Annotated in this window: 33 protein-coding genes, 3 tRNA genes and 7 rRNA genes (2 of these 43 only partly in view); 29 read left to right on the top strand and 14 right to left on the bottom strand. The window is 47.8% G+C overall.

The genetic code is table 11. The annotated features are described in order from the left end of the window. From murC to lpxC, 5 genes are all read left to right on the top strand, one after another. Positions 1-80, top strand: the end of a protein-coding gene (gene murC, locus AC5YBX_RS15715; RefSeq protein ID WP_494524009.1) for a UDP-N-acetylmuramate--L-alanine ligase. The gene continues 1,375 nt to the left of window position 1, outside the view; the window shows 80 of its 1,455 coding nt (coding positions 1,376-1,455); its start codon lies beyond the left edge, outside the window; it ends in the stop codon at positions 78-80. A 146-nt stretch (positions 81-226) separates the two neighbouring features. After that, on the top strand, positions 227-991 hold the full coding sequence (locus tag AC5YBX_RS15710) for a cell division protein FtsQ/DivIB (RefSeq protein ID WP_494524008.1): 765 nt from the start codon (positions 227-229) through the stop codon (positions 989-991). Between the two features lie 3 nt (positions 992-994). Beyond that, positions 995-2,230, top strand: a complete 1,236-nt coding sequence (gene ftsA / locus AC5YBX_RS15705; RefSeq protein WP_110457551.1) for a cell division protein FtsA — start codon at positions 995-997, stop codon at positions 2,228-2,230. 32 nt (positions 2,231-2,262) lie between these two features. Next, on the top strand, positions 2,263-3,435 hold the full coding sequence (gene ftsZ / locus AC5YBX_RS15700) for a cell division protein FtsZ (RefSeq protein ID WP_494520746.1): 1,173 nt from the start codon (positions 2,263-2,265) through the stop codon (positions 3,433-3,435). 179 nt (positions 3,436-3,614) lie between these two features. Then, complete coding sequence (gene lpxC / locus AC5YBX_RS15695; RefSeq protein WP_494520747.1) at positions 3,615-4,535, top strand: UDP-3-O-acyl-N-acetylglucosamine deacetylase; 921 nt, start codon at positions 3,615-3,617, stop codon at positions 4,533-4,535. 7 nt (positions 4,536-4,542) lie between these two features. Here the strand turns inward: lpxC and AC5YBX_RS15690 are convergent, their stop codons facing one another. Further along, the gene (locus AC5YBX_RS15690) at positions 4,543-4,995 is read right to left on the bottom strand and encodes a DUF721 domain-containing protein (protein WP_494520748.1); all 453 of its coding nucleotides are present in this window, start codon (positions 4,993-4,995) and stop codon (positions 4,543-4,545) included. Between the two features lie 32 nt (positions 4,996-5,027). Here AC5YBX_RS15690 and AC5YBX_RS15685 point away from each other — a divergent pair, with 32 nt between their 5' ends. From AC5YBX_RS15685 to rrf (AC5YBX_RS15630), 12 genes are all read left to right on the top strand, one after another. Further along, positions 5,028-5,927, top strand: a complete 900-nt coding sequence (locus AC5YBX_RS15685) for a peptidoglycan DD-metalloendopeptidase family protein (protein ID WP_494520749.1) — start codon at positions 5,028-5,030, stop codon at positions 5,925-5,927. Between the two features lie 59 nt (positions 5,928-5,986). Next, positions 5,987-8,710: a preprotein translocase subunit SecA gene (secA, locus tag AC5YBX_RS15680; protein ID WP_494520750.1), complete on the top strand. Its 2,724-nt coding sequence runs from the start codon at positions 5,987-5,989 to the stop codon at positions 8,708-8,710. Positions 8,711-9,612: 902 nt separating this feature from the next. Continuing rightward, positions 9,613-11,159: ribosomal RNA gene (locus AC5YBX_RS15675) — 16S ribosomal RNA — on the top strand. 205 nt (positions 11,160-11,364) lie between these two features. Next, positions 11,365-11,441: transfer RNA gene (locus AC5YBX_RS15670), tRNA-Ile, on the top strand. Between the two features lie 133 nt (positions 11,442-11,574). Then, positions 11,575-11,650: transfer RNA gene (locus AC5YBX_RS15665), tRNA-Ala, on the top strand. Positions 11,651-11,967: 317 nt separating this feature from the next. Then, positions 11,968-14,861, top strand: a 23S ribosomal RNA gene (locus AC5YBX_RS15660). A gap of 135 nt (positions 14,862-14,996) precedes the next feature. Next, positions 14,997-15,112 (top strand): 5S ribosomal RNA (gene rrf / locus AC5YBX_RS15655). Between the two features lie 86 nt (positions 15,113-15,198). After that, positions 15,199-15,274: transfer RNA gene (locus AC5YBX_RS15650), tRNA-Thr, on the top strand. A 44-nt stretch (positions 15,275-15,318) separates the two neighbouring features. Beyond that, positions 15,319-15,434 (top strand): 5S ribosomal RNA (rrf, locus tag AC5YBX_RS15645). Positions 15,435-17,232: 1,798 nt separating this feature from the next. Continuing rightward, positions 17,233-18,779, top strand: a 16S ribosomal RNA gene (locus tag AC5YBX_RS15640). A 339-nt stretch (positions 18,780-19,118) separates the two neighbouring features. Continuing rightward, a 23S ribosomal RNA gene (locus AC5YBX_RS15635) occupies positions 19,119-22,012 on the top strand. Positions 22,013-22,147: 135 nt separating this feature from the next. After that, positions 22,148-22,263 (top strand): 5S ribosomal RNA (gene rrf / locus AC5YBX_RS15630). The 16S, 23S and 5S rRNA genes sit together here with 3 tRNA genes alongside, the layout of an rRNA operon. A 431-nt stretch (positions 22,264-22,694) precedes the next feature. Here the strand turns inward: rrf (AC5YBX_RS15630) and mutT are convergent. From mutT to nadC, 9 genes are all read right to left on the bottom strand, one after another. Continuing rightward, entirely contained in the window at positions 22,695-23,084 is a 390-nt protein-coding gene (mutT, locus tag AC5YBX_RS15625; RefSeq protein ID WP_494524007.1) for an 8-oxo-dGTP diphosphatase MutT, read from the bottom strand. A gap of 3 nt (positions 23,085-23,087) precedes the next feature. Continuing rightward, a complete protein-coding gene (gene yacG, locus AC5YBX_RS15620; protein ID WP_494520752.1) occupies positions 23,088-23,300 on the bottom strand; it encodes a DNA gyrase inhibitor YacG in 213 nt (70 codons plus the stop codon). Between the two features lie 78 nt (positions 23,301-23,378). After that, positions 23,379-24,113: a cell division protein ZapD gene (gene zapD / locus AC5YBX_RS15615; protein ID WP_494524006.1), complete on the bottom strand. Its 735-nt coding sequence runs from the start codon at positions 24,111-24,113 to the stop codon at positions 23,379-23,381. A gap of 7 nt (positions 24,114-24,120) precedes the next feature. Continuing rightward, entirely contained in the window at positions 24,121-24,726 is a 606-nt protein-coding gene (gene coaE / locus AC5YBX_RS15610) for a dephospho-CoA kinase (RefSeq protein WP_494520754.1), read from the bottom strand. Between the two features lie 43 nt (positions 24,727-24,769). Continuing rightward, positions 24,770-25,681 (bottom strand): prepilin peptidase, encoded by a 912-nt coding sequence (locus AC5YBX_RS15605; protein WP_494524005.1) that lies wholly within the window; start codon positions 25,679-25,681, stop codon positions 24,770-24,772. Between the two features lie 100 nt (positions 25,682-25,781). After that, positions 25,782-27,059, bottom strand: coding sequence for a type II secretion system F family protein (locus AC5YBX_RS15600; protein ID WP_494524004.1), 1,278 nt, complete (start codon positions 27,057-27,059; stop codon positions 25,782-25,784). A gap of 46 nt (positions 27,060-27,105) precedes the next feature. Next, positions 27,106-28,815, bottom strand: coding sequence for a type IV-A pilus assembly ATPase PilB (gene pilB / locus AC5YBX_RS15595; RefSeq protein WP_494524003.1), 1,710 nt, complete (start codon positions 28,813-28,815; stop codon positions 27,106-27,108). A 71-nt stretch (positions 28,816-28,886) separates the two neighbouring features. Continuing rightward, positions 28,887-29,336: a type IV pilin protein gene (locus tag AC5YBX_RS15590; protein ID WP_494524002.1), complete on the bottom strand. Its 450-nt coding sequence runs from the start codon at positions 29,334-29,336 to the stop codon at positions 28,887-28,889. Positions 29,337-30,037: 701 nt separating this feature from the next. Further along, positions 30,038-30,919: a carboxylating nicotinate-nucleotide diphosphorylase gene (gene nadC / locus AC5YBX_RS15585; RefSeq protein WP_494524001.1), complete on the bottom strand. Its 882-nt coding sequence runs from the start codon at positions 30,917-30,919 to the stop codon at positions 30,038-30,040. A gap of 638 nt (positions 30,920-31,557) precedes the next feature. Between nadC and ampD the strand changes: the two genes are divergently transcribed. The 8 genes from ampD (at position 31,558) to AC5YBX_RS15545 (ending at position 47,203) form a co-directional block, all read left to right on the top strand. Further along, positions 31,558-32,112, top strand: coding sequence for a 1,6-anhydro-N-acetylmuramyl-L-alanine amidase AmpD (gene ampD, locus AC5YBX_RS15580; RefSeq protein ID WP_494524000.1), 555 nt, complete (start codon positions 31,558-31,560; stop codon positions 32,110-32,112). A gap of 48 nt (positions 32,113-32,160) precedes the next feature. Next, positions 32,161-33,012: a beta-lactamase regulator AmpE gene (gene ampE, locus AC5YBX_RS15575; RefSeq protein ID WP_494523999.1), complete on the top strand. Its 852-nt coding sequence runs from the start codon at positions 32,161-32,163 to the stop codon at positions 33,010-33,012. Positions 33,013-33,214: 202 nt separating this feature from the next. Continuing rightward, positions 33,215-33,967 (top strand): pyruvate dehydrogenase complex transcriptional repressor PdhR, encoded by a 753-nt coding sequence (gene pdhR, locus AC5YBX_RS15570; protein WP_494520761.1) that lies wholly within the window; start codon positions 33,215-33,217, stop codon positions 33,965-33,967. A gap of 70 nt (positions 33,968-34,037) precedes the next feature. Then, positions 34,038-36,704, top strand: coding sequence for a pyruvate dehydrogenase (acetyl-transferring), homodimeric type (aceE, locus tag AC5YBX_RS15565; protein WP_494523998.1), 2,667 nt, complete (start codon positions 34,038-34,040; stop codon positions 36,702-36,704). An 11-nt stretch (positions 36,705-36,715) separates the two neighbouring features. Then, positions 36,716-38,680, top strand: a complete 1,965-nt coding sequence (aceF, locus tag AC5YBX_RS15560; RefSeq protein WP_494523997.1) for a pyruvate dehydrogenase complex dihydrolipoyllysine-residue acetyltransferase — start codon at positions 36,716-36,718, stop codon at positions 38,678-38,680. 152 nt (positions 38,681-38,832) lie between these two features. Continuing rightward, entirely contained in the window at positions 38,833-40,260 is a 1,428-nt protein-coding gene (lpdA, locus tag AC5YBX_RS15555; protein ID WP_494520764.1) for a dihydrolipoyl dehydrogenase, read from the top strand. A 151-nt stretch (positions 40,261-40,411) separates the two neighbouring features. Then, positions 40,412-44,899 (top strand): EAL domain-containing protein, encoded by a 4,488-nt coding sequence (locus AC5YBX_RS15550; protein WP_494523996.1) that lies wholly within the window; start codon positions 40,412-40,414, stop codon positions 44,897-44,899. 90 nt (positions 44,900-44,989) lie between these two features. Further along, positions 44,990-47,203 carry a patatin-like phospholipase family protein gene (locus AC5YBX_RS15545; RefSeq protein ID WP_494523995.1) on the top strand — a complete coding sequence of 738 codons (2,214 nt, stop codon included), beginning with the start codon at positions 44,990-44,992 and terminating at the stop codon, positions 47,201-47,203. A 157-nt stretch (positions 47,204-47,360) separates the two neighbouring features. On the opposite strand, the gene hxpB is transcribed toward AC5YBX_RS15545, so the two are convergent. Next, positions 47,361-48,035, bottom strand: coding sequence for a hexitol phosphatase HxpB (hxpB, locus tag AC5YBX_RS15540; protein WP_475515023.1), 675 nt, complete (start codon positions 48,033-48,035; stop codon positions 47,361-47,363). A gap of 428 nt (positions 48,036-48,463) precedes the next feature. Between hxpB and acnB the strand changes: the two genes are divergently transcribed. Further along, positions 48,464-51,061: a bifunctional aconitate hydratase 2/2-methylisocitrate dehydratase gene (acnB, locus tag AC5YBX_RS15535; RefSeq protein WP_475515022.1), complete on the top strand. Its 2,598-nt coding sequence runs from the start codon at positions 48,464-48,466 to the stop codon at positions 51,059-51,061. Positions 51,062-51,167: 106 nt separating this feature from the next. Here acnB and rsd read toward each other — a convergent pair whose 3' ends face one another. Further along, positions 51,168-51,635, bottom strand: a complete 468-nt coding sequence (gene rsd / locus AC5YBX_RS15530; protein WP_494520767.1) for a sigma D regulator — start codon at positions 51,633-51,635, stop codon at positions 51,168-51,170. Positions 51,636-52,108: 473 nt separating this feature from the next. Between rsd and hemE the strand changes: the two genes are divergently transcribed. From hemE to AC5YBX_RS15515, 3 genes are all read left to right on the top strand, one after another. Beyond that, the gene (gene hemE / locus AC5YBX_RS15525) at positions 52,109-53,173 is read left to right on the top strand and encodes a uroporphyrinogen decarboxylase (protein WP_494520768.1); all 1,065 of its coding nucleotides are present in this window, start codon (positions 52,109-52,111) and stop codon (positions 53,171-53,173) included. A gap of 324 nt (positions 53,174-53,497) precedes the next feature. Beyond that, a complete protein-coding gene (locus AC5YBX_RS15520) occupies positions 53,498-56,095 on the top strand; it encodes a putative bifunctional diguanylate cyclase/phosphodiesterase (protein WP_494523994.1) in 2,598 nt (865 codons plus the stop codon). A gap of 82 nt (positions 56,096-56,177) precedes the next feature. Then, entirely contained in the window at positions 56,178-56,984 is an 807-nt protein-coding gene (locus AC5YBX_RS15515; protein WP_494523993.1) for an SDR family oxidoreductase, read from the top strand. Between the two features lie 29 nt (positions 56,985-57,013). Here the strand turns inward: AC5YBX_RS15515 and AC5YBX_RS15510 are convergent, their stop codons facing one another. Together AC5YBX_RS15510 and purD are read right to left on the bottom strand one after the other, a co-directional pair. Beyond that, positions 57,014-57,241 (bottom strand): hypothetical protein, encoded by a 228-nt coding sequence (locus AC5YBX_RS15510; RefSeq protein ID WP_475517053.1) that lies wholly within the window; start codon positions 57,239-57,241, stop codon positions 57,014-57,016. A gap of 159 nt (positions 57,242-57,400) precedes the next feature. Next, on the bottom strand, positions 57,401-57,671 hold the final stretch of the coding sequence (gene purD, locus AC5YBX_RS15505) for a phosphoribosylamine--glycine ligase (RefSeq protein ID WP_494520770.1). 1,022 nt of this gene lie beyond the right edge of the window; only the last 271 of its 1,293 coding nucleotides appear in the window; its start codon lies beyond the right edge, outside the window; the stop codon is at positions 57,401-57,403.

The following is a 57,671-nucleotide window of genomic DNA, read 5'->3' as shown; positions in this document are numbered from 1 at the left end:
CTCAAGGTGCTGGCAACATTGGGGCAATTAGCCGCCAATTGGCCGATGCCAATTTGTTATTTGAACCTGTGGAAGTGTGACGGTCTTACCAAGGTTAAGGTAGGCCGAGGATGAAGCTTTTGACGCTATGGTTGAGGTCGTTATAATGCCAGGTTATTTAATAAGTTACACGTGTAGTTGTGTGGTTGTTTTTCATCCTAAATCAAGTGCGTTAGGGCGGTAATTCGTGTCCTGGAACGAACGGTTTAAACGTGGGCGAGAGCGACTATTACAGGTCGATTGGTATCTGTGCCTTGGATTGATCTTTCTGTTTCTGGTATTCAGTGCGCTGCTTATGGGAGCGTGGAAGTTAAACCTAGTGCTCAACGATGCCGATGCCTTGCCTATTGAGGCGGTGGCGGTAAAGGGCGATAGACAATTTACCAGTGACGCAGAGATCCAAGCGGCACTGAAAGATTTGATGCAGCGTAGTTTTTTTTCGGCTGACGTGAATCAGGTACAAGAGGCACTAGAAAGTTTGCCTTGGGTGTATCAAGCGTCGGTGCGACGTGAGTGGCCGGCAAAGCTTAAGGTCTATCTGGTAGAGCAAAAAGCTGTTGCCCATTGGAATGAAGTCGATTGGGTTAATGAGCAAGGGCAAGTATTTGAGGCACCAATGAAACCTGGAATAGATGAATTACCGAGTTTAGTTGGCCCAAACGATCAGGCGATGTCGGTGTTAACCCACTATCGCCAGATCGGTGAGTTACTCACCATAAATGGATTTAAATTAACCCATTTAGAGTTGAGTCCTCGACATGCATGGCTGGGTGTTTTAGACAGCGGCATAGAGTTAAATTTAGGACGAGAAGATAAAATGGCACGGGTTCAACGGTTTATCGATGTGTACCCCACATTGGTTGCGCAAGGCAAACCTGTCGCCAGAGTGGATTTGCGCTACGATACCGGGTTGGCCGTAGGTTGGGATAATGCACAAGATGAGAGCCATTAAGTAATGACCAAGAATCAAGATAGAAATCTGATCGTTGGATTGGACATAGGGACATCGAAGGTCGCAGTGATCATTGGCGAGGTGTTACCTGATGGAGAGATCAGTGTCGTTGGCTTAGGCAGTCATCCTTCTCGCGGCATGGATAAAGGCGGTGTTAACGATCTCGACTCTGTGGTGCGCAGTGTTCAACGTGCATTGGATCAGGCCGAGTTGATGGCCGACTGCCAAGTGGCCTCGGTCTATTTAGGCATTTCGGGTAAGCATATCCAATGCCAAAACGAAAATGGCATGGTCTCGATTAACGACGAAGAAGTCACTCAAGAAGATGTCGATAACGTTATCCACACTGCTCGTTCGGTTAAGATCCCAACTGAGCGCCGTATTTTGCATGTGTTGCCGCAAGAATATGCGATTGATGTGCAAGATGGTATTAAGAGCCCTATCGGTATGTCGGGCATGCGTATGGAAGCCAAGGTGCATATCGTTACTTGTGCTAACGACATGGCTAAAAATATCACTAAGAGTGTCGAGCGTTGCGGGTTAAAGGTTGATGATCTGGTGTTTTCTGCCATTGCTTCGGCGGATTCGGTATTAACTGACGACGAGAAAGATTTAGGTGTATGTCTGGTCGATATGGGCGGCGGTACAACCGATATCACTATCTATACCAATGGCGCGCTACGTCATTGTGCCGTAGTACCAGTGGCAGGTAATCAAGTGACTAATGATATTGCCAAAATATTCCGTACGCCTTTGTCTCATGCTGAGCAGATAAAGGTGCAGTATGCCAGTGCGCGTAGTTCCATGGTCAGCCGTGAAGACAGTATCGAAGTGCCATCGGTCGGTGGGCGTCCGTCGCGTACTATGTCGCGCCACACCTTGGCTGAAGTGGTCGAGCCTAGATACCAAGAGCTGTTTGAATTAGTCCGTAAAGAATTACGAGACTGCGGCATGGAAGATCAAGTCGCCGCGGGCATTGTATTGACAGGCGGCACGGCATCGATTGAAGGTGCGGTAGATGTGGCAGAAGCCACCTTTGGTATGCCAGTGCGTGTAGCTGAGCCATTAGCGGTAAAAGGCTTATTTGAATATGTAAACCAACCCATCTACTCCACGGGAGTTGGGTTGTTGCATTACGGCGCAAGAAGGGTGATCGAACGTCAGTTTGAGCGCCCAGAGCGTCAAGGGGTCACCAGTCTTTGGAATCGAGTCCAGAGCTGGTTTAAGGGCGAGTTTTAATTTAATAACGCAGACTAAACGGAGATAATACCATGTTTGAGATCATGGATAGTCATTCAGACGAGGCGGTGATTAAAGTTATCGGCGTCGGTGGAGGTGGCGGCAACGCTGTCGAACATATGGTCAAGCACAACATCGAAGGTGTTGAGTTTGTTGCCACAAATACAGATGCTCAGGCGTTACGTAAGTCTGCGGCTGGCACAACGATCCAACTGGGTCGTGATGTCACTAAAGGGCTCGGCGCCGGGGCAAACCCTGAAATCGGTCGTTTAGCGGCAGAAGAAGATAGAGAAAATATCCGCAATGCAATTAAAGGCTCAGATATGATCTTTATTGCAGCAGGTATGGGCGGTGGTACAGGTACTGGCGCTGCGCCAGTGGTTGCCGAGATCGCCCGTGAAGAGGGCATTCTCACCGTTGCAGTGGTGACTAAGCCGTTTCCTTTCGAAGGTAAAAAGCGCATGGCTTATGCGGACCAAGGTATCGAACTGCTCGCGAAGCATGTTGACTCTTTGATCACGATTCCCAACGAGAAGCTGCTTAAAGTATTAGGCCGTGGCACCTCTTTACTCGACGCATTCGCCGCCGCAAACAACGTATTGCTTGGTGCGGTGCAAGGTATTGCCGAGCTTATCACTCGCCCAGGTCTTATCAACGTGGATTTCGCGGATGTGAAAACCGTCATGTCAGAGATGGGTAATGCCATGATGGGGACTGGCGTGGCCAGTGGCGAAGACCGTGCAGAAGAAGCGGCCGAAGCTGCTGTAGCCAGTCCGCTGCTAGAAGATATCGATCTTGCTGGTGCGCGTGGTGTATTGGTTAACATCACCGCCGGTATGGACATGAGCATCGAAGAGTTCGAAACCGTGGGTAACCATGTTAAGGCTTATGCATCTGACAACGCGACTGTGGTAGTGGGCGCGGTTATCGACCCAGAAATGAGCGATGAGCTACGTGTAACGGTTGTTGCAACAGGTATTGGCGCCGAGAAAAAGCCTGACATTCAGTTGGTGTCTAAGCCTGCTCCACGTCAAGAGCAAGTGGCTGCCACCGAGGTTAAGGTTGAGTTACCTGTTGAAGAGGCGATGCAACCTATGGTCGGTGGTAATGTCATGCCGGTGCACAAAGTTGAGCCGACAATTCAGCCTAAAAACGATCTTGATTACTTAGATATTCCGGCGTTTTTGCGCAAGCAAGCTGATTAATCGGCTGTGTATAGCAGGGTGGATTGCGGTTATTATCAAGATAACTGGTGAGTTGATTTAACCAGTATATTTTGGTGAAATGGCAAACATATGCTAGCATGTCCGACCTGCTGCGCTTATGCGCGCTGTTTTGTTGTGCAAAAACACATTGCTTTGGTTGAGATATAACGGGTAACTACATGATTTTTCAAAGAACTGTTAAAGAGATGGTTAAAACCACCGGTGTCGGATTGCATTCCGGTAATAAGGTGACTTTGACGATCAAGCCCGCACCAGTCAATACCGGAATCGTCTTGGTACGTACCGACTTAACCCCGAACGTTGCGATAGCAGCCAAGGCGGATCAAGTGCGTGAAACGACCATGTGTACTGCGCTGGTCAATGATGATGGTGTTCGTATTTCAACGATAGAGCATCTGTTTGCCGCATTAGCGGGACTTGGGATCGACAACGCTATCATTGAAGTCGATGCGCCCGAGATTCCGATCATGGATGGCAGTGCCAGTCCATGGGTTTTCCTGCTGCAATCAGTAGGAATACAAGAACAGACAGCAGCAAAGAAATATTTAAGGATCAAGCGTCCCATACGTGTTGAAGATGGTGATAAGTGGGCCGAGTTACGTCCATATAAAGGTTTTAGAGTCGATTTTGCTATCGATTTTGATCACCCTGAAATCGCCAGAAGTCAGCAACATATGGTGATGGATTTTTCTTCATCAGCTTTCGTTCGTGATATTAGTCGTGCAAGAACCTTTGGGTTTATGCGTGATATTGAATATCTGCGGGCGAACAACCTAGCATTAGGTGGCAGTATGGAGAACGCCGTTGTGCTTGATGAATATCGCGTCCTCAACCCCGATGGTCTGCGTTATGAGGATGAGTTTGTTAAGCACAAGATACTCGATGCGTTTGGCGATCTCTATGTAGCCGGTCATGCGATTGTGGGTGAGTTTTGCGCCTACAAGACAGGCCATGCACTTAACAATCAATTAGTGCGTGCGCTGCTGGCTGAACAAGATGCTTGGGAGCTTGTGAGTTTCGAGAAAGAAGAAGAGGCTCCTGTGAGCTTTGCGGTGCCAAGCGGCGCCACCTTCGCCTAACTCGATATTAAGATTGCCTTGAACGGCTGGCTAAAGCAGCCAGCCGTTTTAGTTTTACGCCTAGTGAACCTTCGGTATGATCAGCTAGGGCCTGTATATGGGCCGCTGCAGTTTCGCTAATCTGGTTGTGAGCTGGCTTTGATTTTGTTTCATACAAGTTCAAGCCTGGGTTGACTTTAACCTCGATAGCGGACAGCATGGGGAGCGTTTCGGCTTGTAACTGCTGTAACATTTTGGGTTTTTGAAAGTTAATTCTAGCGGCCCATGCAGCAGTTGTGGTTTCGATAACAAGAACACCTTGACGGAAATTGGCAACTTTAAGTTGCTCCGTGACAGGACCTGTCATCACCTGTTTCACATAGTGATCCAAGTGAAGTAACAGTTCTGCTTTTTCAGCAAGTGAAGGTAACTGACCTTGTTGATGTAGTAACTGGCTTAGATCCTGCGGGGGCTTTTTCATTTCATCACATAATAAAATGGCTTAATGAGGCTATGAGTGTAACAGTTTTTATTCAAGGTCGAAATGGTGCCACGCGCTGGCAACCAGGCAAACGTTGGCTATTACTCCCTATTTTGCTCATTGCAGCAGGTACCGGGCTATACCAGCATCACGCTAAACAAATTGTGCAGCAACAAAACAACGTTGATAACGAACGTGTTGCTCGAGAAGAACAGCTGCATCAACTCATCGAGTTAAAAGGTGCCACAGAATCGCAGTTGGCGATGCTGGTAACTCATGTCGCCCGCATGCAGGCCAAAGTGACTCGTTTAGAGGCGCTGGGGCAACAAGTTGCCAAAGATTACAAACTCGAAGATCAATTCGATTTCTCTTCAGAAGTCGGTGTCGGCGGCCTGAGTGAACTAGGCAGCAACATCGAACTCGATCAGCTTATCCAAGATATGGATAGGCTAGTCTCTCGCATAGATAACAATAATGTTCAATTAGCACTACTTGAAACAGTGACATCTAATCTCCATATAGATGATGAGCGTTATATCTCGGGACGTCCGATCCAAAAAGGTTGGTTATCATCCCACTACGGTTTACGTAATGACCCTTTTAATGGCAGAAGAACGATGCATAAAGGTATCGACTTTGCTGGTAAAGAGGGGGCCGATGTTGTGGCAACCGCTGGCGGTGTCGTAACCTGGTCAGGCAGTATGTTTGGTTATGGTGAGTTAGTCGAAATTGACCATGGTAATGGTCTGCGTACTCGCTATGGACATAATAAGTCTTTGTCAGTAGCTGTAGGTGATGTGGTCGCCAAAGGCGACAGTATTGCCCAAATGGGCAGTACGGGTCGTTCGACGGGTCCCCATGTGCATTATGAAGTGTTGCGAAATGGGCAGCAGATAGATCCTAAAAAATATGTCTACCGCAAGGCAGGTTAAATTAAAAATAGGCTTTCAGTTTCCATAGAGACTAAGCCAATAACATAAAAGTGGTTCAGATGTTTGGTAAATTACTGACAAAAATATTTGGTAGTCGTAACGATCGCACCCTTAAAGCCCTTAGTAAGGTTGTCATTAAAATTAATGCGCTTGAGGCTGATTTCGAGAAGCTCTCGGATGAAGAATTAAAGGCAAAAACCGCTGAATTTAAGGCGCGCTTAGCTGCAGGAGAGACACTCGATGATGTGTTGCCTGAAGCGTTCGCCGTCGTGCGAGAAGCCTCGAAACGTGTTTTCGATATGCGTCATTTCGATGTGCAATTGCTCGGTGGTATGGTGCTTGACAGTAACCGTATTGCAGAGATGCGCACTGGTGAAGGTAAAACCTTAACAGCCACCCTGCCAGCTTATCTGAACGCACTTACGGGCAAAGGGGTTCACGTGATCACAGTAAACGATTACTTGGCCCGCCGCGATGCCGAAAATAACCGCCCTCTTTTTGAATTCCTTGGCATGACTGTTGGCATTAACGTTGCCGGCTTAGGTCAAGTTGAGAAGAAGATGGCTTACGATGCTGATATTACCTACGGTACCAACAACGAGTTTGGCTTCGATTACTTGCGCGATAATATGGCGTTTTCACCAGCCGAGCGTGTACAGCGTCCGCTGCATTATGCATTGATCGATGAAGTTGACTCGATCCTTATCGACGAAGCGCGTACGCCATTGATCATCTCTGGCGCTGCTGAAGACAGCTCTGAACTGTATAAAAAGATTAACACCCTAATTCCTCATCTTATTCGTCAAGAGAAAGAAGATACCGAAGAGGAAGTGGGCGAGGGCGATTACTCTGTCGATGAAAAAGCCAAGCAGGTTCATTTGACCGAGCGTGGCCAAGAGAAAGTGGAAGTACTGCTTACCGAGCGCGGTATGCTTGCCGAAGGTGATTCACTCTACTCTGCTGCTAATATTTCTTTATTGCACCATGTGAATGCCGCATTGCGTGCACACACATTATTTGAAAAAGATGTCGACTATATCGTGCAAGACAATGAAGTGATCATTGTCGATGAGCATACGGGTCGTACTATGCCGGGGCGTCGTTGGTCTGAAGGTCTGCATCAGGCTGTCGAAGCTAAAGAAGGCGTGCATATTCAAAATGAAAACCAAACGCTGGCATCGATCACCTTCCAGAACTTCTTCCGTCAGTATGAAAAACTGGCTGGTATGACGGGTACTGCCGATACCGAGGCGTTTGAGTTTCAGCATATTTATGGTCTCGATACCGTAGTGATCCCAACCAACCGCCCTATGGTGCGTAAAGATCATCCCGATTTAGTTTACTTAACAGCGGCCGAAAAATATGAAGCGATCATCAAAGACATCATAGATTGCCGTGAGCGCGGTCAGCCTGTATTAGTTGGTACCGTTTCGATTGAGCAATCTGAGCTGCTGCATAGCTTGTTAAAGAAAGCCAAAATCCCACACGAAGTACTTAACGCTAAGTTCCATGAACGTGAAGCTGATATTGTGGCGCAGGCTGGCCGTAAAGGTGCCGTCACGATTGCCACTAACATGGCAGGTCGTGGTACCGATATCGTGTTAGGTGGCAACTGGAATATGGAGATCGAAGCACTCGATAATCCAACACCAGAGCAAAAAGCCAAAATTAAAGCCGATTGGCAAATTAGACACGATGAAGTAGTTGCCGCTGGCGGTTTACATATTCTGGGTACCGAACGCCATGAATCGCGTCGTATCGATAATCAGTTGCGTGGTCGTTCTGGTCGTCAGGGCGACGCCGGTTCTTCACGTTTCTACTTGTCGATGGAAGATAGCTTAATGCGTATCTTCGCTTCAGAGCGTGTTTCTTCAATGATGAAGAAATTGGGTATGGAGAAAGGCGAAGCGATTGAGCATCCATGGGTGTCTCGTGCGATTGAAAATGCGCAGCGTAAAGTAGAAGCGCGTAACTTCGATATCCGTAAACAACTACTCGAGTTCGATGATGTGGCCAACGATCAACGCCAGGTGGTTTACGCACAGCGTAATGAATTGATGGATGCCGACAGTATTCAAGATACTATCGTCAACATCCAAGGCGATGTGGTTAATGCACTTATCGATCAATACATTCCACCTCAGTCGGTAGAAGAGTTATGGGATGTTCCAGGTCTTGAAACCCGTCTTGAGCAAGAGTATGGCTTAAAGATGCCTGTGCAAGAGTGGTTAGATAAAGAAGATGATCTACACGAAGAAACGTTACGCGAGCGTATCGTCGATACGTGGGTAAAAGCTTATCAAGCTAAAGAAGAGATGGTCGGTGCTCAGGTGCTACGTCAATTCGAGAAAGCGGTCATGTTGCAGACACTCGATGGCCTGTGGAAGGAACACCTAGCGGCAATGGATCATCTACGTCAAGGTATCCACTTACGTGGTTATGCGCAGAAGAATCCAAAGCAAGAGTACAAGCGTGAATCGTTTGAGCTGTTCCAGCAGATGCTAGATACCTTAAAGCATGATGTGATCAGTGTGTTGTCAAAGGTACAAGTGCAAGCGCAGTCCGATGTCGAAGAGATGGAAGAGCGTCGTCGTCAAGAAGAAGCTAAGATCCGTCGCGATTATCAACATGCAGAAGCTGAGGCATTAGTTGGTGCCGAAGAGGCCCAAGCACTTGCAGCGACTCAGCCTGTTGTGCGCGAAGGTGAAAAGGTGGGGCGTAACGATCCCTGTCCATGTGGATCAGGTCGTAAATATAAACAGTGCCATGGCAAATTAAGCTAATTTTGCCAGTCTAATTAAAAAGCCATCCCTGAGGATGGCTTTTTTGATCTTACTCCACTTGCGCCGTGGGAATAATGGTATTTTACGTTGATTATGATGCTTTACATTAAGTGGGGCCCAATAGCGCATCACTTAGCATGCATTAATCAATAGTGTGCATTAGCCAAACTCTATAAACGTATAAAACGTCTAAATCGATATTGCTTCCCTATGTAGTCCTATCAATATAAAGAATCGGCAATTAATCACTTTATAAACCTAGTAAGCACAATGAGCCACTAATAAGTTAGTTCTATTAAGTGGCCGAGCCAGCAATAGCTAATCAGTAATAGCTAAAAGAAGTGCAATGTATCGTGTGTTTTTTACTCGCTCAACTTCACTCTGTGGATAAGGTTGGGGGTAAGTGGTGTGTATTGTGTGGCTATCTAAAAAGATCGCAAAAAGTGCCATTTTTCTTCAAAAACAACTTGCACCCCCCAGATATCCCCCTATAATGCGCAACCACTGACACGGCGAAGCTCGCAGAGATAAGTCGTAAAGCACTAAGTAACTTGGTTAAACACCTAGCTTACAGCGTGGTCAGGCACTGAAAAGTGCCGCATCAAAAAGTTTTCAAAAACTGCTTGACGCGAACCACGGATTGCGTAGAATACGCAGCCCTAGCCACTTGGAACTACCGAGATGTGCTAACGCTCTTTAACAATTTATCAAGTAATCTGTGTGGACACTCACAGGTGTTGAGTTAATCGAAATTGCCTAACCTTCGGGTTGGCAATCAAAGAATTAAATCAATGTAACGATGAGTGTTCATAGCAATATGTACAAACGTTTTTAAGATTCTTCCGAGTCTTTTAAACGGAATCAGAATTCATTGAGCCGAATCGCAAGATTCAACAAAACTTTAATTGAAGAGTTTGATCATGGCTCAGATTGAACGCTGGCGGCAGGCCTAACACATGCAAGTCGAGCGGTAACAGGAAGAAAGCTTGCTTTCTTTGCTGACGAGCGGCGGACGGGTGAGTAATGCCTAGGGAACTGCCCAGTCGAGGGGGATAACAGTTGGAAACGACTGCTAATACCGCATACGCCCTACGGGGGAAAAGAGGGGACCTTCGGGCCTTCTGCGATTGGATGTACCTAGGTGGGATTAGCTAGTTGGTGAGGTAATGGCTCACCAAGGCGACGATCCCTAGCTGTTCTGAGAGGATGATCAGCCACACTGGGACTGAGACACGGCCCAGACTCCTACGGGAGGCAGCAGTGGGGAATATTGCACAATGGGCGCAAGCCTGATGCAGCCATGCCGCGTGTGTGAAGAAGGCCTTCGGGTTGTAAAGCACTTTCAGCGAGGAGGAAAGCTTAAACGTTAATAGCGTTTAGGTGTGACGTTACTCGCAGAAGAAGGACCGGCTAACTTCGTGCCAGCAGCCGCGGTAATACGAGGGGTCCAAGCGTTAATCGGAATTACTGGGCGTAAAGCGTACGCAGGCGGTTTGTTAAGCGAGATGTGAAAGCCCCGGGCTCAACCTGGGAATTGCATTTCGAACTGGCAGACTAGAGTCTTGTAGAGGGGGGTAGAATTTCAGGTGTAGCGGTGAAATGCGTAGAGATCTGAAGGAATACCGGTGGCGAAGGCGGCCCCCTGGACAAAGACTGACGCTCAGGTACGAAAGCGTGGGGAGCAAACAGGATTAGATACCCTGGTAGTCCACGCCGTAAACGATGTCTACTCGGAATTTGGTGTCTTGAACACTGGGTTCCCAAGCTAACGCATTAAGTAGACCGCCTGGGGAGTACGGCCGCAAGGTTAAAACTCAAATGAATTGACGGGGGCCCGCACAAGCGGTGGAGCATGTGGTTTAATTCGATGCAACGCGAAGAACCTTACCTACTCTTGACATCCAGAGAATTCGCTAGAGATAGCTTAGTGCCTTCGGGAACTCTGAGACAGGTGCTGCATGGCTGTCGTCAGCTCGTGTTGTGAAATGTTGGGTTAAGTCCCGCAACGAGCGCAACCCTTATCCTTATTTGCCAGCACGTAATGGTGGGAACTTTAGGGAGACTGCCGGTGATAAACCGGAGGAAGGTGGGGACGACGTCAAGTCATCATGGCCCTTACGAGTAGGGCTACACACGTGCTACAATGGCAAGTACAGAGGGTTGCAAAGCCGCGAGGTGGAGCTAATCTCACAAAGCTTGTCGTAGTCCGGATTGGAGTCTGCAACTCGACTCCATGAAGTCGGAATCGCTAGTAATCGTGGATCAGAATGCCACGGTGAATACGTTCCCGGGCCTTGTACACACCGCCCGTCACACCATGGGAGTGGGCTGCACCAGAAGTAGATAGCTTAACCTTTCGGGGAGGGCGTTTACCACGGTGTGGTTCATGACTGGGGTGAAGTCGTAACAAGGTAGCCCTAGGGGAACCTGGGGCTGGATCACCTCCTTACCTATACGACTAACTTAATGTTTGTTGAGTGTTCACACAGATTACTTGATAGAAAGAAAGAGCAAAAATATACGTGTCTATTTAGACGACGTTAATTTGTTTCAAGTCAAGGCGCTTGAGGAGAGAAAGAGGGAGTGTAGTTCGCTACATGACTGATTGAACGACGAAAGCAACGCTGAATTGAAGCAAAGAAACAAGTATAAATGGGTCTGTAGCTCAGCTGGTTAGAGCGCACCCCTGATAAGGGTGAGGTCGGTGGTTCAAGTCCACTCTGACCCACCAAAATCTTCGTGTTACTGCGTTATGTAGTTCGTCGTTTAGCAGGCTAAACGTCCTCTCTACATGCCTTGTATCACTCGATTTGGTAATGACTTAGCAATAAGTAACGTATGTTTTTGTTTGACTGCATGTAAATGGGGCTATAGCTCAGCTGGGAGAGCGCCTGCCTTGCACGCAGGAGGTCTGCGGTTCGATCCCGCATAGCTCCACCATTTACTTGCACATGGATAGAGATGCCAAAGATAAATGCAAAATTTATCTTTGGCTTTTTTAAGCCCGCTCTTTAAAAATTTGGAAAGCTGATAGTGTTAATGTGAAAGGGATAGTGACGTACTTGTACGTGATTATTTGTAGCATTGACGCGAAAATTAAAATTGAGTTCTCAAACACTTAAATCAAGTGCCGAGTCATTGTAATGATGATTCATGAGTATTCTTTTGGCGAAAGTAAACACCATTAGTTGCGATACAACATCAAGCTTACCCGCTTGATAAAGTTTGTTTCCTTGTGAAACTCATTTGGGTTGTATGGTTAAGTGACTAAGCGTATACGGTGGATGCCTTGGCAGTCAGAGGCGATGAAGGACGTAGTAACTTGCGAAAAGCGTTGGCGAGCTAGTAACAAGCATTTGAGCTAACGATGTCCGAATGGGGAAACCCACATGCATAAGCATGTATCACAACATGAATACATAGTGTTGTGAGGCGAACCCGGGGAACTGAAACATCTAAGTACCCGGAGGAAAAGAAATCAACCGAGATTCCCCTAGTAGCGGCGAGCGAACGGGGATTAGCCCTTAAGCGTAGAGGGTGTTAGTGGAATGTGTTGGAAAGCACAGCGGCACAGGGTGATAGCCCCGTACATGAAAACTAACTTTACGTGAAAACGAGTAGGACGGGACACGTGACATCTTGTCTGAACATGGGGGGACCATCCTCCAAGGCTAAATACTCCTGACTGACCGATAGTGAACCAGTACCGTGAGGGAAAGGCGAAAAGAACCCCTGTGAGGGGAGTGAAATAGAACCTGAAACCGTATACGTACAAGCAGTGGGAGCGGTTCTTGAGACCGTGACTGCGTACCTTTTGTATAATGGGTCAGCGACTTACATTTTGTAGCGAGGTTAAGCGAATAGCGGAGCCGTAGGGAAACCGAGTGTTAACTGCGCGTTTAGTTGCAAGGTGTAGACCCGAAACCCGGTGATCTAGCCATGGGCAGGTTGAAGGTTGAGTAACATCAACTGGAGGACCGAACACACGTATGTTGAAAAATGCGGTGATGACTTGTGGCTGGGGGTGAAAGGCCAATCAAACCGGGAGATATCTGGTTCTCCTCGAAAGCTATTTAGGTAGCGCCTCGAGCGAATACCATTGGGGGTAGAGCACTGTTAAGGCTAGGGGGTCATCCCGACTTACCAACCCTTTGCAAACTCCGAATACCAATGAGTACTACTCGGGAGACACACGGCGGGTGCTAACGTCCGTCGTGAAAAGGGAAACAACCCAGACCATCAGCTAAGGTCCCAAAGTTATTGCTAAGTGGGAAACGATGTGGGAAGGCTTAGACAGCTAGGATGTTGGCTTAGAAGCAGCCATCATTTAAAGAAAGCGTAATAGCTCACTAGTCGAGTCGGCCTGCGCGGAAGATTTAACGGGGCTAAGCAATACACCGAAGCTATGGGTACTAGCGCTTGCGCTAGTGCGGTAGAGGAGCGTTCTGTAAGCCGTTGAAGGTGAAGGGGTAACCCACGCTGGAGGTATCAGAAGTGCGAATGCTGACATGAGTAACGATAAAGGGGGTGAAAAACCCCCTCGCCGAAAGACCAAGGGTTCCTGTCCAATGTTAATCAGGGCAGGGTGAGTCGACCCCTAAGGCGAGGCCGAAAGGCGTAGTCGATGGGAAACAGGTTAATATTCCTGTACTTCTGCTAACTGCGATGGAGAGACGGAGAAGGCTAGGCTAGCGCGGCGTTGGTTGTCCGCGTTTAAGGCTGTAGGTGGTGCACTTAGGCAAATCCGGGTGCACATACACTGAGAGTTGACGACGAGGTTCTACGGAACTGAAGTAGTTGATGCCATGCTTCCAGGAAAATCTTCTAAGCTTCAGGTTAGCAGGAATCGTACCCCAAACCGACACAGGTGGTTGGGTAGAGAATACCAAGGCGCTTGAGAGAACTCGGCTGAAGGAACTAGGCAAAATGGTACCGTAACTTCGGGAGAAGGTACGCTCCTGTTGGTGATGAGACTTGCTCTCTAAGCTGACGGGAGTCGCAGATACCAGGTGGCTGCAACTGTTTATCAAAAACACAGCACTGTGCAAACTCGCAAGAGGAAGTATACGGTGTGACGCCTGCCCGGTGCCGGAAGGTTAATTGATTGGGTTATCTTCGGAGAAGCTCATGATCGAAGCCCCGGTAAACGGCGGCCGTAACTATAACGGTCCTAAGGTAGCGAAATTCCTTGTCGGGTAAGTTCCGACCTGCACGAATGGCGTAATGATGGCCACGCTGTCTCCAGCCGAGACTCAGTGAAGTTGAAATTGCGGTGAAGATGCCGTATACCCGCGGCTAGACGGAAAGACCCCGTGAACCTTTACTATAGCTTGGCACTGAACATTGACCCTACATGTGTAGGATAGGTGGGAGACTTTGAAGCAGGAACGCCAGTTCTTGTGGAGTCAACCTTGAAATACCACCCTTGTAGTGTTGATGTTCTAACTCTGGCCCCTGAATCGGGGTTGAGGACAGTGCCTGGTGGGTAGTTTGACTGGGGCGGTCTCCTCCCAAAGAGTAACGGAGGAGCACGAAGGTTGGCTAAGTACGGTCGGACATCGTACGGTTAGTGCAATGGCATAAGCCAGCTTAACTGCGAGACATACACGTCGAGCAGGTGCGAAAGCAGGTCATAGTGATCCGGTGGTTCTGAATGGAAGGGCCATCGCTCAACGGATAAAAGGTACTCCGGGGATAACAGGCTGATACCGCCCAAGAGTTCATATCGACGGCGGTGTTTGGCACCTCGATGTCGGCTCATCACATCCTGGGGCTGAAGTCGGTCCCAAGGGTATGGCTGTTCGCCATTTAAAGTGGTACGCGAGCTGGGTTCAGAACGTCGTGAGACAGTTCGGTCCCTATCTGCCGTGGGCGTTGGATGATTGAAGGGAGCTGCTCCTAGTACGAGAGGACCGGAGTGGACGAACCGCTGGTGTTCGGGTTGTCATGCCAATGGCATTGCCCGGTAGCTACGTTCGGAATCGATAACCGCTGAAAGCATCTAAGCGGGAAGCGAGCCCTAAGATGAGTCATCCCTAGGACTTTAAGTCCTCTAAAGGGCCGTAGGAGACTACTACGTTGATAGGCAAGGTGTGTAAGCGTTGTGAGGCGTTGAGCTAACTTGTACTAATGACCCGTGAGGCTTAACCATACAACCCAAAAGGGTTTCTAACTAAGTGAATACTTAGCGAAAGAATACCGACACTTGATTTAGTGTGACCAATTTTAATATCTCTTGCTTCTTGAAATACAGAATTGAGAGCAGCTTTCTAAATTTCCAAATTTGTCTGGAAACCATAGCATTGTGGTACCACCTGATCCCATCCCGAACTCAGAAGTGAAACGCAATCGCGCCGATGGTAGTGTGGGGTCTCCCCATGTGAGAGTAGGTCATTTCCAGACGCCTAATTTGTTTTCGATATGAAAATGAAATAGTTAAGTGAAAGATGCAATTTTATGTAAGACATCTGATTCACGTAGAGTTTTGTGCTGATATGGCTCAGTCGGTAGAGCGCATCCTTGGTAAGGATGAGGTCCCCAGTTCGATTCTGGGTATCAGCACCATTATTTAGATATTGAGTTTAAATACACAGTATCAACAAAATTTGTCTGGAAACCATAGCATTGTGGTACCACCTGATCCCATCCCGAACTCAGAAGTGAAACGCAATCGCGCCGATGGTAGTGTGGGGTCTCCCCATGTGAGAGTAGGTCATTTCCAGACGCCTAATAAACGATAAATCCTCAGCACTTCGTGTTGGGGATTTTTTCGTTTAACCGTTTTTGAAATGACCACTCGAACATGGGGAAGTAAATAGTCCGAACGTAGTGAGGCTCAAACCCATGTAGAGTAGGGTGAAGCGTCTGCGCTTATCAAGCGCAGCTTGATGCTGGAGCTGAACGCGGAGAGCTAGCTCGAAGCTGACCATGACAGACGCCTATTTTACTCGTAAAGAGTAGTAGAGAAGCCACCTGAATAAGGTGGCTTTTTTGCGTTTGGGGATGTGTAAGATGTTTAACTCTCCGCCTCGAACTAAGCATGAATCACTACCCCTAGGTCGGTCGATAGCAGCTCCTCGGTAACAACTGCATGCGTTACGTTACTTCCTATATCCTTATCGTCGTTCAATATCGACACTTCCGCCATCAGTGATGGTCGCCACCTGGCTGAGCTTGATCAGAAACTACATCCATGCGTTTATGACATTGCTCACATCCATGTGAGTCAACGCGAAGAGGTTACTCGTAGCCTGCCATTTCCAGATACCTAATTATTTTCGAAAGAGATTCGAAAAAGCCCTAGCAAATCTCGAATGGAAAGAAGTGGCTAGGGCTTTATTGTTTTTATACTTACCTACATTGCTTAAGACAATTACAGGTGGCTGCTGACTCTATTTCGAACAGAAATATCAGTGTTCTACATCAGATATTTGCTCAAATCTGTTAGCAAAATTTTAGAATACCTTACTAGATAAGGAACTCTGGTTAAGACACTGCCAACACTGTGCAATTAAGGTTTAGTTATGCTGGGTAGGGCGGAAGCTTGAGCAATGAGAAATGATTAAAGGGCTGGAGTCGCCTTATATGCCAGTAAGTACGTCTGTACTGACAAGTGAGTCACGTCCAGTTGGGCGATGCTTGTGAAATCTGCCTAAAGTGAAGTGCTATTAGCGAAGTGTCATTGCTGCATTATTTATAAAGGAATGTTATGGCTTCACTTTATTTTGTACATGTTCGTACAGCACCGATAAGTAACTATATTTAAGCTGCTGCTGTTTTAAATACCTTCGTTAGCCCGTAAAGGTTTAGACCATAGGGGAATTATGTAATTTTGTTGTTCCAAGCGAACCTTATTCGCTGTGATAGTTTCGTCGTGAAGCAGTGATAAGTTTGATTAGTTTATGCGTTAGGTTGTTATTTTGTGGATAAGTCTGTGCATAACCAGTGTGGTCTATGTGCTTAAGTGAGGTATAAAAACTAATTGCTTTTTTAGTGAAAAAAGCCCTTGCGCCCATCCGAGAACTGCCTATAATGCGCATCCACTGACACGGCACAGCAGGCCAACTACCTAGGTAGTACGGGACTTGCAGCGGTGTTAACGAGTTGAACTCTTCGGAGATTAACTCAGGTGATAAGCGCTTTTAAGGGCTTCGGTTGATGACTTCTGTTCAAGAAAACATCGCTTGGAAAACTTCTTAAAATAAGCACTTGACGCCAACAACGGGAAGTGTAAAATACGCATCCCTAAGCCAACGACCTAGCGTCAACGGCGGCTAAATGAAAGATTGATTCTCTCATGCTAGCAACGCTCTTTAACAAGATGAAACAAGAAATCTGTGTGGACACTCACAGGTGTTGAGTTAATCGAAATTGCCTAACCTTCGGGTTGGCAATCAAAGAATTAAATCAATGTAACGATGAGTGTTCATAGCAATATGTACAGACGTTTTTAAGATTCTTACGAGTCTTTGAAACGGAATCAGAATTCATTGAGCCGAAACCTTAGGGTTTCAACAAAACTTTAATTGAAGAGTTTGATCATGGCTCAGATTGAACGCTGGCGGCAGGCCTAACACATGCAAGTCGAGCGGTAACAGGAAGAAAGCTTGCTTTCTTTGCTGACGAGCGGCGGACGGGTGAGTAATGCCTAGGGAACTGCCCAGTCGAGGGGGATAACAGTTGGAAACGACTGCTAATACCGCATACGCCCTACGGGGGAAAAGAGGGGACCTTCGGGCCTTCTGCGATTGGATGTACCTAGGTGGGATTAGCTAGTTGGTGAGGTAATGGCTCACCAAGGCGACGATCCCTAGCTGTTCTGAGAGGATGATCAGCCACACTGGGACTGAGACACGGCCCAGACTCCTACGGGAGGCAGCAGTGGGGAATATTGCACAATGGGCGCAAGCCTGATGCAGCCATGCCGCGTGTGTGAAGAAGGCCTTCGGGTTGTAAAGCACTTTCAGCGAGGAGGAAAGCTTAAACGTTAATAGCGTTTAGGTGTGACGTTACTCGCAGAAGAAGGACCGGCTAACTTCGTGCCAGCAGCCGCGGTAATACGAGGGGTCCAAGCGTTAATCGGAATTACTGGGCGTAAAGCGTACGCAGGCGGTTTGTTAAGCGAGATGTGAAAGCCCCGGGCTCAACCTGGGAATTGCATTTCGAACTGGCAGACTAGAGTCTTGTAGAGGGGGGTAGAATTTCAGGTGTAGCGGTGAAATGCGTAGAGATCTGAAGGAATACCGGTGGCGAAGGCGGCCCCCTGGACAAAGACTGACGCTCAGGTACGAAAGCGTGGGGAGCAAACAGGATTAGATACCCTGGTAGTCCACGCCGTAAACGATGTCTACTCGGAATTTGGTGTCTTGAACACTGGGTTCCCAAGCTAACGCATTAAGTAGACCGCCTGGGGAGTACGGCCGCAAGGTTAAAACTCAAATGAATTGACGGGGGCCCGCACAAGCGGTGGAGCATGTGGTTTAATTCGATGCAACGCGAAGAACCTTACCTACTCTTGACATCCAGAGAATTCGCTAGAGATAGCTTAGTGCCTTCGGGAACTCTGAGACAGGTGCTGCATGGCTGTCGTCAGCTCGTGTTGTGAAATGTTGGGTTAAGTCCCGCAACGAGCGCAACCCTTATCCTTATTTGCCAGCACGTAATGGTGGGAACTTTAGGGAGACTGCCGGTGATAAACCGGAGGAAGGTGGGGACGACGTCAAGTCATCATGGCCCTTACGAGTAGGGCTACACACGTGCTACAATGGCAAGTACAGAGGGTTGCAAAGCCGCGAGGTGGAGCTAATCTCACAAAGCTTGTCGTAGTCCGGATTGGAGTCTGCAACTCGACTCCATGAAGTCGGAATCGCTAGTAATCGTGGATCAGAATGCCACGGTGAATACGTTCCCGGGCCTTGTACACACCGCCCGTCACACCATGGGAGTGGGCTGCACCAGAAGTAGATAGCTTAACCTTTCGGGGAGGGCGTTTACCACGGTGTGGTTCATGACTGGGGTGAAGTCGTAACAAGGTAGCCCTAGGGGAACCTGGGGCTGGATCACCTCCTTACCTATACGACTAACTTAATGTTTGTTGAGTGTTCACACAGATAACTTGTTCTTGTTAGAGCAGGTGGCACGTCTTAACGGCGATGCTTGTTCTTTAAAAATTTGGAAAGCTGATAGTGTTAATGTGAAAGGGATAGTGACGTACTTGTACGTGATTGTTTGTAGCATTGACGCGAAAATTAAAATTGAGTTCTCAAACACTTAAATCAAGTGCCGAGTCATTGTAATGATGATTCATGAGTATTCTTTTGGCGAAAGTAAACACCATTAGTTGCGATACAACATCAAGCTTACCCGCTTGATAAAGTTTGTTTCCTTGTGAAACTCATTTGGGTTGTATGGTTAAGTGACTAAGCGTATACGGTGGATGCCTTGGCAGTCAGAGGCGATGAAGGACGTAGTAACTTGCGAAAAGCGTTGGCGAGCTAGTAACAAGCATTTGAGCTAACGATGTCCGAATGGGGAAACCCACATGCATAAGCATGTATCACAACATGAATACATAGTGTTGTGAGGCGAACCCGGGGAACTGAAACATCTAAGTACCCGGAGGAAAAGAAATCAACCGAGATTCCCCTAGTAGCGGCGAGCGAACGGGGATTAGCCCTTAAGCGTAGAGGGTGTTAGTGGAATGTGTTGGAAAGCACAGCGGCACAGGGTGATAGCCCCGTACATGAAAACTAACTTTACGTGAAAACGAGTAGGACGGGACACGTGACATCTTGTCTGAACATGGGGGGACCATCCTCCAAGGCTAAATACTCCTGACTGACCGATAGTGAACCAGTACCGTGAGGGAAAGGCGAAAAGAACCCCTGTGAGGGGAGTGAAATAGAACCTGAAACCGTATACGTACAAGCAGTGGGAGCGGTTCTTGAGACCGTGACTGCGTACCTTTTGTATAATGGGTCAGCGACTTACATTTTGTAGCGAGGTTAAGCGAATAGCGGAGCCGTAGGGAAACCGAGTGTTAACTGCGCGTTTAGTTGCAAGGTGTAGACCCGAAACCCGGTGATCTAGCCATGGGCAGGTTGAAGGTTGAGTAACATCAACTGGAGGACCGAACACACGTATGTTGAAAAATGCGGTGATGACTTGTGGCTGGGGGTGAAAGGCCAATCAAACCGGGAGATATCTGGTTCTCCTCGAAAGCTATTTAGGTAGCGCCTCGAGCGAATACCATTGGGGGTAGAGCACTGTTAAGGCTAGGGGGTCATCCCGACTTACCAACCCTTTGCAAACTCCGAATACCAATGAGTACTACTCGGGAGACACACGGCGGGTGCTAACGTCCGTCGTGAAAAGGGAAACAACCCAGACCATCAGCTAAGGTCCCAAAGTTATTGCTAAGTGGGAAACGATGTGGGAAGGCTTAGACAGCTAGGATGTTGGCTTAGAAGCAGCCATCATTTAAAGAAAGCGTAATAGCTCACTAGTCGAGTCGGCCTGCGCGGAAGATTTAACGGGGCTAAGCAATACACCGAAGCTATGGGTACTAGCGCTTGCGCTAGTGCGGTAGAGGAGCGTTCTGTAAGCCGTTGAAGGTGAAGGGGTAACCCACGCTGGAGGTATCAGAAGTGCGAATGCTGACATGAGTAACGATAAAGGGGGTGAAAAACCCCCTCGCCGAAAGACCAAGGGTTCCTGTCCAATGTTAATCAGGGCAGGGTGAGTCGACCCCTAAGGCGAGGCCGAAAGGCGTAGTCGATGGGAAACAGGTTAATATTCCTGTACTTCTGCTAACTGCGATGGAGAGACGGAGAAGGCTAGGCTAGCGCGGCGTTGGTTGTCCGCGTTTAAGGCTGTAGGTGGTGCACTTAGGCAAATCCGGGTGCACATACACTGAGAGTTGACGACGAGGTTCTACGGAACTGAAGTAGTTGATGCCATGCTTCCAGGAAAATCTTCTAAGCTTCAGGTTAGCAGGAATCGTACCCCAAACCGACACAGGTGGTTGGGTAGAGAATACCAAGGCGCTTGAGAGAACTCGGCTGAAGGAACTAGGCAAAATGGTACCGTAACTTCGGGAGAAGGTACGCTCCTGTTGGTGATGAGACTTGCTCTCTAAGCTGACGGGAGTCGCAGATACCAGGTGGCTGCAACTGTTTATCAAAAACACAGCACTGTGCAAACTCGCAAGAGGAAGTATACGGTGTGACGCCTGCCCGGTGCCGGAAGGTTAATTGATTGGGTTATCTTCGGAGAAGCTCATGATCGAAGCCCCGGTAAACGGCGGCCGTAACTATAACGGTCCTAAGGTAGCGAAATTCCTTGTCGGGTAAGTTCCGACCTGCACGAATGGCGTAATGATGGCCACGCTGTCTCCAGCCGAGACTCAGTGAAGTTGAAATTGCGGTGAAGATGCCGTATACCCGCGGCTAGACGGAAAGACCCCGTGAACCTTTACTATAGCTTGGCACTGAACATTGACCCTACATGTGTAGGATAGGTGGGAGACTTTGAAGCAGGAACGCCAGTTCTTGTGGAGTCAACCTTGAAATACCACCCTTGTAGTGTTGATGTTCTAACTCTGGCCCCTGAATCGGGGTTGAGGACAGTGCCTGGTGGGTAGTTTGACTGGGGCGGTCTCCTCCCAAAGAGTAACGGAGGAGCACGAAGGTTGGCTAAGTACGGTCGGACATCGTACGGTTAGTGCAATGGCATAAGCCAGCTTAACTGCGAGACATACACGTCGAGCAGGTGCGAAAGCAGGTCATAGTGATCCGGTGGTTCTGAATGGAAGGGCCATCGCTCAACGGATAAAAGGTACTCCGGGGATAACAGGCTGATACCGCCCAAGAGTTCATATCGACGGCGGTGTTTGGCACCTCGATGTCGGCTCATCACATCCTGGGGCTGAAGTCGGTCCCAAGGGTATGGCTGTTCGCCATTTAAAGTGGTACGCGAGCTGGGTTCAGAACGTCGTGAGACAGTTCGGTCCCTATCTGCCGTGGGCGTTGGATGATTGAAGGGAGCTGCTCCTAGTACGAGAGGACCGGAGTGGACGAACCGCTGGTGTTCGGGTTGTCATGCCAATGGCATTGCCCGGTAGCTACGTTCGGAATCGATAACCGCTGAAAGCATCTAAGCGGGAAGCGAGCCCTAAGATGAGTCATCCCTAGGACTTTAAGTCCTCTAAAGGGCCGTAGGAGACTACTACGTTGATAGGCAAGGTGTGTAAGCGTTGTGAGGCGTTGAGCTAACTTGTACTAATGACCCGTGAGGCTTAACCATACAACCCAAAAGGGTTTCTAACTAAGTGAATACTTAGCGAAAGAATACCGACACTTGATTTAGTGTGACCAATTTTAATATCTCTTGCTTCTTGAAATACAGAATTGAGAGCAGCTTTCTAAATTTCCAAATTTGTCTGGAAACCATAGCATTGTGGTACCACCTGATCCCATCCCGAACTCAGAAGTGAAACGCAATCGCGCCGATGGTAGTGTGGGGTCTCCCCATGTGAGAGTAGGTCATTTCCAGACGCCTAATACGATAAAGCCCGTTGCTAATGCAACGGGCTTTTTTCGTTTTAGCCTGGAGATAACCACTCGAACATGGGGAAGTAAATAGTTCGAACGTAGTGAGGTGTAACCCATGTGATAGTAGGGCGAATATCGCGTAAGCGATGTGCATATGAGCGCGAAGCTTTAGCGTAGCTGGCCATAACAGACACCACTTTGGTTTTCACTTTGTAGAAAAGTGAAGACAAAACAGTAACGATAAATCCCCAGCATTTTGTGTTGGGGATTTTTTCGTTTAACCGCTATTGAAATGACCACTCGAACATGGGCGCTAAGTAGCGCGTGCAAAGCATGCTGCAATTCATATGATAGGCAGTGAATAGCTGCTGCATTCTCTACATCCACGTAGGGCATAGAAAGTCCAATATCTGTAGATATTGGACTACATGGCACTATAAAGAGAGAAGTTTTTCTATGATAGGGCTATTAGCGGCGGGGAAGTCATATTCTGTTAATGTATTGAACTCTGCCCATGTGACTGCTTGGCCTTCAAGGCCGCGAGGCTCTCCTGAGAAGGCTTTTACTAGATGAATGTCGAGTAGGACTTGTTTGTCGGGATAATCGTGAGCAATTGTCATTAGAGGCGTTGTATCGCTAACTGTAATGTTAACCTCTTCCTGCAACTCTCTGATTAGTGCTTGTGAGGTGGTTTCGTTATTTTCAACCTTACCACCGGGAAACTCCCATTTTCCGCCCTGATGTAGATGGTCTGGGCGTTTGGCCAGCAATACTTGGTTGGCGGCATTAATGACAACACCTACGGCGACATGTACGCGTTTCATTGGTTAGTTGTCCTTGAAAAAATCTGCTTCATCATACCCGAGTGCATCTAAGGAGTCGGCATCGAATTCTGGTTTAACCGGAATGGCATGTTTCTCTGATGCCCAGTCGCCTAGATCGATTAACTTGCAGCGTTCGCTGCAGAAGGGTTTAAATTTAGATGTGGCAGTCCATTCTACCTCGGTTTTGCAGGTTGGACAGTTTACTACAGTTGGCATAAAGGCTCCCATTGACGCTCGTTGAATATACCAATCGATCCTGTTCAGTCGATTAGCATTAGGCCAATGGTAATCAGTTTAGCGGCAGGTTGCCAACATAAAGTCGATGGTTTGGTCTGAATGTTTTTGTTGCTCAAACCCGACGAAGTGGATAGCGTAACGGTTGCGATTACCGCTAATGGTGGGGTAGCACCCTTGCGAGGCGTCCAGTTTCACTCTAATCAATGATAGGGCTTGGTCGCTACTGCCTTGATAAAATCCTGCGACTGCGGTGGTGGTGGTGTAATGGGTGGTTTTACGGGTTAACTCAAGCAGTAGTTTAATTGGAGTCAGTAAGCAGTCGAAGTGTGCTATCCAGGCTCGATATTCTTGCTGACGGGTTTCGAAGGGTTTTGCTAACCAAAAATGCAGTTGGGGCAGGTCAAAGTTACAACACGCACCCGGCATACCAAATCGTTGCCTCAGTGCGGATAAAAAGCGGTCTTGTTTGAGTGCTTGTCCAGGGCGCTGACAGTGGATTAAACATTTTCTGGCATCTTGCAATTTGTCGATAAAGTCTGTGAGCTGCTGTTTATCTATATCGCTTTGCGTTTGCCACTGTTTTAAATGTTGCAGCTGTTTATCGATATCTTTGATGATTTCACCGCGATAGTCACAACGCTCGGTGAGTGCACACAAGGAAAACAATGGGTAAAAACATCGATGTTGATGATCTTGATCTAGATTACTTTGCAGCTGATTGGCAAGAAATTCGAGTCGCAAATAGCTGCGAGTCTTCTCGTTGAGTGGCTGTTCATAGATCAATTCATTCATGACATTATCAAGTGTGGCCGGCTAGTGTTAGGTATTTATTATGTAATACAGCTACCTTGCCTTTTAATGCTGATATCGTTCCATGATTGTCGATGACATCATCAGCTTTTGACAGTTTTTCGGCTCTACTGGCCTGACTGTTTATTATATTTTGCACTTGCTCTGCACTCACTGCATCGCGCTCGACGGTTCGCTTGGTTTGTAGTTCCGGCGAAATATCAACCACTAAGGTGCAATTGACTAAGCTATCTAAACCGTTCTCAAATAGCAAGGGCACAACTAAAATAGCGTAGGGTGAATTGGCTTTTTTTAATTGGGCTAGCATTTCTGCTCTAATTCGCGGGTGTAACAGTGCGTTAAGCCATTCACGTTCGGCAGCGTTACTAAAAATACGTTGTCTTAATGCTGCTCGGTTAAGTTCGCCATTATCGAGTAAGATGGTTTCGCCAAAGTGTTCGACAATTTTAGTTAATCCTTCACTGCCTTTGGCGACCACGTCTCGGCTGACAATATCGGCATCAACCAAGGTGACACCTAGCTCGGCAAACAGGTTAGCCACGGTCGTCTTGCCACTGCCTATTCCACCTGTTAATCCGACAACAAAATTAGCCATGGCTGTAAACCCTCAACGAAGTGTAAAAGACAAAGGTACGTGATTAAAGGGTGGCCAAGTAGGCGCTGACTATTTGTTCGCCCCACAGCATGGCAATCCAACCTGCAATAGCGATATAAGGGCCAAACGGAATAGGGTTACCCGAGTTAATTTTCTTATTGACGATCATCGCTATGCCCACTAAAGCACCGACTACCGATGATAACAATATGATCAAGGGCAGCATCTGCCAACCTAACCAGGCACCAAAAACGGCTAGCAGCTTAAAATCGCCGTAGCCCATGCCTTCCTTGCCTGTGAGTAATTTAAAGCCCCAAAAGACGCTCCATAGGCTCATGTAACCCGCCGCGGCGCCAATAAGGGCATCGGTGCTAGTGGCAAAGGTACCGTTGAGGTTAATGAGTAAACCTAACCAGAGTAGCGGTAAGGTGATTTGATCGGGCAGTAGCATTTCGTCGAGATCGATAAAGGTCAATGCCAACAGGGCGAAGGTAAGCAATGTTGCCAAGGCAAATTGCCAAGTGGGACCAAAGTGCAGGGCTAAATACGCCACGGCAAGGCCGGTTATCGCTTCAATTATCGGGTAGCGGGCCGAAATTGGCATGCTGCAGCTGGCGCAGCGACCTTTAAGCATTAACCAACCTACTATGGGAAGATTATGCCAAGGTTTGATGGCGGCATTGCACTTAGGGCAAGATGAGCCAGGGACAATCAAATTGTATTTGGCCGGAAAGGCATCGATAGGTGCATCGAGTTTGTCGGTGATGGGGGCAATTAAGGGCTGATGGTATTCCTTGAGGTAGTGGTTGCATTCCTGCTGCCACTCACGTTTCATCATCACCGGTAAACGGTGGATCACCACATTGAGAAAGCTGCCAATATTGGCGGCAAAGACAAAACTGAGGGCGGCAAACAGCCAAGGGTGCTGCGCCATTAAATCGATAAATTGAGTCATTATTATACTTATCTACTTGCTATTTCTGCTTGCTATTAAACGGTTACGACCAATGGCATCTATGATGCTCAGTCGTCAGCCTATGATTTAGTCAATGATATCAGCCAACCACATTACCCAGTTGGAAGATGGGCAAATACATGCCGACAATCAAGCCACCAACAAGTGTTCCGATCACTACCATCATAACGGGCTCGATAAGGCTAGATAAGCCATCGACGGCATCATCTACCTGCATCTCGTAGATATTAGCCACCTTATTAAGCATCTCATCGAGGCCGCCAGACTCTTCACCAATCATCACCATCTGGGTCAGCATATCGGGAAATAGGCCGGTAGTGCGCATGGCAACGTTCATCTGCATGCCTGACATCACCTCTTGGCGCACATTCAGCAGGGCCTTGCGATAGACATAGTTGCCCGATGCGCCGGCGGCCGACTCTAAGCCATCGATCAATGGCACGCCGGCGGCGAAGGTGGTGGCTAAGGTTCTGGCAAAACGCGCCATGGCCGCTTTATGCAAAATATTGCCTATGGCAGGTGTTTTTAAAATTACTTGGTCGACGCGATTACGAAAGTTTTGTGATGTCAGGTGTGCTCTTTTAAAGGCTATTACAGATATGACTATACCTATAACAAAAAAGTACCAAGAAGTCTGCAGCCAACGAGATAGGCCAATAATCATCTGAGTAAAAGAAGGCAGCTCGGCGCCAAAACCATTAAAGATCTCTTCAAATTGTGGCACTACAAAAAGTAATAGTAAGGCGGTAACACCAATCGCCACTATCACTACGGCAGCCGGATAAAACATGGCTTTTTTGATTTTAGATTTTAGCGCCTCGGCTTTTTCGCGGTAAGTGGCGATTCTGTCAAACACCGCATCGAGGGAGCCTGAGTGCTCACCGGCGGCCACAAGGTCGACATACAGGTCGTCGAAATATTTGCGGTGGGGTCTCAGTGAGTCCGACAGCGGGATACCCGACTGCACATCGCCGACTATGGTGGCGAGCAGTTCACGCATCTTAGGTTTTTCATGGCCGCGGCCGAGCATCTCTAGGGTGGTCACAATGGGCACGCCGGCGGCCAACATGGTGGCAATCTGGCGGGTCATCATGGCGATATCCATGGCGGTGATCTTAGGGTCGCTTTTAAAAAGCGATTCGGCTTTTTTCTTAACGACTTTAGGGTTCACCCCTTGGGACTTTAGCTGGGCTTTAATTTCGGCAGCCGAGGTGCCGCGCAGCTCGCCGCCGGTTTTTTTGCCATCGCGATTGGTGCCTTTCCACTCGAAGGTGACGACCTTGGGCTGCGCCTTAGCCGTTTTGCTCTTTTTGCTTTTTGATGAAGTTTTTGCTTTGGCAAGTGATGGGCTGGCCATGGGTTATCCTTGTTAGATTAAGTTTCTAGGCGCTAGAGAATAGGCACTAGAAGCTGGTCACACGGTTAATTTCGGCAATGCTGGTGACGCCGGCAATCACTTTACGCAGGCCAGAACCGCGCAGGTCACGCATGCCTTGCTCCTTGGCTTGGCTGGCAATTTGCAGCGAATTACCGCCTTCCATGATGGTGCGGGCTATTTCATCTGACATCTTCATCACCTCATAAATACCGACGCGGCCTTTATAGCCACCTGAGCAAAGGTCGCAGCCCACAGGCTTATACACGGTAAAGCCCTCATCGATTTGCATCTGGGTAAAGCCGAGCCTTAACAGCTCATCTTCTGGCACCTCTTCTGGCTCGCGGCACTCGGTGCATAGGCGTCTGGCAAGGCGCTGGGCAATAATCAAGTTGACCGAGCTGGCAATGTTATAGCCGGGCACGCCCATATTGATCAAACGGGTTAAGGTTTCGGCCGCCGAGTTAGTGTGCAGGGTCGAGAGCACTAAGTGGCCGGTTTGCGCCGCCTTGATGGCGATTTCTGCGGTTTCGAGATCGCGAATTTCCCCCACCATCACCACGTCGGGGTCTTGGCGTAAAAATGAGCGTAGCGCCGAGGCGAAGGTGAGGCCTGCTTTTAAGTTAATGTGAACCTGATTAACGCCCTCTAAGTTTATTTCGACCGGATCTTCGGCGGTGGAGATATTGCGCTCTTCGGTGTTGAGAATATTCAGCCCGGTATAGAGAGAGACGGTTTTACCCGAGCCTGTAGGGCCGGTGACTAAGATCATCCCTTGGGGTTTGGCCAGCATCTGCTCATACAGCTCGCGCTGATCGTCTTCATAGCCGAGCTTTTCGATGCCGAGCTGCGCCGAGGATGAGTCTAAGATACGCATTACGATTTTTTCGCCCCAGATGGTGGGCAGGGTGCTAACCCGAAAATCGATAGATTTAGTGCGCGACAGCTTCATCTTGATGCGGCCATCTTGTGGCACGCGGCGCTCGGCAATATCAAGCTTTGACATCACCTTGAGGCGGGCCGAGATACGCCCCGAGAGATTCACCGGCGGCTCGGAGACTTGATGCAATATGCCATCGACGCGAAAGCGGATGCGGTAGCGCTTCTCGTAAGGCTCAAAGTGTAAGTCCGACGCCCCTTTGCGGATGGCATCGGTCAAAATTTTATTGATATAGATAACAATGGGCGCATCGTCACTGGAATCCCCTGTCGGCTCATCATTTCGCTTGTAGGTATCGGTAATTTCGATACCCGAGAGTGAGTCGGCATCTATGCCGTCTAAATCCAGCGCCGAGATATCCTCTTCGAGCACCTTTTCTAGCGCTTTGGTGAGTTTGTCATCTTCAACTAAAATGGCTTCGGCGTGCAGGCCGGCGCTAAATTGAAAATCCTCAAGGGCGGCAATATTGGTGGGATCTGAGGTACCAATATAGAGGCGGTTACCGCGTTTAAACAGCGGCAGGCAGCGGTGTTTCTCTATGAGTTTACGATTGAGAAAGTCTTCGGGGATGCTGCTCAGGTCAAATTCATTCAGGTCCAGTAGCGGCGTGCCATACTCTTCATAACAGAGCTCGGCAATCTCACGGGCGGAGATCAGCTTATCTGCGATAATTGAAGATACCAAAGATTGTTTCGCTTGGCGAGATTTAGCAACGGCTATTGTTATCTGCTCTTCATTGAGTAGATTCTTACGTATAAATAATGTTGATAATCCTAAATGCAGTCCTGAAGTAGGCATATTATGAGTTGTGTTCCTTAAAAGGTAGCATACAGAGATAGACTCTTAAGCCTATCTCTGTATTTATTCAATTAGCTACCCGCGGTAACATTTTTGCCTGCGCCATCAGCACATTGAGTGGCTGTTGTTGAGCCCGCTCCTGCAGAATCAACGGTTGCAACATATGAGACAGTACCTTCGTCTGTTACTGTTGCAGTGATAATACATGTACCATCAGTATAGGCTAATGTATTTCCTGATGCTTCGTCAAAAGCTCCACCCACTGAAAGTTCAGCAACATTTGTCGCATCAGTTGCAATAGAATCACAGCCTACACCTGATTGAACACAAGCGACAGCTTTAGAAGTGAAAGCACTTACGCCTTTCATTGCAGCACCACCATGGGAAGCTGCTACGTAATCGCGGTAAGCTGGAAGTGCAACTGCGGCTAGAATACCGATGATCGCGACTACGATCATCAATTCGATTAGGGTGAAACCCTTGGCATTGCTCATTTGTTTGTTCAATTGGATACCTTTCATTGTTACGCTCTCCGTCGGACGATAATTTTATCTTATTGTTTACTATTTATAGCTATTTATAACTATTTATAACTAGTTGGTAGCTAGCGCACCTAATTAACTGCCGTTCACTTGAGGGATCACTGCTGTGTTGCAGCGTTCACCTTGTGAAAGTTAGCATGTTAATAAGTTGTACTGCATGGGTGTATCGTATGTCGTTTCGGCAAACTACACCACTGCCGCTAGCCGTTATCTTAGCCGAATTACGACTTTCGACTGAGTAATTAGTCTAGCTTGGCGGTGAGCTGGCCGAAATGGCCATCTCGCCTGCTGTCAACGTTATTACAAAGTTAATCTAAATGGAACTCCCTATGACAACAAAGTACTAATTTAGCGATAAATTTGTCTAATAGGGAGATGGTTTTGTCAAAATAGTTCTAACATTTTTTTGTCGTTAACTAAAGAAATGACACTTAGGCCAGATACGTCAAAAAAATGGTGTTGCTTAAATGAGCGGGTCTGTTGCGTAAATGCAAAGGTGAGTCAAATTGTTGTCAGTCGTAAGTCGTACACTGGTGCTAAGGGGAAGACGGTACTAAGGCTAGGGGCTAGGGGTTAGACGGTACTAAGGCTAGGGGGTAGGGGCTAGGCTTGAGCTGCTTGCTACTCGATTTTAGCTTTAAGCGCTCCTAGGTTTTTGGCCTAGGAGCGAGGCAAGGGGACTACTCTTTTAATCTTAAGGAGAGATCCAGTGCTTTGAGGTGTTTGGTGAGCGCCCCGACAGAGATGTAATCGACACCTGTGCTGGCAAAGTCGCCGATGGTGTCTAAGGTGACGTTACCCGATACCTCAAGCTTAGCGCGCTGGGCCTCGGGGTAGCGGTTATTAAGCTCTACCGCCTGTAACATCATGGTGACGTCGAAATTATCTAGCATCACGATATCGCTTTGGGCGTCTAAGGCTTGGGTTAACTCGTCGAGGCTTTCGACCTCAACTTCGACCAGTTTATCGCTGGCCAGTTGGCGGGCGGCGCTGATGGCGTTGGCAATTGAGCCACAGGCCATGATGTGATTTTCTTTGATTAAAAAGGCATCGTATAAGCCGATACGATGATTTTGTCCGCCACCACAGGTGACCGCGTATTTTTGCGCGGTGCGCAGCCCGGGGATAGTTTTGCGGGTATCGAGCAGTTTACAGTGAGTGCCAGCGATCCTATCGACATAATGTTTCGTTAGGGTGGCCACGCCCGATAAGGTTTGGATAAAGTTCATGGCGGTGCGCTCACCGGTTAAGATGGCGCGCGCCGGACCGGAGAGTTCACACAATACTTGATTGGGCACGAGTAGATCGCCGTCATCGACATGCCAATGCAGGGCGACTTCGCTACCGAGCTGATTAAAGACCTGTTCTGCCCACGCCTTACCGCAAAATACCCCCTCTTCACGGGTGATCAGTGTTGCCTGTGCGTAGCGATCGCTGGGGATCAGTTGGGCGGTAATGTCGGCGCTTAGCTTCTCTTGGGCACTCAAATTACTGTCCGCTTGGTAGCCTAAATCTTCTTCGAGGGCGATTTTAACCGCGAGTCTTATATCATTTTCCAACATGTTTCTGTCCTCTGTGAGCAGCAGTCTTGGGTGACGGTTGTCGGCCTAGGCTCATTTGTGCCGTTGATGAATCATTCTGGTGGCGTCAATGCCTAGCGGTGTTATGCCTGTGGCTCGTACTCGTTACTCGTATAGTCGTTGCTAGCACTCTTGTTGTGTATCTCGATGATATCAAATCCGAATCTGAAAAAGCAGTGTAAATTGTAGATTGAATTTTAGTGCTTATGGCCGCTAAAAGAGCGATTTGTCATCAAGAATCATGCTAATAACTGACTCGTTAGCGGCGGGCGCAGGGTAACGGGAGCGCTGGAGGTGATTAATACTGGGTTTACCGCGCACCGCTGACGGCTTAACTAGCGAGGTGAGGCAAATGCAGGTAAAGTGAATTTCGCGTTTATTTTTGCTATGTTGAGCGCGGTTAATCGGCGCTTATAGCTCTGTGTTAATAGCTCTGAATTAATAGTCCTTAGTGAATAGCCCTAAGTTAATAGAGGTCTTGGTTAATACAGCCCTGTGGTTAATAGAGCTGGGTTAATAGATTAGGCTTAAGCTTGGTTTAGCATGCGCGATGGCGACATAAGCCGGTAGCCAACTTAGATAAAAGTCGTGAGAGGCAAACTAGCCCCATTCGAGGCAAGATGAGTAAACTAACAATGCAAGGCGATGGCTGGGTTAGCCACGCAAGGCGATGTGTATCGCCGCACTTTAACCTGCGCCCTCATGGTGAGGTGAGTTTATTGGTGATCCATAATATTAGCTTACCGGCAGGACAATTCGGTTTGCCTTATATTGATCAGCTGTTTCAGGGCTGTATTGATGTGAGCGCCGACGACAGTTTTTGTGAGTTGGCCCAATTAACCGTATCGGCCCATTTTTTAATTCGCCGCGATGGGGAATTAGTGCAGTATGTCAGCTGTGATGACAGAGCTTGGCATGCAGGGGTGTCGTGTTATCAGGGGCGTGAAGGGTGTAATGATTTTGCCATTGGGATTGAGTTAGAGGGTACAGATGATATTGCTTACACCGATGCCCAATATGCAACATTACAACAATTAACCTTAGCCTTGTTTGCGGCCTACCCTATGCTCAATGGCGAGCGAATAGTAGGACACTGTGATATCGCGCCTGGGCGTAAAACCGACCCTGGTGCGAGTTTTGACTGGTCTAGGTATAAGGAGGGTTTACTCGGGTAAGCCGAATAAGCCGAATAAGACGATTAATGACAGGGTAAGGAGACTGAGATGGCGCTGTTTTCGTTATTGATAGCGATTATGATTGAGCGGTTAAAGCTGTTGCCACAAGCTTGGCAGCTAGAGACGTTATTGGCTTTATATAGCAAAACGTTCTTTGGAGCTAAATCGCTGAAAAGTGAGCCAATGATGCTGCTGGCACTGCTGTTACCCGCGGTGAGTGTGCTGGTATTAAGCTGGTTGGTTGCAGGGATGTTTTGGGGCGTGGTGAGTTTACTATTATGGTCTGTGGTGGCCATTGTATGCTTTAGTCATCTCAAGCAGCGGCAAGTCTTTAAGCAATATATTCAAGCGGCCTGCCGAGGGGATGCGCAAGCATGTTATCACTTTGCCGAGGCGCTTGATCCCAGTGTTAGCCTCGATGCGATATCGGAAACCGACTTAGGCGCCAAAGTCGGCCAGACTGTGGCTTGGCTTAACTACCGTTTTTATGGCGCTGTGGCGCTGTATTTGATTTTCTTTGGGCCAGCTGGCGCCGTGCTTTATTGTACCGTGCGTTATTTTTATGATGAGGCCGCTAGCCAAAAAATCCACTTACCGCTGGTGGGCTCGGCGTTGACTGTGCTTGATTGGTTACCGAGTCGCCTGATCGCGTTTGGTTATGTTTTGAGCGGTCATTTTTCGGCTGCTTTTAGTCGCTGGCGTCGCTTGGCGTTGCAGTGGCAAATGCCAGCCAAAACCCTACTGACCGAAGTGGCCCTAGCGGCAGAAACTATCGAGCCTTCATCGACCACACCGATATGCGTGCAATCGACTATCTCTTTGCTACAGTTGAGTAAGCGTAATTTTATCCTCTTGGTCACGGGCCTTTCTTTGTTAACGATATTTGGTGTCGTGGCATAGTCGCCGAAAGGTAAAGGGGGATGAAGGTCGGCCTTGTGAGTGGTAAATGGTCTGACCCCTTGCCGTAAAATTTCCGCTATCCTCACAAATTCTGAGGCAGTATGAAGCAGATCACGAACTAGACATCTGAAATGTGATTTGATAAAGTGCGCTCAGTCAATTAAATTGGTAAGACCAATTTACAATAGGAGCTGAGGCCCATATGGCTTATAGCAAAATCAACCAGCCAAAAATCTCTGACGTGATCATGGGTCAGTTGGAGCAGATGATCCTCGAAGGGAGTCTGCAACCGGGACAAAAATTACCGCCAGAGCGTGAATTGGCACTGCAATTTGAAGTCTCTCGACCCTCTCTTCGTGAAGCCATTCAAAAGTTAGAAGCAAAAGGATTGTTGCTCCGTCGTCAAGGCGGTGGCACTTATGTCAAAGAACAACTTTGGCAGAGCCTGGCAGATCCTATTGTGGAGCTGATGCACAGCGATTCTGAGAGTCAATACGACCTACTCGAGTTTCGTCACGCCACTGAAGGCATGATGGCTTATTTTGCGGCGCTTCGGGGTACCGATGCGGATATGCAAAACATCAAACAAAAAATCCAAGCGGTAGAAGCCGCTCCTAATATTGAGGAGCAGGCTGAAGCAATCGTGTGTTTTTATCGCGCGGTTGCCGAGGCATCACATAATGTGGCGATGCTACACTTGGTATTAAGTTTATCTCCCGTGCTGCATAAGAATGTGGCGCAAAACTTAGAGTTGCTTAAGCGCAGAGCTGACGCCTCTAAGATGGCAAATGAGCATCGGCGAGATCTACTCGCCGCTATCGTGCGCCGCGATCCCGACGCAGCAAGAGAAGCCTCGAATGAACATTTAAGTTATATCGAGGAAGTGATGTTGTCTGTGCGGGAAGAAGACAGTCGGTTGCAGCGTAGTCTGCGCCGCTTAAAGAGTGGTGTTTAGGCAAAGGTCCTTAGCAACATTTTTTATCACTTAATTCATATTATTCATGTATATAGGGAAGGACTGCGAAATGTCTGAACATATGCTACAAGATTTAGATCCGTTAGAGACTCAAGAGTGGGTAGATTCACTGCAAGCTGTATTAGAGCAGGAAGGCCCAGAGCGCGCGCACTATCTGTTAGAAAAGCTAATCGATAAGGCGCGTCGTAACGGCACCCATCTACCTTATAAAGCGACGACTGCGTATTTAAATACGATTCCTGCTGGCCAAGAGCCACACATGCCAGGCAACCAAGAGATGGAGCGTCGTATCCGCGCTATCGTACGTTGGAATGCCTTGGCTATGGTACTGCGCGGATCGAAAAAAGATCTTGAGCTAGGTGGTCACATTTCCAGTTTTGCCTCTAGTGCCACGATTTACGATGTATGTTTTAACCACTTTTTCCGCGCGCCTAATGAAAAAGATGGCGGCGATTTGGTGTATTTCCAAGGTCATATCGCGCCGGGTATCTACTCGCGTTCATTCCTTGAAGGGCGTATTACCGAAGATCAGATGAACAACTTCCGTCAAGAAGTTGATGGTAAAGGTCTCTCTTCATACCCACACCCTAAGTTAATGCCTGACTACTGGCAGTTCCCTACAGTTTCTATGGGTCTTGGTCCTATCCAGGCGATTTACCAAGCCCGTTACCTTAAGTATCTTACCGACCGTGGTCTGAAAGATTGCTCTGAGCAAACCGTATACTGCTTCTTGGGTGATGGTGAGTGTGATGAGCCAGAAACATTAGGTGCTATCGGCCTTGCTGCTCGTGAAGAGTTGGATAACTTGGTGTTTATTGTTAACTGTAACTTACAGCGTCTCGATGGCCCTGTGCGTGGTAACGGTAAGATCATCCAAGAGCTTGAAGGCGAGTTCCGCGGCGCAGGCTGGGAAGCGGTTAAAGTGATTTGGGGTCGTTACTGGGATCCACTATTAGCGCGTGATACTAGCGGTAAGCTACTGCAGTTGATGGAAGAAACCGTTGATGGTGAATACCAAAACTGTAAAGCCAAAGGCGGCGCGTACACGCGTGAGCACTTCTTTGGTAAATACCCAGAGACTGCCGAGATGGTGGCTAACATGTCTGATGATGACATTTGGCGTCTAAACCGTGGTGGTCATGATCCCGTTAAGATTTTTGCTGCGCTGCAGCATGCTAAAAACACCAAGGGTCGTCCAACGGTTATCCTAGCCAAAACCGTAAAAGGTTATGGTATGGGTGATGCGGGTGAAGGTAAAAACATCGCCCACAACGTGAAGAAGATGGGGGTTGAATCACTTAAATACTTCCGCGATCGTTTCAATATTCCGATTAGCGATGACCAATTAGAAGAGATTCCTTTCTATCATCCAGGTGCCGATTCTGAAGAGGTTAAGTACCTTAAAGCGCGTCGTGAAGAGCTGCATGGGGCTATGCCTGCGCGTCGCTCTAAATTCTCAGAAGATCTAGAAGTGCCATCGCTGAAGATTTTTGATTCAGTGCTTAAAGGTTCTAACGGCCGTGAAATTTCAAGCACCATGGCGTTTGTACGTATTCTGACTGCACTGCTTAAAGACAAGAAAATCGGTAAGCGGATCGTGCCAATTATTCCTGATGAAGCGCGTACTTTTGGTATGGAAGGCCTGTTCCGTCAAGTGGGTATTTACGCTCACGAAGGGCAGAAGTATATCCCACAAGACTCTGATCAAGTGGCTTACTACCGCGAAGATAAGTCGGGCCAAGTACTGCAAGAAGGGATTAACGAGCTAGGTGCTATGTCATCTTGGGTCGCGGCGGCAACTAGTTATTCGGTTAACGACATGCCAACGATCCCTTTCTATATCTATTACTCTATGTTTGGTTTCCAACGTATTGGCGATATGGCATGGGCGGCTGGCGATATGCGTGCGCGCGGCTTTATGGTCGGTGGCACCTCAGGGCGTACCACGCTTAACGGCGAAGGTCTGCAGCATCAAGATGGTCACAGCCATGTATTAGCCAACACAATTCCAAACTGTATCTCTTATGATCCCACTTACGGTTATGAGATTGCGGTTGTGGTTCAAGATGGTATCCGTCGTATGTATGGCGAAAACCAAGAAGATATCTTCTACTACTTGACCACAATGAACGAAAACTACGTTCAGCCAGAAATGCCTGAAGGCGCCGAAGAAGGTATCGTTAAAGGTATCTACAAGCTTGAGTCTGTTTCGGGCAGCGGCAAGGGTAAGGTACAGCTTATGGGCTGTGGCACCATCCTTGAGCAAGTGCGTAAAGCGGCGCAAGCGCTGGCAAAAGATTTCGGTATTTCGTCAGATGTCTTTAGCGTCACTAGCTTTAACGAGCTAACTCGCGATGGTCAGGCTGCCGAGCGTTACAACATGCTGCACCCAACTGAAACGCCAAAGCAGGCTTACATTAGCCAAGTGCTATCGAGTGATGCTCCTGCGATTGTGGCCACCGACTATATGAAGATATACGGCGAGCAACTGCGCGCGTATGTGCCAACCGATTACAAAGTACTCGGTACTGACGGTTTCGGCCGCAGTGACAGCCGCGAAAACTTACGTCATCACTTTGAAGTGGACGCTAAGTTTATTGTTATCGCTGCACTTAAGTCACTTGTTGACCGCAATGAATTGCCAGTGGATGTGTTGACTAAAGCGATTGCTGAATATGGCATCGACGTTGACAAGATCAACCCACAGTACGCGTAAGGGGACAGATAATGGCTGAATTAAAAGAAGTGTTAGTCCCCGATATTGGTGGGGATGAAGTACAAGTTATCGAGATCTGCGTTGCTGTCGGTGACAGCATCGAAGCAGAAGAGTCGATCATTACGGTAGAAAGCGATAAGGCGACCATGGATATTCCTGCGCCTTTCGCGGGTACCCTTGCTGAGCTGAAAGTGGCCGTGGGCGACACCGTGTCAGAAGGCACCTTGATTGCGATGATGAGTGCCGCGGGGGCAGAGACTGCAGCGCCTGCGCCAGCAGCGGAAACGCCAGCACCAGCACCAGCCGCGCCGGTTGCTGAGCCTACTCCTGTAGCCGCACCAGCTGCTGCAGCGCCATCGGCGTCACAAATCATTGAAGTGACCGTGCCTGATATCGGTGATGCGTCAGATGTTGATGTGATTGAAGTATTAGTGGCTGTGGGCGACAGTATCGACGTGGATACAGGGCTTATTACCCTTGAAACCGATAAAGCTACCATGGAGGTGCCTGCACCTGCTGCAGGCGTGGTGACTGAACTGAAAGTCGCTGTGGGTGATAAGGTGTCTCAAGGCTCGCTAGTATTGATGCTGCAAGTTGCTGGTGGTGAAGCCGCTGCGCCTGCACCCGTTGCAGAGGCTGCTCCAGCTCCTGCAGCCGCGCAAGCAACAACTACGGTTGAAGTGAAAGAGATTGCCGTGCCAGATATTGGCGATGCATCTGATGTCGATGTGATTGAAGTGTTGGTGGCTGTCGGCGATATGATTGAAGCCGACCAAGGCCTTATCACGCTTGAAACCGATAAAGCGACCATGGAAGTGCCAGCGCCATTTGCCGGTAAACTGGTGTCGTTAACGGTGAAGGTGGGCGATAAAGTGTCTCAAGGTAGTGTGATTGCTACGGTTGAAACTCAGTCTGCTGCGCCAGCTGCAGCACCTACACCAGCCGCAGCGCCCGCGCCAGTTGCTCCTGCTGCGCCTGTACAGGCTCCAGCGGCCAGTAAGCCGCCAGTACCGCATCACCCAAGTGCCGGTAGCACGCCTAAGACAGGCGCGGTTCATGCCTCACCTGCAGTGCGCCGTTTAGCACGCGAATTTGGTGCCGACTTAAACCTAGTTACTGGTACTGGACGTAAAGGACGTATTCTTAAGGAAGACGTTCAGGCGTTTATCAAGTATGAGCTAAGCCGTCCAAAAGCCACTGCGGCGACAGCCGTTGCGGGTGGCGCTGGTGGGCTGAATGTGATTGCCGCACCTAAGGTTGATTTTGCTAAGTTTGGTGAAGTGGAAGAAGTACCACTGAGCCGTATTCAGAAGATCTCGGGTCCAAACCTTCACCGTAACTGGGTCACGATCCCGCATGTGACACAGTTTGATGAGGCCGATATCACTGAGATGGAAGCGTTCCGTAAGCAGCAAAATGAGCTGGCGGCTAAGCAGAAGAGCGGCATCAAGATCACCCCATTGGTGTTTATGATGAAAGCCGTTGCTAAGACACTGCAACAGTTCCCAGTGTTCAACGCTAGCTTGAGCCCTGATGGCGAGTCGCTGATCAAGAAGAAGTACTACCACATCGGTGTGGCGGTCGATACGCCTAACGGTTTGGTCGTGCCGGTTGTACGTGATGTCGATAAGAAAGGCATTCTTGAATTATCTGCCGAGCTGATGGAGATCTCTATCAAGGCCCGTGACGGTAAGCTAAAAGCGACCGACATGCAGGGCAGCTGTTTCACCATCTCTAGCCTTGGCGGTATTGGTGGCACAGCATTTACACCGATTGTGAATTACCCTGATGTGGCGATTCTTGGTGTGTCTAAGTCAGAGATTAAACCTAAGTGGAATGGTAAAGATTTCGAGCCTAAGTTAATGTTGCCGCTGTCTTTATCTTATGATCACCGCGTTATCGATGGCGCTATGGCCGCACGCTTCAGTGTGACGCTGTCAAGTATGCTGTCCGACATACGCACACTTATTTTGTAATGATTAAGGCTACTCAGGTTGAGTAGCCTTTTGTTTAACTCGTTGAAAGGTTAAAATGCGGCCACCTTACAAGAACATACGTTCAAAAGCTGGCGTCATACAGCGTTGGGCCGGGATTCCTCCCAACGGAATGAAAAAGAATAGAGGAAAACATGAGTAACGAAATCAAAACTCAGGTAGTGGTATTAGGGGCGGGTCCTGCGGGCTATTCAGCGGCATTTCGTGCTGCCGACTTAGGGCTAGAGACTGTGATCGTTGAGCGTTTTAGCACCCTTGGTGGTGTATGTCTAAACGTCGGCTGTATCCCGTCAAAAGCGCTGTTGCATGTATCTAAAGTGATTGAAGAAGCGAAAGCGATTTCTCATCACGGTGTGGTCTTTGGCGAGCCACAGATTGATCTTGATAAACTACGTGAGTTTAAGCAAAGCGTCATTAGCCAGTTGACTGGCGGTCTTGGCGGCATGTCTAAGATGCGTAAAGTCGACGTCGTTAATGGCCTAGGTAAGTTTACTGGTCCTAACACGCTTGAAGTGGCCGGTGAAGATGGTGTTAAAGTGATCCACTTTGAAAAAGCCATTATCGCTGCGGGTTCTCGTCCAATCCAGTTACCGTTTATTCCTCATGAAGATCCACGCATTTGGGACTCAACTGACGCGCTAGAGCTGAAAGAAGTTCCTGGTAAGCTGCTGGTTATGGGCGGCGGTATCATCGGTTTAGAGATGGGTACTGTGTACTCTTCACTGGGTAGTGACATTGACGTGGTTGAGATGTTCGACCAAGTGATCCCTGCTGCCGATAAAGATATCGTGCGCGTGTACACGAAGAAGATTAAGAAGAAGTTTAACCTTATTCTTGAAACTAAAGTGACCGCAGTAGAAGCCAAAGAAGATGGTATCTATGTGTCAATGGAAGGCAAAAAAGCCCCGGCTGAGCCTGTGCGTTATGACGCAGTATTGGTTGCCATTGGTCGTACGCCAAACGGTAAGTTAATCGACGCTGATAAAGCGGGTGTTAACATCGATGAGCGTGGTTTCATCAATGTAGATAAGCAGCTACGCACTAACGTGCCGCACATCTTCGCTATTGGCGATATCGTGGGTCAACCAATGCTGGCTCACAAAGGTGTGCATGAAGGCCATGTTGCCGCTGAAGTGATTGCGGGCATGAAGCACTACTTCGATCCAAAAGTGATCCCATCAATTGCGTACACAGACCCAGAAGTGGCTTGGGTAGGTGTTACCGAGAAAGAAGCTAAAGAGCAAGGCATTGCTTACGAAACGGCAACTTTCCCATGGGCGGCCAGTGGACGTGCAATCGCTTCAGACTGCGCTGACGGCATGACTAAGCTGATTTTCGATAAAGAGACTCATCGCGTTATTGGTGGTGCTATCGTGGGTGTTAACGGTGGCGAACTACTGGGTGAAATTGGTCTTGCAATCGAAATGGGTTGTGACGCAGAAGATTTAGCCTTAACGATCCATGCTCACCCAACCCTACATGAGTCAGTGGGTCTTGCCGCTGAAATCTACGAAGGTTCAATCACTGATTTGCCTAATCCTAAGGCAAAGAAGAAAAAATAACCTCAAGTTATTAAAAAAAGCGCTCATTGAGCGCTTTTTTTTTGTTAATCTAATTCCACCTTTATTTTTATCATTTCTTTTACAAAAGGTTGAGTGCGATAACAACACCTCTATTATGGTTCACCGTTCGTCTGGCTGAGCTGCATTTTTTATGAATATGACGTTACTCTTGCGTCTACTTTTACTGCCTATTCTATGGGTTGGCTTGCTATTGCCTGCTTATGGTGATCAGTTGGTGCAGCGGGTGTTTAGTGCCCGTGATGGTTTACAAAATGCGAAGGTTAATGACATTACTTTCGATAAGCATGGTTACACCTGGCTGTCGACCGAAGAGGGTCTTTATCGAATTAGCGATATCAAGGCACGAAGAATCGATAAGAATATCGATGGTATCCGCCTGTCAGACGAATTTATCACTTTGACAGAGTCGTTGAGTGACACCCACTTGTTGGTCAGTACCTATGCCAACACCTATCTGTACAATATGGTCACCGATGAGTTTAGCCTATTTGGTAGCGACGCATTATTTAGCGATGTACGTCGCAGTGGTTTACGTGGTCTATCTTTATTAAGCGACGGCAATTATCTGCTGCTTAATAACGTTGCAGAGCTGTATCGTTTTGATTATCAAGCCATGACATTGACCTTTGTCAACGCTCTTCCTCACGATCCGGATTCAAGATGGTTAACGTTATCGGCCAGTGCTAACAACCAATTTATTTTTGCCAAGAAAAGAGAACTGCAACTAAGAGACAGCTTAGGCATGCTAAAGGGAGTATTTACCTGGACCGAAGCGATGGGGCAGATAAATACCCTATTTGAAGACAGCCAGCAGCGAGTGTGGTTGGGGTCGACGAACGGGTTATATCGTGTGCATCCTGATTCGTTAACGGTCGAAAAAATGAGTCAGGCTTCATTTCATATCTCAGATATTGACCAAGATAAAAGTGGGTTTTTGTGGCTTGCGGGTCGAGATGAACTGGCAAAATGGCATCCCGATACCGCGCTATTTAAGCTGTTTGATGATCAGATTAAGTTAGTAGCCGATCTCAACTATGTGCATGAAATCGCGGTTGATAGCAACGATCTTGTCTGGGTCGGTGGCTCAGGAAGTGAGCTGGCTATCCTAGCCGATACCGCCGAGTTTGTCATAGAGAGCTATACGCGTAAGCCCCCCTACCAACTTGTCGATGATATGGTGTGGAGTATTTTTGCTCAGCAAGAGTGGTTATGGCTAGGCACAGATCAAGGCTTGATTGAAATCAACCGTGAGCAACGCCGCAGCCAGTTGATCTCCATTGATGCGATGGAGGTCAGTGATAGTGTATATAGCATTAAGCCACTTGATGAGGCGCACCTCTTGCTAGGCACCACCAATGGCTTGTTTGTCTATAACCGCGATGATAACCAGATGTTACGTTTTGCGCAGTGGACTGGAGGTCAATCGTCGCTAGAAAATAAGATTATTTATTTGGTGTACCACGATCCCTTGTTGACCCATCGTTGGTGGTTTGTCACGGCGACAGGATTATTTTACTGGGATCAAGGTAGCCAAGCTCTGTACGCTTTTTCATTACAAGATATAGACGGAAAGCAATATCAAAGCCCCCTGCGTGCTATTTTTCGTGCCAGTGACGGTAAGCTCTGGTTGGGCGGTGGTGATCATTTTGGCTATGTTGATAATCGGGGGATCTACTATTCGCGCAGCGATGTGATTGATGATGGTGAGCGAGCGGTCGATATTAGTTATATCAGTGAAGTGGATTCGGACGTATTGTGGCTGGGAACCTCGCCTAATGGGTTGGTCGAATATTATCCTAAAACAGGGCAGCATTATACGTTAACCCAAGATTGGCAACTTGAATGCGGCTCGGTGTATTTTATTGAGCAACTAGCCGATTATCGGGTGTTGGGCTGCAACACTTCATTGATCCGCCAAGATTTAGCCAGTGGAAAACTCTTGGTTATCGAGCAGCAAGATGGGCTTTTGAGCGAAGAGCTTAACGATGGCGCCTCGTTTTATGAGCCTGGAATTGGCTTGTATATTGGCAGCCCTGATGGGGTTGAACTTATTGATGTCTCCAAATTGAGCAACCGTTTGGCTGCTGATGGCATTATGCTGGAGTCGATGTCGGTATTTTTTGATGAAACCACCGAAAGGTCACTTTTACCTGAGCCCAACAGTGTTGTTGCGCCCGGTGCTCACATGATCAGTTTTCAACTCACCAGTTTAAATTATCTTACAGACTTACCCTTGCAGTTGCAGTATCGCCTACGGCGCGATAATGGCCAATCTCCCGCTAACTATGTGTTGTTGCAAGGGCAGTCCCAGGTCAATATTGCGGGCTTACCCGAAGGTCATTACACCCTAGATATTCTCAGTGAGCAAAATGGTATCTGGTCACCAAGGCCATTTTCTTACTCTTTTAGTGTGCAAGACTATTGGTGGACCAGTGACTGGTTTAAAGCCTTGATTATTATGACTGCGATCGCCATTGGATTCTGCTTTTTAATGGTGAGGCAAAAGCAATTATCGGCCTTTAAACGAGTCAATCGCGCGCTGCGAGAAAGTGAAGACCGTCTACGGCAGTCGTTGCGTGGCAGCGACTCTGAATTATGGGAATGGCACAGTGATAATGGTTTATTCAATTTGGAGAATCACGGTGGCAATTTCCCCAGTCATGAACAGCAGCTGTTACTCAGCATCAAGGAGTTTCCTGTTCATGACGATGATCGCGCAAAAGTGGTTAAAGCCTGGCAACGCTTAATTACTCAACAAGATGACCGTTTAGATGTTGACTATCGATATTGGCGTCTCGATGGCACTTGGGGTTGGACCCGTGTCAGTGGCAAGCCGCTTGAATTTGACCCTGTTAGTGGTGCGATTAAGAAAGTGGCTGGAATTTATACTGACATCACCACCCAGCGGCGCTTAGAGGATGACGTTAAGTTGCTGGCTCAGGCCTTTAGTAACACCTCAGAAGGGGTACTGATCCTCGATGCTGATGAACAGGTTAAGGTATCAAATAAGGCGGCACAAACCATATTACAGATGAGCGCAGAGGAGTTGATTGATTGTGCCTTCTCTCAATTGCTGCACCATCATGGCTCAACTGCAAATATGGACGCTGCTAATAATGATATTCGTCTTTTACTTGAGCATGACCACACCTGGACTGGCGAGCATAGTTTCTGTACCCCCGCTGAAAAAATATGCCCGGTATGGTTAAATTTATCGACGATGACCAATGAAGATGGAGGGGTTACCCATTATGTGGCCGTGTTCTCCGACATCTCAGAGCGCAAGCAGACAGAGGCGTCACTGCGACAGTTAGCTAACTATGATGTGTTGACTGGGCTGCCCAATCGCTCGTTATTTTCCACCCGATTGGATAAAAGTATTCAGCGCGCCGAAGCCAATAACCAGACGTTGGCGCTGATCTTTCTCGATCTCGATCGTTTTAAAAGTGTGAATGACTCCTATGGTCATAGCATGGGCGATGCTCTTCTGGTTGAGGCGGCTAAGCGACTGCAATCTTGTGTGTCTGATGAGCATATTTTGTGTCGTTTTGGTGGTGATGAGTTCCTGATTTTATTGCGTAACATTAACGATATAGATGCGATAAACCATCTATGCGAATCGTTAATCCGTCAAATTGAGCTGCCGTTTGAACTCTTTGGTCGTGAGTTTTTTATCTCCACCAGCATCGGCGTGAGTCTCTGGCCCGATGATGCCAAGCAGGCGGAGACCTTGATTAAAAATGCCGATCAGGCGATGTACCATGCTAAAGAGGTGGGGCGGGGCAATTTCCAATATTACTCTGCAAAGCGCAATGCAGAATCCTTATACCATCTTAAGCTTGAGGCGGACCTGCATAAAGCTATTGCTCGAGAGGAGTTTGAGCTGCACTACCAACCGCAAATCGATATGTTAAAAGATGATACAGTGGTTGGCATGGAGGCACTGCTGCGTTGGCGTCATCCGCAGGAGGGGTATATTAGTCCCGATATCTTTATTAAGGTCGCCGAGTCTTGTGGTTTGATTATTGATATCGATCGCTGGGTGCTAAAGCAGGCCTGTATGCAAGGGGCTCAATGGGCTAAGCGTTATGGCGATGCACTACAACTGTCAGTCAATATTTCTGCGGTGCATTTTAGGCAGCCCGACTTCATTCAAGGAATTGAACAGGCATTGCAAACATCTGGGATGCCAGCGCAAATGTTAGGGTTGGAGATCACCGAAGGGGTGTTGATGAAAGAGCTTCATATCGCCAAAGAGCACCTACAAGCCTTGCGTATTTTAGGCATTGATGTGGCCATTGACGACTTTGGTACGGGTTACTCATCGCTGGCTTATTTACGTAGTTTCGATGTTAGCACCTTAAAAATCGACCGCTGTTTCTTAATCGATATCGCCAATAATGAGGCCGATCAGGCCATTGCTAGTAGTATTATTGAGTTGGCGCGCAACCTTAAGTTAACGGTTGTGGCCGAGGGCGTTGAGACTAAGGCGCAGCTTGAGCAGGTCTTCAGTCGAGGTTGTTACATTATTCAAGGCTACTATTTTGCCAAACCCATGGCGGTGCCAGAGTTTGAGGCGTATCTCAATGCGCAACAGCATACCGATGTCGGCCAGTAATGTGATTGAATAAAAAGCAAACTTTTTAGTTTGTTAAGATGTTTGCTAGACTGTATTTCTTTGTATCAATCACTTAAATAAAGACCTCATATGATGCGTTTTTTGCTGCTATCTATAACATTGTTTTATGGCGTTAGTGCCCTTGCTGACGATGTTCGCCCCAAGGTGGGCCTAGTGCTTAGTGGCGGCGGTGCCAAAGGTGCTGCTCACGTGGCGGTGCTTAAAGTGCTGGAAGAGCAGCGGATCCCTGTTGATTTTATCGCCGGTACCAGTATTGGAGCCTATGTCGGCGGTATGTATGCGCTGGGCTACAGTGCTAACGAGATTGAAGCCATCATGATGGGCGAAAATTGGAGTGATGGCTATTCTGATACTATTCCGCGAGAGGCGTTGAGTTACCGTGATAAGCAACACAGAGACAGGTTTAATATTCCTATTAATGTGGGATACAGCGACAAAGAGATAAAAACGCCTAATGGTTTGCTCCGCGGCCAAACCATGTCGATATTACTGCAACGCTCTACCGATTTAGTTCATCAATTTAGTAGTTTTGATCAGCTGGCGATCCCGTATCGTGCGGTTGCAACCGATTTAGAAACTAGCCTGCCCGTGGTGATGGATCACGGTAGCCTGGTTGATGCGATGCAAGCCTCGGCAACGGTGCCCGGTGCACTGCAAGCGGCGCAATACAATGGCAAGATGGTGGTTGATGGCGGTATCGCCAACAATATGCCTGTCGATGTGGTTAAGGCGATGGGGGCCGATATTGTGATTGCGGTTGATATTGGCTCTTCTTTGGTTAAGCGCGATCAGTTGGCCAGCACGGTCGCGGTATTGAATCAGCTATCGACCATGTTGACCAACGCCAGCACCGAACGTCAAAAGCAGCTGCTGACTGAGCAAGATATTTTGATACGCCCAGATGTGGGTGAGTTGAGTACCACAGATTTCACTATCATGCCTGAAGCTTATAGCTTAGGTGATGCGGCAGTATTGGCGCAACTCGATAGACTCAAAGCCTTATCTGTCAGTCAAGCATCCTACCTTGATTATCAAGCAAAAAAAGATGTCCAGCGATTAAGTTGGAACAATAATATGCTGCAACCTGTAGTTGAATTGCGCTTTGAAAATAACTCTAAAGTCAGTGCCAAACTATTGCGGGAAACCTTAGGGGTTGAGATAGGGGATGTTGTTGATAAAAATACGCTAGAACAAGGAATTAAAAATATTTATGCATTAGATAAATTTGAGCGAGTCAATGCCGAATTTATTGATACTGATGCTGGTAGGATACTCGTGCTCAACACTCAAGCTAAATCTTGGGGACCCAATTATTTTCAGCTCGGTTTCAGTTGGGAAGATGATTTCAGTCTCGATTCAGTGGTGTCATTGGATGTGGCTTACACCATAACCGATCTTACTCAATATGGCGGTGAGTGGCGTAACGAATTACGTCTCGGGTTTGAGAAGCTACTCTCCACCGAATTTTATTTGCCGCTCGATTCTGATCAACGTTTTTTTGCCCGCACCGAACTCTCTTATCAGCGCAAAGATTGGGATTTTTACGAAGAAAACAATCGAGTGTTGCGTTTAGGGCAAACAAATTATGCTGCCGATCTAGGGCTTGGTTTTAATTATGTCAATCATGGAGCGGTAGAGTTAGGCTTGACTGCGCAGAATGGCTATTTGGAAAATGGATTCTTACCGGGGGATTTAGATTATCAGTCCTATGGGGCTTACCTTAAGTTTGGCTTCGATGATCTTAACAGTATTAACTTTCCCACCTCGGGCAATCGTATAACGCTTGATTTCTATTATCGTAAAGATGAGAGCCCGCAGGAGATTGCGACCAATCCATCCGATATTTCTTTTCAATTTGAGGGCAGCTGGCGCGGCGCTTTAAGTTTTAATAATCATGCCGTGGTGGGGATGGCTTCGTTTGCAACGGTCGATAATGATGATCAATTTAGTGTGCACGTTTCAGAGTTAGGTGGCTTCCTTAATTTATCTGGTTATCATAAAAATGCGCTCGTTGGCCCACATAAGGCGTTTGGCGCCTTTGTTTACCAATACGATCTTGGCCGCGATATGCTGGGAATGACCGATTACCCCCTCTATTTAGGGGTCAGTATTGAAGCCGGTAACGTGTGGTTGGCACGCGATGATATCAATATGAATGAGTTAATCTATGGCGGCAGTCTGTACTTTGGCACCGATACCTCGGTAGGCCCGGCGGCCTTTGGTTTTGGCTGGGCCGATGACGGTGAAAGATCGGTGTTTTTATTTTTAGGTAAAAATTGGTAACCCTGAATTAAAGCATATTCACTGGGCCTTGATTGCAACCACCTATGTAAGCCGAGTGATTGGATTACGAGCAAAAGCCGACATCACTGGATGTCGGCTTTTTTACTTCATGGCTGAATCGGCAGCAGGCATTACGTTTATTCACTGGTGATTAGCGCTATTGGGTAAACATGAGCTGGGTTAAATAGTGATTTAACTGAGTTAAGTCATCCAGTTTACGGTGCGCTGCAGCCCACTTAGCGTGCTCGGCCTCATGGCTTGCCGGAACCACCACAGTATGCATATTGGCCGCTCTGGCGGCGATAAGGCCATTAAAGGAATCCTCAATGGCGATACACGCTTGGGGTGTGACCTGTAAAGCGGCTGCGCAATTAAGATAGACCTCGGGATGCGGTTTACCAAAGGTGAGCGACTCGGCGCTGCAGATGGCATTAAAATAATGGCCTATATCCAGTTTTTGCAGTACGGCTTCGATGAGTGGCGATGATGAAGAGGTGGCTAAGCCAATTTTTAATTGCTTATCTTGGCAGGCTTGCAGTGCCGATATGGCGCCACACATGGCCTCACCGCTGCGCAATATTTCTGCCGCGACTTGCTGCACAATGGCGTTGGCCGTGGCTTGATTATCATAATTTGGCCAAGGGTGGCGTCGATACCAATAGTCGACCACTTGGTCGATACGCAATCCGGTGGTTTGTAGCGTATCTTGTAGGCAAATTGGCAACCCTAATTGGCTAAATACATTGATTTCAGCCGCTTGCCAGCTGGGTTCAGAGTCGATTAATACCCCGTCCATGTCGAAGATCACCGCAGCTACTCTTTTGTGGGTCATTGAGCCATTCCTGATGGTTATTTACGCATTGTCGATGGAATATTATGCGTATTTCTGGGGTAAATACGACCGATAAGGTGAAGTTTTTTAAAATATTTTTGCGCATAAATGCGCTTTTTAGTGCGTTTATAATAAATTATTGTTAAGCACCAAAATTAATGTTTATCAACTAGTTATTGCTTGTTTCAAACTATTGTCTAATTTCATTTGTTTTATCACTGAGATAAATTGCCTTGCGCCCTAGAGAATCCCGGTAATTTCTCACTTCTAAGAGTGTGATCTGATTCATACTTTTGCAAAGCTGTAGTATAATGCGGCCGGAAATACGGGTTAAGCCTGCTTGACTGTTAACTAACTTCAAAATGTTACTTCAAAATTGAAGACGTGCAGTTTCGCTGTTAGAACGCCAAACAAAGAGGAATGTTGCCGTGCTAGAAGCATATCGTAAACACGTCGCAGAACGTGCTGCAGAGGGCGTAGTCCCTAAGCCACTAGATGCCCATCAAGTGGCCGAGTTAATCGAATTAGTCAAAAATCCGCCAGCGGGTGAGCAAGAATTTATTCTTGACCTGCTAGAAAATCGAATTCCACCCGGTGTCGATGAAGCTGCATACGTCAAAGCAGGCTTTCTTGATGCACTTGCCAAAGGTGAGGTGACTTCACCTATCCTATCTTCAGCGCGCGCTGTTGAACTGCTTGGCACTATGCAAGGCGGCTACAACATTGAGCCACTGATTGCTCAGCTGGACAACGATGCCCAGGCACCGTTAGCGGCGAAAGCCTTATCAAATACCCTACTGATGTTTGATGCGTATCACGATGTCGTTGAGAAGATGCAAGCGGGTAACGCTCATGCTAAGCAAGTGGTTGAGTCTTGGGCGAATGCCGAGTGGTTCTTGAACCGTCCGAAGCTAGCTGAAAAAGTGACCCTGACCGTATTCAAAGTGACCGGTGAAACCAACACCGACGACTTGTCTCCCGCGCCAGATGCCTGGTCTCGTCCTGATATTCCATTGCACGCTTTAGCTATGCTAAAAAATGCCCGTGACGGTATCGTACCCGATGAGCCAGGTGTTGTGGGTCCAATCAAAGAGATCGCAAGCCTTAAAGAGAAAGGTCATCCACTCGTGTACGTGGGTGATGTTGTCGGTACCGGCTCTTCACGTAAATCAGCTACTAACTCAGTATTGTGGTTTATGGGCGATGATATTCCTTATGTGCCTAACAAACGCGCTGGCGGTTTCTGTCTAGGCGGTAAAATTGCCCCAATTTTCTTTAACACCATGGAAGATGCTGGCGCTTTGCCTATCGAGCTTGATGTTAACGAAATGAACATGGGTGATGTGATTGATATCTACCCATATCAAGGTGTGGTTAAGCGTCACGGCACTGACGAAGTGATTTCAGAATTCAAACTGAAAACCGAAGTCTTGTTAGATGAAGTGCGTGCTGGTGGACGTATTCCATTGATCATCGGCCGTGGCCTGACTGATCGTGCACGTGAAACACTAGGGTTACCTGCATCAGATATTTTTGTTCGTCCACAAGATGTGGTTGATTCTGGCAAGGGTTACACCCTAGCGCAGAAGATGGTCGGTAAGGCGTGTGGTGTTGCTGGTGTGCGTCCAAACCAATACTGCGAACCTAAGATGACCTCTGTCGGTTCTCAAGACACGACCGGCCCTATGACCCGTGATGAGCTAAAAGATTTGGCTTGTCTTGGCTTTAGCGCCGATTTGACCATGCAGTCTTTCTGTCACACCGCGGCTTATCCAAAGCCAGTTGACGTGAACACGCATCACACGCTACCTGATTTCATCATGAACCGTGGCGGTGTGTCACTGCGTCCAGGTGACGGGGTTATCCATTCGTGGTTAAACCGCATGCTACTGCCTGATACGGTTGGTACGGGTGGTGACTCGCATACGCGTTTCCCAATCGGTATCTCATTCCCAGCAGGTTCCGGTCTAGTGGCGTTTGCTGCCGCGACAGGTGTTATGCCGCTGGATATGCCTGAATCTGTATTGGTACGCTTTAAAGGTGAGATGCAGCCCGGTATCACATTGCGTGACTTGGTACATGCTATTCCGCTCAAAGCTATCGAAATGGGCTTACTGACCGTTGAGAAGAAAGGTAAAATTAATGCTTTCTCTGGTCGAGTACTGGAGATTGAAGGCCTTGAAAAGCTGAAAGTTGAGCAAGCGTTTGAGCTATCTGATGCCTCAGCCGAGCGTAGTGCTGCAGGGTGTACCATCAAGCTAGATAAAGAGCCTATCATCGAATATCTCAACTCTAACATCGTCATGTTAAAGTGGATGATCGCCGAAGGCTATGGTGACCGTCGTACTATCGAGCGCCGTATTACTGCGATGCAAGAGTGGATTGCGAACCCAGAGTTGATGGAAGCCGACAGCGACGCTGAATACGCTGAAGTGATCGAAATCGATTTGAATGAGATCAAAGAGCCTATTTTGTGTGCGCCAAACGATCCAGATGACGCAGTGCTATTGTCATCGGTTGCCGATACTAAGATTGACGAAGTCTTCGTTGGTTCTTGTATGACTAACATTGGTCACTTCCGCGCAACCGGTAAGATGCTAGACAAGTTTGCAACGACCTTGCCAACACGTCTATGGATCGCGCCGCCAACTAAGATGGACAGAGACCAGCTCACTGAAGAAGGTTACTACGCTATCTTCGGTCGTGTCGGTGCGCGTATCGAGATCCCTGGCTGTTCATTGTGTATGGGTAACCAGGCACGTGTAGCCGAAGGCGCAACTGTGGTTTCAACCTCTACGCGTAACTTCCCTAACCGTTTAGGTACGGGGGCTAACGTTTACTTAGCCTCGGCTGAGCTAGCGGCGGTGGCGGCATTACTGGGTCGTCTACCAAGCGTCACTGAATATCAAGATTATGCTAAAGAGCTCGATGCGACAGCATCAGATACTTATCGCTACTTGAACTTCGACAAAATTGAATCTTATACTCAAAAAGCGGGCGAAGTGATCTTCCAGTCTGCGGTATAAATGAATCGATTCGATTAGGTAAACAGCAAAAAGGCCAGCTTATTAGCTGGCCTTTTTAATGTGAGTAAATTGCTGTTTAAATGTAATCTATCACTTAAGTGCAACCTTAAGCAGATTTACGATGCAGTACTTCTAACAGTTGATCTTCTAATTGAAAACGGGTTTCCATGGCATCGCCAAGTGATGATAAATCATGGTCGAGTTGATATAGAATTTGGTCATCATCGGCTTCAGTGTATTTGTCACTAAAGTCGAGTGCCACATCGGTCGTCTCGCTGATCTTCGGCATCACCTCTTGCGTGAGGTTTAGGCAGGATTGGCCATTTGTGTCACAGGCGCTAACAAGGCGATCGTAAACCTCAAAGTGACCTTCGGAAACATAATCGACTAAAAGATCGCAAAAGTCTTTTACTGATTGAAAGCTAGGAAGTGACTTATCGTGAGATTCATAGGGAGGCAATCCCGCAACTTGGCAATATTGGATCAGTAACTTACGTCGATGATTGAGCCATTGGTCAATCAGTGTGTTGGAGCCTCTCCATTTTTGTTCGGCTCTTTCCAATTGCTTTAGCATGACGTTCCCCATCCACATTGTCCTGTAACTTCTAATGTAGGTGACAACCACTGCTTTGATCAACTCTTTTTTGGTGTAAACAGAGCCAAGGTACGTCTGGTCTAATCTGCTGGTTGTATATGTAAAACGAATGGGTGAGCCACTGTGGTGCTGAAAATAAAATGCCCAGCGATAGAATCCTATCGCTGGGCGAGTAAAGGTATTGCGGGCTCGATGCGACGAGCTTCTTGATTGTTCTTGCTAGCGCAGACTTTTTATATCAAAGGCTTTGATGTGGTGCAACGTTTTTCTAACGAATTAGGAACCTTTGCCTCATTATCCATTAATAGTCTGTCGCAAAAACAAACAGGTAGACGATAAAATTATAATCAAGCGGCGTTTGTCACATAAATGTACTGATGGAGGTTACTTTATTCACGTAAATGCTAAACTACTGTCCCAGCGGAAATCAATAAGCGTAGGAATAGAGCCTCATGGCAGAATTAAAAAATGATCGTTATTTACGTGCCTTACTAAAACAACCTGTTGATAGAACTCCTGTTTGGATGATGCGTCAAGCTGGTCGTTATCTTCCAGAATATAAAGCGACCCGCGCCGAAGCTGGTGACTTTATGTCTCTTTGCAAGAACCAAGATTTGGCCTGCGAGGTCACTCTTCAGCCGCTTCGTCGTTACGACTTAGATGCCGCGATCTTGTTCTCTGATATTTTGACTGTGCCTGATGCTATGGGGCTTGGTCTCTATTTTGAAGCGGGCGAAGGCCCACGTTTCGAACGTCCTACCGATACCATAGATGCCATTAAAAAGCTGTGCATTCCCGATCCAGAAGATGAACTGGGTTATGTGATGAATGCCGTAAGCACGATTCGTCGTGAGCTTAAAGGTGAAGTGCCGTTGATTGGTTTTGCTGGTTCGCCTTGGACCCTAGCGACTTATATGGTTGAAGGTGGTTCAAGCAAGGCGTTCGAAAAAATCAAAAAAATGGCCTACGAAGAGCCTGCCACACTGCATATGCTGCTCGATAAGCTTGCCGATTCAGTTACCTTATACCTGAATGCGCAAGTGGCTAATGGTGCTCAGTCATTAATGATTTTCGATTCGTGGGGCGGCGCATTATCACATCATGCTTACCGTGAATTCTCACTGCGCTATATGCAAAAGATTGTTGACGGACTAACGCGTCATGCTGATGGTCGTCAAGTGCCTGTGACCCTATTCACCAAGGGCGGTGGTTTGTGGCTAGAAGCGATGGCTGAAACTGGCTGTGACGCATTAGGTCTCGACTGGACTGTGGATATCGGTGATGCACGTCGCCGCGTGGGTGATAAAGTTGCCCTGCAAGGCAACATGGATCCTTCTGTGCTGTATGGTACTCCTGAGCGTATCCATCAAGAAGTGGATCAAATCTTGGCCTCTTACGGCGAAGGCACTGGCCATGTATTTAACCTAGGACATGGTATTCACCAGCATGTCGATCCAGAGCATGCGGGTTCGTTCATCAAGTCGGTGCATGCACTGTCTCCTCAATACCATAAGTAGTCTGTACTTGAGGTGAGTCTAATTAAAAAAGCCCGTTTAACGGGCTTTTTTAATTTTAACAGGCTCATTGAGCTTGGTTATCCCGTCTTAGTCTGGAGAGATGGCAAGCATCAATACGTTAGCGTAAACAGCATCACTCTTTGCCTATGTGTGTTGAGATGAGTTCTATGCTTTAAGGCAACAGTTTTATACCAATACTGTCGTTATGAATACTTTTGGATTGGCAGTGCGAAAAGCTATTTAATCCATTGGCTAAATAGGGTATTTTGCCTGCCGCATTGGTATTGATGCGATGATGAATAAACACAGGATGGTTGTAGACCGATGCGTATTAGCAAAAAATTAGTGGTTTTTGTTGTAGGATTTTGCTTACCCGCCATCATCGCCATCACTTTTTCTCTTAATTTATGGTTTGATAATCGTGTCGAGCAACTTAAGCGTGCCTCCATCGATGCTGAATTTAACAACATCGCCAGACTTATCGATACTGAGCTTAAGCGTTTAGCATTATTTACCCAGATTTATGGTGTACCCATTTCGGCATTGGATCATGCTAGTCGCCAGCGTTTTGAGCAAGCTTGGCTTAATAGTGGACTAGCCGAGCATCGTAGTCTGTTTTATTTAGAGCAGGATAAAGCAACTGCCTTTGCCGCGAGCGTGGCTGCGATATCGCATTTCGACTCCAGTATATTACCCGCCTCATTGTTTGAGCTAACTCAGGCGAAGACGGGGTTTTATTTACAAGCGGATAAGGGCTTTATTGTCAGTGTGGCTCCGGTTGATCCGAGCTTATCTATCGTCTTTGTGAGAGGGGTTGATGTTAGTCTGTTAAACCGCTATCAAGTTAACGATGGCTTGAGTCACCTGCAACTTGGGCGTGGCAAAGCCACTGGTCTTATACCAAACTATGCCACCCTGTCACACCAACTGGACGTGCCCGGCCTACTTGATGATGACTCTCTGCATTTATCAATAACCCTTTCCGAGGGCGTATTTACCGATATTCCTCAACAACCGACCCTGTTGCTTTATGGTGTCATCGGCTTGAGCGGTCTACTATTCTTGGTGGGATTTTTATGGCTTAGGATCGGCTTAGTGAGCCCTTTTCGGCGCCTGTTAACCGAATTAGCCAGTATCGATCCTGCTGCTAAGGCTTATGTGCCGCTGCGAGGTGATGGCTGCGAGGAGTTGACGGGGATCGCCGAGCAGGTCAATCATTTGATGGCCCGTATTTTTCAGCAAAAAGAGCGCTCAAAAACCACCTTAGAGGCGATTGCCGAGGCGGTGATTTTAACCGACGTGTCGGCCAAGGCGATTTATCTTAATCCACAGGCTGAGCGCTTACTGCAGTGTGAGTCTAGCGCCGCTGTCGGGGTGAGCATCGAGCAGCTGTTTAAGTCGGATAAACAGATTAGTAATACCTTGTTTAAATTAATGCAAAGTGGCGTGAGTCAACCCTTACTGAGCAAGGTTAAATCTTGTAATGACAAGAGCAAGATTATGGAGCGTAGCATTAACACTTTGCGCGATCCGCAAAATCAGGTGATTGGCACAGTGATTGTGCTGAGGGACATCACCCAAGAGGAGTTGCTGAAACATCAATTAAGGCGCAGAGCTAACTTTGATGGTGTGACCGCGTTATTAAATCGTAGCGCCTTTGAAGAACGCTTAGTGAACTTTGCCGATGATGCCAAGGTACTGGCAATGTGCTATTTCGATCTTGAGCAATTTAAGTTGATCAACGATTCCTGTGGTCATAACCAAGGCGATGTCATGCTTAAGATGGTTGCCAAGGCAATACAATCGAGTCTGACTGGCCATGCCTTACTGGCGCGACTGGGCGGCGATGAATTTGGCTTGGCCCTTAAAGATAACACCCTTCTGCAGGTGGCCCAGCAAGTGAAGCGCATTATGGATAATGTGGCCAAACAGGTGATGGAGCATCAAGGATGCCAATATCGCGTGGGGATAAGTGCTGGGGTCGCGGTGGCACACTCGCCCTATATTTTACCGCTTGAGTTGCTCAAAGATGCCGATATTGCCTGCATTGCGGCTAAACGTAAAGGCAGTAATCAGGTGCATTTTTATGACAACAAAGATAAAGAATTAACCTACCAGCGTAATGCACCCAAGTGGGCGGTAAGAATAGCCCAGGCGATCGAACATAATGAGTTAATTCTCTATTATCAGCCGATTAAAGGCATTAATGGCAACGGCCAACATAAACGCATGGAGATCCTGCTGCGGATCCAAGAGCCTTGTGGGCGGATCTTGCCGCCAGCGCAGTTTATTGAGGCCGCAGAGCGCTTTAAGTTGATGACTGAGGTTGATAAAGAGGTGATCCGCAAAACCTTCTTGTGGTTATCCTCCCACGAAGCGCTATGGCATGACCACTGTTTATCTATCAATCTATCGGGCAACAGTTTAGGCGCCGAAGGCATGGTCGATTATATCATCGCGCAGCTGCAGCATTTTGCTATACCGAGCCGTTGCATCTGCTTTGAGATCACCGAAACCAGCGCGATTCAAAATCGCGATCGGGCGATGGAGATGCTGAACCGCCTTCGTAAACAAGGTTTTGCGTTTGCGCTCGACGACTTTGGTACCGGATTCGCCTCCTATGGTTATCTGCGCGAGCTGCCGGTGAACTATGTGAAAATCGACGGCTGCTTTATCAAAACCTTAGCCACGAATGCCAAAGATTACGCCATCGTCAAATCGATTCATGATGTGTGCCGCGTCATGGGCATTGAGACCGTCGCCGAGTTTGTCGAAAATGAAGCGATCATCGACAGGCTAGAGTCTATCGGCATTAACTATGCGCAAGGTTATGCCATCGGCCGGCCTCAGAGCCTAGAGACCTATCTCGACTCGCACCCACAATTACAGCTAATCCAAGAGGCCGCAGCACAGGGGCGTTAAGGTGTGATGCTTGTGCTTTGCTGCTATCTGTGTGAGCTTAAGTCTATGTCGCTTAAGTGGTTAACGGGTAGGGAGAGCAAAGATGCAAGGATTGACAGATAAAGTGGTGATCATTACCGGCGCCTCTGAAGGAATAGGGCGTGCATTGGCCAAAGCCATGGCGCCATTGGGGTGTAAATTAGTATTAACCGCCCGCAATCAAGCCCGGCTTGATTCACTGGCACAAGAGTTAGCCCAGATGAGTCATCACACCCCCTTGGTGATCAGCGCCGATATTAGCTCACCCGACCGTTGCCAACATATCGTCGATAGTGCCATTAGCCATTTTGGTCATCTCGATATTGTGGTTAACAATGCGGGCATGACTATGTGGTCACGCTTCGATGAGTTAGAGAATTTGACCATTCTTGCCAAGGTGATGACGGTCAATTATCTCGGCCCCGCCTATTTAACCCACAGTGCGTTACCCCATTTAAAAGCCAGCCAAGGGCAAGTGGTGGTGATCTCTTCTGTGGCAGGCTTGACGGGCGTGCCAACCCGCAGTGGTTACAGTGCATCTAAGCATGCGGTGATGGGCTTTTTTGACTCACTGCGTATTGAGTTAGCCGATGACAATGTGGCGGTGACTGTGATTTGTCCCGATTTTGTGGTGTCAGAAATCCATAAGCGGGCACTCGATGGCCAAGGCGCGCCACTGGGGCGTAGCCCAATGCAGGAGTCTAAAATTATTAGCGCCGAGCAATGTGCGCAGATGATGTTACCTGCCATTGCTCAGCGTAGACGCATGATGATCACCTCAATGCGCGGGCGAGTCGGTCGTTGGCTGCGTCTATTCGCGCCTAAGCTTATCGATAAGATTGCCAAAAAAGCGATCGCCGCGGGCCATTAACCTTTTTATCGCTCACGTGAGAGAGGGATTTACTCCTGCTCGTTTAAATGTTTGATGATGGCGCGCTCGGCATCGGCTTGGGTGGCCGCATCATCATCGCTCGCGACCACTGGCGTGGTCGACCTTAAGCCTGTCATGTCTTCTGCAATATGTAGCCAGTCAGGATGCCAATAAAAGGCCGTACCAGCAAGGGTGTTCCAGTGATGTACGCCAGCTCTTTCGCCATTATAGATAAGATCGCCAATTGTATATGTCATCATGCTTCCCTGATTTAGTTGAAAACGCTCAAGTGAATATAGTGCACTTGGTAACAATATTCATGTGTGAACTAGTTCACGTTTGTTAATTGTTTATCAGCGAGCGAGTGGATAATAAAAAACCGGCTATGGCCGGTTTTTTATTATGCTAGCTTAGGGTTAGCTTTCGCGAGCAATGGCGCGATAAGCAATATCGGTACGAAAATACACATCGTCCCAATGGATGGTATCCACTAAGGCGTATGCAGCACGTTGTGCCTCGGTAACGGTATTGCCCAGTGCGGTAGCGCATAGCACGCGCCCCCCATTGGTGACCACTTTTCCCTCTTGCATACAAGTGCCGGCATGGAACACTTTGGCGTTATTATCACCAAGGCTTAAGCCTTCAATGACATCATGCTTACGGTACGCATCGGGGTAACCACCGGCA

Source organism: Shewanella sp. 492 (assembly GCF_059338445.1).
Note: the sequence above shows the minus strand (reverse complement) of the source record. Positions and strands in the feature narration are given on the sequence as shown.

What these genes read in the sequence shown, in the direction of transcription:
- ftsA (WP_110457551.1), top strand. Translation starts at nt 995, where the DNA reads ATGACCAAGAATCAAGATAGAAATCTGATCGTTGGATTGGACATAGGG.
- ftsZ (WP_494520746.1), top strand. Translation starts at nt 2,263, where the DNA reads ATGTTTGAGATCATGGATAGTCATTCAGACGAGGCGGTGATTAAAGTT.
- lpxC (WP_494520747.1), top strand. Translation starts at nt 3,615, where the DNA reads ATGATTTTTCAAAGAACTGTTAAAGAGATGGTTAAAACCACCGGTGTC.
- AC5YBX_RS15690 (WP_494520748.1), bottom strand. Translation starts at nt 4,995, where the DNA reads ATGAAAAAGCCCCCGCAGGATCTAAGCCAGTTACTACATCAACAAGGT.
- AC5YBX_RS15685 (WP_494520749.1), top strand. Translation starts at nt 5,028, where the DNA reads ATGAGTGTAACAGTTTTTATTCAAGGTCGAAATGGTGCCACGCGCTGG.
- secA (WP_494520750.1), top strand. Translation starts at nt 5,987, where the DNA reads ATGTTTGGTAAATTACTGACAAAAATATTTGGTAGTCGTAACGATCGC.
- mutT (WP_494524007.1), bottom strand. Translation starts at nt 23,084, where the DNA reads ATGAAACGCGTACATGTCGCCGTAGGTGTTGTCATTAATGCCGCCAAC.
- yacG (WP_494520752.1), bottom strand. Translation starts at nt 23,300, where the DNA reads ATGCCAACTGTAGTAAACTGTCCAACCTGCAAAACCGAGGTAGAATGG.
- zapD (WP_494524006.1), bottom strand. Translation starts at nt 24,113, where the DNA reads ATGAATGAATTGATCTATGAACAGCCACTCAACGAGAAGACTCGCAGC.
- coaE (WP_494520754.1), bottom strand. Translation starts at nt 24,726, where the DNA reads ATGGCTAATTTTGTTGTCGGATTAACAGGTGGAATAGGCAGTGGCAAG.
- AC5YBX_RS15605 (WP_494524005.1), bottom strand. Translation starts at nt 25,681, where the DNA reads ATGACTCAATTTATCGATTTAATGGCGCAGCACCCTTGGCTGTTTGCC.
- AC5YBX_RS15600 (WP_494524004.1), bottom strand. Translation starts at nt 27,059, where the DNA reads ATGGCCAGCCCATCACTTGCCAAAGCAAAAACTTCATCAAAAAGCAAA.
- pilB (WP_494524003.1), bottom strand. Translation starts at nt 28,815, where the DNA reads ATGCCTACTTCAGGACTGCATTTAGGATTATCAACATTATTTATACGT.
- AC5YBX_RS15590 (WP_494524002.1), bottom strand. Translation starts at nt 29,336, where the DNA reads ATGAAAGGTATCCAATTGAACAAACAAATGAGCAATGCCAAGGGTTTC.
- nadC (WP_494524001.1), bottom strand. Translation starts at nt 30,919, where the DNA reads ATGTTGGAAAATGATATAAGACTCGCGGTTAAAATCGCCCTCGAAGAA.
- ampD (WP_494524000.1), top strand. Translation starts at nt 31,558, where the DNA reads ATGAGTAAACTAACAATGCAAGGCGATGGCTGGGTTAGCCACGCAAGG.
- ampE (WP_494523999.1), top strand. Translation starts at nt 32,161, where the DNA reads ATGGCGCTGTTTTCGTTATTGATAGCGATTATGATTGAGCGGTTAAAG.
- pdhR (WP_494520761.1), top strand. Translation starts at nt 33,215, where the DNA reads ATGGCTTATAGCAAAATCAACCAGCCAAAAATCTCTGACGTGATCATG.
- aceE (WP_494523998.1), top strand. Translation starts at nt 34,038, where the DNA reads ATGTCTGAACATATGCTACAAGATTTAGATCCGTTAGAGACTCAAGAG.
- aceF (WP_494523997.1), top strand. Translation starts at nt 36,716, where the DNA reads ATGGCTGAATTAAAAGAAGTGTTAGTCCCCGATATTGGTGGGGATGAA.
- lpdA (WP_494520764.1), top strand. Translation starts at nt 38,833, where the DNA reads ATGAGTAACGAAATCAAAACTCAGGTAGTGGTATTAGGGGCGGGTCCT.
- AC5YBX_RS15550 (WP_494523996.1), top strand. Translation starts at nt 40,412, where the DNA reads ATGAATATGACGTTACTCTTGCGTCTACTTTTACTGCCTATTCTATGG.
- AC5YBX_RS15545 (WP_494523995.1), top strand. Translation starts at nt 44,990, where the DNA reads ATGATGCGTTTTTTGCTGCTATCTATAACATTGTTTTATGGCGTTAGT.
- hxpB (WP_475515023.1), bottom strand. Translation starts at nt 48,035, where the DNA reads ATGACCCACAAAAGAGTAGCTGCGGTGATCTTCGACATGGACGGGGTA.
- rsd (WP_494520767.1), bottom strand. Translation starts at nt 51,635, where the DNA reads ATGCTAAAGCAATTGGAAAGAGCCGAACAAAAATGGAGAGGCTCCAAC.
- hemE (WP_494520768.1), top strand. Translation starts at nt 52,109, where the DNA reads ATGGCAGAATTAAAAAATGATCGTTATTTACGTGCCTTACTAAAACAA.
- AC5YBX_RS15520 (WP_494523994.1), top strand. Translation starts at nt 53,498, where the DNA reads ATGCGTATTAGCAAAAAATTAGTGGTTTTTGTTGTAGGATTTTGCTTA.
- AC5YBX_RS15515 (WP_494523993.1), top strand. Translation starts at nt 56,178, where the DNA reads ATGCAAGGATTGACAGATAAAGTGGTGATCATTACCGGCGCCTCTGAA.
- AC5YBX_RS15510 (WP_475517053.1), bottom strand. Translation starts at nt 57,241, where the DNA reads ATGACATATACAATTGGCGATCTTATCTATAATGGCGAAAGAGCTGGC.